The organism is Roseofilum sp. Guam, from assembly GCF_017746735.1.
Taxonomy (GTDB): domain Bacteria; phylum Cyanobacteriota; class Cyanobacteriia; order Cyanobacteriales; family Desertifilaceae; genus Roseofilum; species Roseofilum reptotaenium.
Genome location: NZ_JAGHZN010000035.1, coordinates 1 through 57,671, shown reverse-complemented (window position 1 = coordinate 57,671; position 57,671 = coordinate 1). Strand labels below are relative to the sequence as shown.

Genomic DNA, 57,671 nt, shown 5'->3' with positions numbered 1-57,671 from the left:
ATATAGACGGGGACTAAAACCTGTGCCATTATAATTTTGCTCCAATTGTACTTGGTCTACAGTTGGGGAAGTCTTGGGAGAGTGCTGCTAACACTTTCTCAAGGCGTTAATATCCTTTCACTGATGAATGAATCATAATCGGGGTGATCGCCCAAGGCAAGAGATAATCCATAGAAAGTTTCCATAGACAAGATAGGGAGCGATCGGAGGTTTTCTATTCAAGAGCGAAGAAGAACGCTTCCATTCTCTCTAGCTCTGGAGTCATAAAAAAAATATGACCCTTCCATTCAGCATTGACTGGGTTACCTCTAACTGAAGAGCTGTGAAACCAATTCCCTGCAAAGCTTTTAGAGTTTTTCCATCCCTTCTGAAGGCTTGTTAGAGCGATAGCATTCTTTTTCCCCACAATGGGCTTCAGGTATTGATCGGTACAGCGAAGAGCTAGCTCTCATGAACAGCCATCTAACGGGACTTAAACAAATATTAGCGCCAAACCCAACCTAAAGTCGCTTGGTGAGCAGTGAATACGTCCCGATTTTTCTCCAGGCAACCACACAAAAGAGGTATACGGGGAGAGTGCCTGGATAATATACATAATCTCAGATTGGCTTGTCGTCATCCTCTCCTGAAATTAGCCCTTTCCCAGAATTGAGATTACGTTCTTCTAAACTCGATACCAATTGCTTGACGGTGTGTAGCTTCAGACCTTCCTTGGAGACACCTTGACTCAATTGCATTCCTAAAGCAAGAATCAGCCGCTCTCTGCTGCTGAACTGATGGACTCCAGTCATTGCTGTCTCTAGGGAGGATAAAACACGCTTGAGTTCTGCTTCTTCTTCTACTGTTAATTGCTGATGGTCTTCTTGATGCTCTCTAGAAGTTGCTAACCCAGCAACAAAGCCACCTAAAATCAGGCCTACCCACGCACCTGTAGTACTGCCTTGCAACCAAGCACTTGGCCCTGCCCAAAGTTGACACACTTTGCTAAATCCCCAAGAATGGTCTTGGCAAGCTTGCATTTTAGATTGAAATTGCAAGTTTCCACCCACAGCAAAACCAAAGCCACTACAGGCTAGGGCCATTAGGGTACACATTAAAATACGCTTGTTTTGACTCAACTGAAGTTATAGCGCTTTGCGCTGGTAATAGGGAATGGTCAAAAGTGAAGGCTGTAAGCTAGGGAGAGGTCATAGGCAAAACCGAGTTTTACTCGTTGCTGATCAAACAGTTTAGCAAAATTTTTTAGCGGTTTCAATCCAATCGAGCAACTCTTGAAACTGAAAGTTCTCCACCAAATGTTGCAAATATTGGGCTATTTCTTCTTATTCACAACTTAATTGTTTAATAGATTTATAGATTTCATCCTGCATTCCGATAATGACAGTTTGTTCAAATTCATCTAGCCAGGTTAATGAGAGCTTTTTCAAGTCTTTTTCAGTCAATATATCAGGTGTAAATAGGGAGGTTTCTTGGGCGGTATTTAGGAAGGAAGCGAGTAAGAGTCCGTTAGCTGAATGATCGTCAACAACTAAACTGTGGTCAGTGGGTTGATCGTCAGCTAAGGCGATCGCCTGTTGGTCGCGCCTGAAGTCGTCATTTTGAGCATCTATCCCTTCCTGGGATTCTTCAATGTTGAGTTCAAACTGAAACTGAGTGCCCTTACCCAGCTCACTTTTCACCCTCAAGGTAGAGCCGAGCATCTGCACAAACTTTTGACTGATCGCTAGCCCTAAACCGGTTCCTTCTTGAGTGTGATGGGCACTTTCTGTGTGTGCAAAGGGTTGAAAGAGATGTTTCAATTCTTCTGGTGCAATTCCCTCACCAGTATCGGTTACCGTGAATTGTATGTGTTTATAGGCAAGCTGTTTTACTTCTAAAATGACTGCCCCCAAGGACGTGAAGTTTAAGGCATTATTGAGCAGATTGATTAAAATTTGTCGTAATTTTACACCGTCAGTTTGTATCAACTCGGGGACATCAGAAGACAGGTCAATTGTTAAGATAATTCCCTTGGCAGCGGTCTTCAAGTGCAATGAATGATTGATCTCTTCGAGTAAATACCGAAGATTAATCCAGCTTAAGTTAAGAGCTAAATGACCCGCTTCAATTTTAGAGAAATCGAGAATTTGATTAATTAAACTGAGTAAATAGGTTCCACTCTGGTTAATCAGATGCACATAGTGGCGCTCTTCTACACACAGATAAAGACTCTGTTCCAATAGAGTAGGATAACCGAGAATGGCATTGAGGGGAGTACACAGTTCATGGCTCATATTAGCGATAAATTCGCTTTTGGCTTGATTGGCAATTTCGGCTGCATCTTTGGCTTTCGCGAGTTCGATATTGGTTTGATGCAGTTCTTGGGTATGTTCAATGACTTGTTGTTCGAGAGTCTGATTGTAGTTTTTGAGTAGAGCTTCGGCTTCTTTGCGATCGCTGATATCTTGAAAGAGATGAATGGCATAAATCACTTCTCCCTCTAGATTGCGAACAGGAGTGGCGTACACTTCTAGGGGAATTCGCCGATCTTCTACCTGAAGTTCCAAGGCATCAGTGTAGGCATGTTCTCCCTGGATAGCACAGACTAGAGGCAGTTGGTCTGAACGGTAGAGTGTTGAGGTTCCTGCTTGATACACTGGGTAGACTTGGCTGATTTGATCGAGCATACCCTCCGAAGTATGTCCTCTCAAGAGTTCTTCGGCTTTGGGGTTTACTAAAATCAGTTTACCCTGGGGATCGAACACCATAATCCCCAGGGGCAAACTGGAAATAATCAGGGTAAGTTCATGTTCTTTCTCGGCAATGGTTTGGAAAGAAGTTTGCAGTTGTACCTGCATCTGACTAAAGGTACAGCTTAAGTCGTGAACAATATCGATCCCACTAATGGTTACAGGAGTATTAAGATTACCAGAAGCGATTGCTTGGGCACTGTTCTTTAGGCGTACTAGGGGTTTAGAGATCCATTGAACGATGAGACCACCGATGAGACTCGAAGTTATTAAAGTCAGAAGACAGAGGGCGACTGTGCCTCGGACATTGGCTCGAATCTGGCTCATAAACTCCGATTGGGGAACTAAAATCGCCAGCTTCCAGCCTTCTGGAAATGCTGAAATAGAAGGGTGACCTTGAATGTGTAGATCTTTCTCGGAGACAGTTAGTTCTTCACAGTACAAACTATAGTGTTCTGTTTTACCGGTCTGTTCTTGAATGGCTAATTGAAAATACACGGGAGAATTGACTTCAATCTTGGGTTGTTCCTCTTCTAAGTAACGTCCTGTGGCAGCCACAATCGGATCTTGACTCGCCCTGGGAGGGATCTGTTTAAAACTTCCGGGAATAACCTGTCCTTGGGAGTCAAAGGCTAATGTAAATGGGGGATCTTCGGTAGAACTGGCAACCATTTGTCCTTGGCAATCAATAATCGCAATCCGACAGCCTTCACACAGATTCAGGGATTGCAGAAACATTTGGATACGTTTTAAATCCAAATTCACTGAAAAAATACCCTTAAGTTGTTGGTTTTGATCGTAGAACGGAGCATAAGTATTAATAGCTAATAAAGGTTCTCTGCCAATTTGAAAGGGTTCTGACCAACCCGGGGCGCGATCGCGCTCTGCTGCCTTATACCAAGGTCGGTCCCTAATCGCAAAAGGAGAAATCACCGTCATATGTTCTTCAAAGATTCCATCCTCATTAACAAAATCAACGGTGATTTCATCTTGTCCTGCAAAAGCGTAAGTATGCTCAATCCGTTCGGGTTGACTGGCGCTATGGTGCATGACCCGAAATTGTCCGTCTGGCAAGGCCAACAGAATGCTGGTTGCTGACTTAAAGAGTTTGAGTTGTCCTAATAGATGGCGATCGATATCCTCTAGGTTATCCAGATTCAGTTGGCCTTGCTGCACAGCCTGGATATTAATCTGGTTAATTTGTAAGATAGTAGAGAATTCACTGACCAAGTAAGTTTTGACTCTAGCGGATCTTTCCTCTATAAAGTGTTGTGCTAAATGATCAATACTTTTTTTCCACTCTGATAGGAGAAGTAGCCAACCAAACTTACTGTAGCTACCAGTTGCACGACAAAGGGAACAATCAGAACGGTTCGTAAAGGCAGATTTTTCAGGAATTTATGATAGTCAAAGCACTGAAGTTTCATTTATAGCAATACAAGGATTGTAATCCCTCATCATTAACGACTATGATTGAATCCATTCTATCGTGCTTGACCATCTGGCAATTTCATGGTTAGAAAACCCCAAAATAATGCTACACATTAATCCCCGTGTCTAGAGTGTCAATCATCTGTAGCAAACATCAAAGGATTTGAAATAGCAGTTTCCTTTGCGATGCTGGTTTCTCTCTTCTATGAGGTACAGCTTGAAGCCTTAGAACCTAAGCCATACAAGCTATTGCTAGAGAGCCTATTGCCTAGCGCGAAGCGCTATACATCAATGGCGGTTTTGAAAGATAGCCAAAATAGCTCACTCGCTAGATTAAGTTTCGTTTTTACTCCCCCGACTCTCCCACTTCTCCATTTCCCCACAGCGCTGTATTACGTGTGGGCAGATCTGTAATAATGAAAACCATTTTTACCCTACTCTATACTGTTAAGTTTTCTATAACATTTTCTTTGTTTTTTCTATTAAATCTAGAACTTCTTGAAAGTGAAAGCCATCTACAAGATTTTTTAAATATTTAGCCAAACAATCGTGTTCACGACTTAAGTCAAAAATTACCTTTTCCATTTCTTCAGGTATACCAATAATAACCGTTTTCTCAAGTTTTTCCAACCAACTTAAAGACAGTTCCTTAAGTTCTTCATCAGTAATTTCTTCCGGGGTTAACAGACTACTTACTGGAGGGTCTGAATAGATAAATTTGACCTTAAGATACTGCTCCAAAACTTGGCTAATCTCCAAAATCTGGAAGGGTTTAGCAATCACCCGATCGCAGCCAGAGGCGATCACCGAATCTCTCTGATGATTAAAGGCGCTGGCAGTGATGGCAATAATCACGGGAGAGTTATCCTGAGCCAGATTTTTAATCACTTGAGTGGCTTGTTCTCCATCCATGTTCGGCATCCGAATATCCATAAAAATCAGATCGGGTTGCCAAGTTTTCCACTGTTGAATGACTTCGGCTCCATCTTTAGCTTCGTTAGTTTCAAATCCCCAATTTTCCAGTAAGGAGACTAATAAGAGTCGATTAACTTGATGATCGTCGGCGACTAAAATACGGTAAGTGGGTTGATCGGGAGCTAATTGAATCACTTGGTGGGAGGGTTGAGCCACCAAATTCCGATCCTCTACCCTCTCTTCAAGGGCTAATTCAAACTGAAACTTAGTCCCCTTACCCACTTCACTCTTCACTCTTAAGGGTGAACCCAACATCTGGGCAAATTTTTGACTGATAGCTAACCCTAAACCGGTTCCCTCTTGGCTCTGGCGACCACTTTCTGTTTGCATAAAAGGTTGGAAAAGATGCTCTAATTCTTGTGGTTTTATCCCCACTCCAGTGTCAGCTACACTAAATTGAATGTGTTGGCTAGAAGTCTTTCTCACTTCTAATCTTACTTCTCCCACAGAGGTGAATTTAAGGGCGTTATTGAGTAGATTAATGAGAATTTGTTGTAATTTTATCCCATCCGTTTGTATCAACTCTGGTACGTCATTCCCTAGGTCAATCGTTAAGTCAATTCCTTTAGCTGTGGCTTTCAAGCGAAATAGATTATCCACCTGTTCGAGCAAGTGTCGAAGATTAATCCAGTTTAAGTCAAGGTTCAAACGACCCGCTTCAATTTTAGAGAAATCAAGAATTTGATTAATTAAACTGAGTAAATACGTTCCGCTATTTTCAATCAGATGTAGGTACTGGCGCTCTTCGTCAGAGAGATTAGAGCTTTGTTGCAACAGGGAGGGATAACCGAGAATAGCATTCAGAGGAGTCCGTAGTTCATGGCTCATATTGGCGATAAATTCGCTTTTGGCTTGGTTGGCTTTTTCGAGTTCGACGTTGGTGCGGTGGAGTTCTTGGGTGCGTTCTAGGACTTGTTGTTCTAGAGTTTGGTTGTAGTTTTTGAGTAAGGCTTCAGCTTGTTTGCGATCGCTGATATCCTGAAATAGATTAAGGGCATAAATAACTTCTCCCTCTAGGTTCCGAATCGGAGTAGCGTAGACTTCTAAGGGAATACGCATTCCCTCAACCTGAATTTCCAGGTCATTGGCATAGGCATTTTCGCCCTGGAGGGCAAGCATTAGAGGGATTTTATCGGCACGATACAGAGTTGAAGTTCCTGCTTGATACACTTGATAGGCTTGACTCAGGTCACCGAGTGTAGTGTCGGCAGTATTGCCTCTTAAGATTTGTTCGGCTTTGGGGTTGACTAAAATCAATTTCCCTTGGCGATCAAATACCATGACTCCCAAGGGCAAAGATTGAATAATAATTGCTAATTCATATTCTTTCTGGGCAACTGCTCGGAACGATTTTTGCAGTTGTTCCTGCATCTGACTAAAGGCATGACTTAAGTCATGAACCACACCAATACCACTAATGGTTACAGAGGAATCAAGATTGCCAGAAGCAATGTCTTGGGCGCTCTTCTGTAAGCGTAGCAGGGGTTGGGAAATCCATTGAACGATTAACCCACCGACAAGAATTGACGTAACTAAAGTCAGAAAACACAGGGCAATAGTTCGTCGGATATTGGCTCGAATCTGGCCCATAAATTCAGATTGGGGAACCACAATTGCCAGTTTCCAACCCTCTGGAAGAGCTGAAACTGAGGGGTTTCCTTGAATTTGTATATCTTGCTCGGAGACGGTTAATTCTTCAACATATAAACTATAGTATTCTCGCTTGCCTACTGGTTGTTGGATGGCTAAGGGAGAATACAGGGGGGAGTTGACTGAAATCTTGGATTTTTCTTCTTCTAAATAACGTCCTGTGGCAGCTACAATCGGATCTTGACTGGCGCTGGGAGTCATCCGTTGAAACGTTCCCTGAATGACCTGTCCTTGGGAGTCAAACGCTAAGGTGAAGGGCGGATCTTCTGTTGAACTGGCAATCATTTGTCCTTGGGGATCGACGATCACAATCCGACAGCCTTCACAGAGGGTAAGGGATTGGAGAAAGGTTTGGATACGTTTTAAGTCTAAATTGACTGAAAAGATCCCCTGGAGTTGTTGGTTTTGATCGTAAAACGGAGCATAAGTATTGATAGCTAATAGGGGGCCATTCCCAATTTGAAAGGGTTCTGACCAACCCGGAGCGCGATCGCGCTCTGCTGCTTTGTACCACGGTCGCTCCTTAACGATAAAAGGAGAAATCACCCTCGAATGTACCTGGAATTTCCCCTCCTCATCCACAAAATCAATGGTGAGTTTATCTTCTTTGCTCAAACTGTAAGTCTTTTCAATTTGTCCAGGTATATAGCCACTCCGGTGCATAACCCGAAAGGTTCCGTCGGGCAAGGCCAACATCACACTCGTTGACGATTTAAAGAGTTTGAGTTGTCCCAACAGATGGCGATCGATTTCTTCTAGGTTATCCAAATTCAGTTGCCCTTGTTGCACGACCTGGATATTAATTTGGTTAATTTGTAAGAGGTTAGAGAATTCACTAATTAAGTAGAGTTTGACTCTTGCGGATCGTTCCTCTATAAAGTGTTGCGCTAAATCATTAATGCTCTTTTTCCCACTCTGATAGGAGAAGTAGCCTACCAAACCCACCGTACCTACCAGTTGTAGGACAAAAGGGACAATTAAAACGGTTCGTAAAGGCAGATATTTGAGGAGTCTCTTCCAATTGGATAACAGTGATTTCATTGATGCAAACTCATGGTTTTATCACAAAAGAAACGAGAGGGACTAATTCTCCACTATTTTAGCAATAACTTTTAGCTTCTTCAACCCAATCCAGAATCTTTTGAAAATCAAAGTTATCCACTAACTCTTGCAAATAGTTAGCGATTTTCTGCTGTTCATTTCCTAATTGGTTGATTGCTTCATCCATCTCATCAGGCATCCCCATCATTACTGCATATTCTAACTTTTCCAGCCATTGGATCGAAAGGGTGGCTAGATCTTGCTTGGTTAAAACATCTGGATGATATGGGATGAATTCTTGTGGTTCCTGATAAATGAATTGAACGCCCAAATACTGTTCTAAAATTTTGCTAATCTCAACAGGCAGGAACGGTTTAGCAATGATATGATCGCAGCCAGCAACCAGGACCGCTTCTCTCTGATGATCGAAGGCACTAGCCGTGATGGCAACGATCAGAGGAGGATTATCTTGTGCCTGTTCTTTAATAACCTTGGTCGCTTGTTCTCCGTTCATATTGGGCATCCGAATATCCATAAAAATGAGATGAGGTTGCCAAGTTTTCCATCTGTTTATTGCATCTTCTCCATCCAGAGCTTCCTGTACTTCAAACCCCCAATCTTCTAGGAGAGAAACTAACAAAAGTCGATTGCTTTGATGATCGTCAGCGACTAAAATCCGGAATTTAGACTGATCGGCAGCTAACTGTATAACCTGCGTTGAGGAGAGGGAATCAGGCGTTGGCAGATCGACTATGTCCTGAAGATTGAGTTCAAACTGAAACTGAGCGCCCTTACCGAGATCGCTTTCAACTGTTAACGTTGAGCCAAGCATCTGTACAAATTTTTGACTGAGGGCTAACCCTAAACCTGTTCCTTCTTGACTATGACGACCACTTTCTGTTTGCACAAAGGGTTGAAACAGGTGTTCGAGTTCCTCAGGGGCAATTCCCACGCCTGTATCAGTAACGGTGAATTGAATTTGTTGAGCAGAGATTTTGTTTACGGTCAAACTCACTAACCCCATAGAAGTGAATTTGATGGCATTATTGAGCAGATTCACTAAAATTTGCTTTAATTTTATCCCATCCGTTTGAATCACTACAGGAACATCGGGGGCTAGATTAATAGAGAAGTGTAAGTTTTTGGATGTGGCTTTCAAGTCAAACAGAATACGGATTTCTTCAATGAGGTGATGAAGATTGACAGAACTCATGTCTAAGGTTAAACGTCCAGCTTCAATTTTGGAGAAATCGAGAATTTGATTAATCAGACTGAGTAAATAGGTTCCACTTTGGTTAATCAGGTGCAGATAGTGGCGGTCTTCTTTGCTGAGGTGGGGGCTATTTTGTAAGAGGGCAGGATAACCAAGAATGGCGTTGAGGGGGGTACGCAATTCGTGACTCATATTGGCAATGAATTCACTTTTGGCTTGGTTTGCTTTTTCGGCTGCTTGTTTGGCGTTTTCGAGTTCTTTATTGGTGTGATGGAGTTCTCTGGTGCGATCGCTCACTTGTTGTTCTAGGATTTGGTTATAATGTTTGAGCAGGTCTTCGGCTTGTTTGCGATCGCTGATATCTTGAAAGAGGTTAATCGCATAGATCACCTCTCCCTCTAGGTTGTGAATGGGAGCAGCGTGGACTTCTAGGGGAACTCTCACCCCATCGATTCTCAGTTCTAAGTCGTCGGCGTGGGCTTGTTCTCCCTGAATGGCAAGCACTAGAGGCAGTTGCTCTAAAGGATAGAGCATTGAAGTTCCTGCTTGATAAACCTGGTAGGCTTGGTTGATCTGATCGAGGGAAGCCTCTGGAGTCTTTCCTCGTAAAATCTCTTCGCCTTTGGGATTAATTAAAATCAGTTTTCCTTGGGGATTAAAGACCACCACACCCAAGGGTAAGCTGTTAATAATCAGGGTAAGTTCATGTTCTTTTTCAGCAATAGTACGAAAAGAAGTTTTCAGTTGCTGCTGCATCTGACTAAAGCTATCCGTCAAGCGATGAACCACACCAATACCTGTTATCATCACAGGAGTCTCTAGATTTCCGGAGGCAATTTGTTGGCTACTGTTGTGTAAGCGAACGAGAGGATAGATAATCCAATGGGCGGTGACTAAACCGAAACCAACGGATAGAACGAGAGCTAAGATACATAGGGCAATAGTTCGGTTGATATTCGCTTGAATTTGGCCCATAAATTCAGTTTCAGGCACAATCATCCCAAACTGCCAATCCTTGGGCAGTTCGAGACTAAAGAGATTACCTTGAATATTTTTCTCTTGCTCTGAAATCGTCAGTTCTGCGAGGTAAACGATATACTTTTGTGGGTTTTCTCCTGATGGGGTGAGGGTTAAGTGACGATAGATAGACTGTCCCGGCTGAATCGGACTATGCTGTTCCAAATCTGCTCCCACAGCCGCTACAATCGGATCGCTACTCTGGCTGGGAGCGACTCGCTTAAAGATTTGCGTCGGTTTTGATTCGGTCGTATCTACGGTGACTTGAAAGGGGGGATCGGGGGTGGAACTGGCGATCAGATTTCCTTGGCGATCAAGGATGATCATCCGACACCCCTCACAGATGGGTAGAGATTGAAGAAATTGTTGCAGGCCTTTTAAACTTAAGTTAACGGAAAATACACCCCTGAGTGCTTGGTTTTCGCTGTAGAAGGGGGCATAAGCATTAATGGCAAGTACGGGATCTTTTCCGATCTGAAAGGGTTCTGTCCAACCGGGGGCGCGATCGCTCTGTGCTGCTTTGTACCACGGTCGCTCCTGTACAGGGAAAGGATACAATACTTCTAGGTTTTCTTGGCGATCGCCTTCCTCACTAATAAAATCGACAATAAATTCATTCAGTTTCTCTGGGTTAGAATATCCCAATTCCACCCTTCCTGGTTGAATCGTGCTGCGGTGAACCACACGAAACTGTCCTTCGGGTAACCCTAACATTAAGGTGGTGACTGAGGGAAATTGGTTTAATTGCACCAAGAAGTGTTGCACAATCTCTTCTAGGTTATCGAGATCGAGTTGATTGTACTTGAGAGCATCTCTATTGATTCGGTTAATTTGGAATAAGGTCGAGAGTTCACTTAAGAGATAGAGCTTAACTTTGGAGGCTCGATCTTCCATTAATTCTTCAGCCAGATGATCGATACTCTTTTGGGCACTCTGATAGGATAAATAACCCACTAATCCAACGGTAACTACCAATTGCAGAACAAACGGCAAAATTAACACCGCTCGTAAAGGCAGCCGTTGCAGCAATTGAGACCAGCGATTATACGGGAACATCATAAACTAAGGTGAGATAGTTGGCTATCAATGCAGATGAGTAAGCTGGTAATCTATATCGACCAATATACAGATAGATAACCTAGCTTCCTATCTGCAATCGGTGTAATTATCTTATCATTTTGTCCTAGAGCTATTGGAGAACTTTTCTTAAAGCTTCTTTCGGATTTGGATGTTGAAATTCAAACCCAGAATCTAAGGTTTTTTTCGGCAATACCTTTTGTCCTTCTAGTACTACTTGTGCCCCATCTCCCAAGAGAGCATCTAAAACAAAACTGGGTACAGGTAACCAACTGGGTCGATTCAGGATATTGCCCATAATTGAGGCCAGATCGTTCATACGAATTGGGTTGGGAGCAGTGGCATTAAATGTACCTTGCATTTGCGGTTGACGCAGGGCAAACAGGATTAAATTAACCAGATCGTCAATATGTATCCACGAGAACCACTGTTGGCCGCTACCAATGGGCCCCCCCGCAAACATTTTAAAGGGGGGAATCATTTTGGCGATCGCCCCCCCATCTCCCATCACAATCCCAAATCGTAAGATGACAGACCTTACTCCATACTCACTTACCGCTTGGGCACTCTGTTCCCATTCCACACACAATTGTGCTAAAAAATCATCTCCAGCAGGGGAACTTTCATCAAACTCGGCGGTTTCACTGGTTCCGTAATATCCGATTGCTGAAGTATTCACCAATACTTGAGGTTTCGGGTCAGCCGCAGCGATCGCTTCGATAATTTTTTCAGTTCCCAGAATCCGACTATCGCGCAAGATTTGCTTACGTTCTGCTGTCCATCGTTCTTCAGCAATGGGTGCGCCGGCTAAATTAACGACTCCATTACATCCAGAGATTTGACGCTGCCATTCTCCCCCTGTGGTCACAGAATAACCGACGATTTCAACCCCAGAGGGCCATATGCGTTTTGCCTTATCCGGATTACGAGTCAAAACTAAAACTTGCTCTTTTTCGGCAATTAACTGTTGTACTAAGGCTCGACCAACAAATCCGGTTGCCCCTGTAACTGCTATTTTCATGGGATTGAATGTACACTTAATAACATTTGATCATGTTCCAGTTTAGTTATTGTAGTTCAATCCGCGCGATTCTTGAAGGCATAGGCAGAATAAAGACCCCTAAAATTACGTGATTTTCAGGCGATCAATTTAGGGATAAGTTGGAAAGGCGGGCAAAAAGTTTGGGACTAAATTTAAAGAAGAGACAAAGTTGAGGAAAGGTTAAAAACCGTAAAATAGCGGAAGACAGAGGTACATCTACCGCTTAAAATAGGTATTATTCAATCTAAATTCCTGAATCAATTTCAGTCAATTTCAGTTTGTACGAGAGGAGTGAGATATCAAAAATCTACAAATGCAGGGGACTCAACCTTATGAACTCTACACTTAAAATTCATCCAATTTCGATTTTATGTTTATTAACGGCGATCGCCGGACTCTGCTGGCTTGTGCCCATCGATCCGCCAGCAGTAGAGTCTAATTCTTCTTCTACTCCCATAACCTATTTATCATGGGGCCAGTGAGCTGGGGATAGGGAGATGGGGAGATACGGGGACACGGAGAAGCTTATTCCCTATTCCCTATTCCCTATTCCCTATTTTCCCTAAGCAGAGGCAACCTGACTAGAGGTAATGGCGCTCATCTGTCCAGCATCAACCAAAGCTTGATAAATCATGGCTGCGGTTTCAGCGCGGGTTGCTTCATCATTGGGTCGCAAGCGATTGACATTGGGATAATTCACCACTAATAGCTTTTGTAAGGCTCTGGAGATTGCCCCTTGTGCATAGCTAGGAATCTGATCCTGATCTTCAAAAATACTCAACATATTCGAGTCAGCAACTCCCAAATCTAAACCATTCACCAGAGAAACCAACACATCCGAGCGCTTAATGTTAGCACTCGGATTAAACGTATCGGCAGAAACTCCCGATAAAAAGCCCGCTCGATAGGCCTGTTGAATGGCATCAGCAGCCCAAAAATCCGCTGGCACATCCTTAAAATTGACTCGATCGCGTTTGGGTTGGGGATTAAACACTTTCACCAATAAAGCTGCATATTGAGCGCGATTAATGGAACTATCGGGCCGGAATGTACCATCTTGAAATCCGCTAATTAAATCTTGCTCTAATAACCCGGTAACAAAAGGCCCTGACCAATGACCGACCAAATCGGCAAAGGCATCGGAGGTATTGGACGGACTGGCTGTTCCAGGAACGATATAACGAGAATTAATGGGATCGGCATCTCCAGTCGCCACTAAAGACTGATAGAGAATAGCTGCCATTTCTGCACGGGTGATATCTCGTCGAGGATTCAGTAATCCCAGATCGGGATAATTGACAATCATCCCTTTCACCGTCGCAGTGGTCACTTTGGTGATGGCATAATTGGGAATAGAGGTGCGATCGCGGAAAACGAACAAAGCGCTACTATCGCCACCGGTTAACTCTAAGCCACTAATTAACGCTACGATCGCTTCTGTGCGGGTTAAATTCCGGCTTGGCCGAAATGTACCATCCGGATAACCCGATAAAAAGCCCATTTGGGAGGTTTTGGCGATCGCTGCTGCCCCCCAAAACCGACTGGAAATATCCAAAAACCCGATCGCCGGTCGTTTCAAGGGCACATTAAATGCTTTCGCCAATAAAGCCGCATACTCTGCTCGAGTCAGATTATTATTGGGGCGGAATGTACCATCCGGGAATCCACTAATCACCCCTTTACTGACTAACGTTTCAATAAACTCTTGTGCCCAATGTCCCGCTACATCCCGTAGTTGTACGGGTGTAGGAGTTGGAGTGGGTGTAGGAGTTGGGGTGGGTGTAGGAGTCGGGGTGGGTGTTGGAGTCGGCCCGGGTGTAGGAGTAGGAGTAGGAGTTGGGGTGGGGGTAGGTGTAGGAGTAGGAGTCGGGCTTGGGGTCGGTGGCGGTGTAATCACCTCACTGGCAATAAAGTCAATTAACCCTTTCACCCGATTGGGATTGAGTTGATTTCCGGCAGAAACCAACGTCGTTGTTGTGGCATTTTGCACATCATATCCCCCATTCCCCTGAAAGATATTACCCCCAGGATCTTGAGCGCTACCCAAATCAGGAACGGATTGGGAAATCACCGTTAAACCATCTTCACTATTATTTTCAATCACGTTTTGCCGCAAAACCGGACGCGATCGATTAGATGCTACAATCCCCGCCCGATTATTACTGAGGCGATTACTAATAATTACGGGGGCTGCATCATCACTGACCGCAATTCCATAACCCGTTTGGTCGCAGACATTACTGCGAATTTCTCCCTTAGAATTTTTTGCCATGGAAATGCCATTAGCATCATTCAATTGGAATACATTACCCTCAATTAAGGGGTTCGCGCTCCCTGTCGCAAAAACACCTTCGCGCTTAGAGCGAGTAAAGGTATTATTGGCAATAACTGGAGCGGCTGATTCAATCCACACAGCAGTCCCACGGCTAAGGGGATTCGTTACCGTCACCCCTCGTAATTGGGAATTGGTATTGAGTCTCAGGGTAATATTTTGTCCAGCAAATGTGGGGCTAATATAACTGCCGCCACCATCAATCGTCATTCCTTGCCCTTTATTGCTTTCACTACCAACAATAGTCACGCCAGAAGGAACAGTCAGAGGAAAAACTTCGCCACTCGATGTATTGTAAGTCCCCGTAGCCAGTTGAATCGTGGTGCCAGAGGGTACATTTTGCAGAGCGCGACTAATGGTTTTGAATGGAGCAGCAGTCGATGCACCAGAATTGCCATCATTGCCCGTTGCGGGATTGACATACAGAATGCTCATGGTGTCAGGTAAAAGAGTAGAGTTAAGGGATACAGACCACCCTATCCAGGGATGATCTAGGGTTAACATGGCCATTCTACAGGGGCGATCGCGCTTTAGGGTTGGGGAATGGCAATCCTAAAGCCAGTTGATGAATGTGAACCATCTAAACTGAAATTCAACATGGTGACTACCGTTATTTGTTTCAATTTACTGATTTCTGCTTTTTGTCTGTGGTTGGCTTGGCGCATTGGGCGACTGAGGAAGCGATTGGCGCGGATTGCGGATGTTTTGGTTATGGCAGAAAAGCGCACCGATCGCGTTCTCTTTCATGCTCCCAATCAAATTATCCGAGGACAACAGGGAAGTCGGTGGGTACGACAACGTTATGCTCTGGTTGCCCAACAATGGGCGCAGGTGGAAAAACTGTTAGCCATTTTAAGTTTAGTTCTAGGAGTTTGGCGAAGACGCTCTAGACATCAGCGCTAGTTTCGGTAAGATATGGGGTAAGAATGAGCGTACTCGGGCTTGCATCCCAAGTTATGCACAGTAATAGCTCGTGGAAAGCGGTGTAGTCTGATGAGGATACTGGCAAGGATATGTCTAAAAATCAATCAGGACAGTTTATTGGGGGTTTGTTGTTGGGAACAGCAGTGGGAGTTGTGACGGGAATTTTAATGGCTCCCCGTAGCGGACAACAGACTCGGAAGATTTTGAAAAAGTCGGTCGCGGCATTACCCGATTTAGCGGAAGATATCTCTACAAGCGTTCAATTTCAAGCGGATCGCCTAGGGGCATCGACTAAAGATACCTGGGAGGATACTCTGACTCGAGTGCGAGAGGCGATCGCTGCTGGAGTCGAAGCGGGTTTGCGCGAGCAAGAAAATCCCTCAATGGCTTCTCGTCCTTTGCACAGTGAAGAACAGAGTGTAGATCCCGATACAGATCAGTCTTTGACTGAGGAGTTTAATTCTTCAGAAGGCTCAACTTATAATAATTCTCTGGATTTACAATAGGTTGAGATTGATTTAAGTTGTTGTATAACAACCGCCAAGGATAAAGCCCGGTTTTCTTGCATTCCCCATTGCCTATTGCCTATTCCCCATTCCCTATTCCCTATTCCCTTTTTTAATTCGTGATCGACCCCCTATTTTGGTTAGGATTATCTATTCTTTTGGTCGCGGTTAGCTTAACCGCCGTGTTGGTTGTGCTAGTTCCCACGGTTAAAGAATTAGCTAGAGCCGCCCGTTCTGCGGAAAAATTGTTTGATACCCTGAGCCGGGAACTCCCACCAACCTTAGAATCCATCCGCTTAACAGGGATAGAAATTAGTGACCTGACGGATGATGTGTCCCAGGGCGTTCAACGAGCTTCACAAGTCGCGAAACAGCTTGATCAGAGTATAGAGACCGCCCGCGAACAAGCTAAGGGGGTACAAGTGACCACCAAAAGTGTATTCACCGGCCTAAGAGTGGCTTGGAAACGATTTCAACAACCCAAAAGCTCTAGTAAAACAGATGCGCTCGCTAACTCAGATCGCCCCTCTCTTCCCGTAACAGACAATCAACACTACGGAAGCACTCGACGCAAACTCCCCCGGCGATCGGTCTCTCCCCTCATGCCCACAGACAAAGATAATTAACAATTAATAATTATTCTCATCTCCCTATCTCCTAGTCCCCTCACTCCCCACTCCTTTCTAAGATAAAAATCTAGTCAAAAATGTGAAGATTTGTTAAGATAATCTCACAAAACGTTCGGCTATTCCCACAACTGACCATTGCACGAGGGGTTAAGGATGAAAAAAACACATAAAAAAATATATTGGCAAACCTGTTTAGCTGGAATTCTAGCGCTTTTGGTTTGGGCGATCGCTCCAGCCGCCCATGCCTACAACAACCCAGAACTCTTACCCGACCTACCCACACCTATCATTGACCTAGGCCGCAACCTCACCGACACCCAAGAAAGCAACCTAGCTGACGACCTCACCCAATTTGAACAACAAACCGGCTGGAAACTGAGAGTCTTAACCCAATTCGATCAAACTCCCGGCCGCGCCGTCAAAGACTTCTGGGGACTCAACGATAAAAGCGTTCTCCTGATCGCCGATGCTAGAGGAGGAAACATCCTCAACTTCAGCGTTGGTGATGATGTCTATAGCCTGCTACCCCGCACCTTCTGGATCGAACTCCAAACTCGCTACGGTAACCAATTCTTTGTCCGCGAAAACGGCTCCGACCAATCCATCATTCAATCCCTAGAATCTATTAAAACCTGTCTCATTCAAGGCGGATGCAACGTTGTCCCCGGACTGCCCAGAGAACAATGGATTCTCACCCTAATCACCTCTCTCGTCGGTGGCACAATCTTCGGCTTTGCTGCCATTCCTCGCCAAAATGGGCAAATCTTTGCCTGGCAATGGGCCCTAATCTTCTCTCCCCTATGGGGCATTCTATTTATTGCCTTCGGTATTGGCCCCGTTGTTTCTCGCACCAGTGAATGGTTACCCCTGGTTCGCAACATCATTGGATTTGCCCTAGGGGCCTTAGTTGCCTACCTCTCTCCCAGCTTTAACCAATCCGAAATCTCAGAAACCTAAACCAGAGTTGCCCAAACTGGTAAGCTAATACCGTAAGCATTCAGTGGTCAGTTCAGGGTAAACTCTACCCTACCCCTCTGAATACTCACTAGCTCACCTAAATCTTGGCTTGCTACTCGAATATGGAATGGCACATCACAGACGCTCTCAGTTTAGGAATCATTGACCGTGAAGTGGGTTCTCACCCTTTTTCACCAGCAGAATACGAAATTGTCCGTCGAGTGATCTACTCCACTGCCGATTTTGAGTACAAGTCCCTAATTCGCTTTTCTGACCAATCTCTTCAATCTGGGGCAGCGGCTTTAGCTGCCCGCACTACAATTGTGGTTGATGTTCCCATGGTACAAGTGGGCATTGCCAAATTAATTCAGGAGACTTTTGCCAATCCAGTCTATTGCAGCATGGAGACCCTCACCCGTCCCCAAAAGGAAAAAACCCAAGTGGCTTGGGGCGTGGAAACCTTAGCAAGACGATACCCAGAAGGGATATTTGTAATTGGTGAATCTCACACAGCTCTGGCTGCCTTAGTGGAATTAGTGGAAACAGAAGTGATTAAACCCGCTTTAATTGTGGGCGCACCAGCAGGTTTTGTGGAAGCAGATGTTACGAAGGGCCGCTTAAACGATTCTCAAGTTCCCCATATTCGCATTGAGGGACGTAAAGGGAGCGCGGTAGTTGCTTCAGCAATTATGAATGGGCTAGTAGACTTGGCGTGGCAAGCCTACGGGCAAGAGGTATAGTTGTTTTAATTTTGCGATTTGTTCTCGTCCAAGTCAATGTAGAGTCGGGCGAGTATAGATTTATTAAGTTGAAGATTTTTTATCAAGATCTAAACATTGTTATTGACATTTGAAAAGAAGGATTCACAGTGATCGCCACCTGTACAGATTAACAAAAGTTGCCAAGACCCACATTATGCTCTGAGATTTTAAGAGTTTTAGCAGATGTCTACTGAAAATAGAGCTAAAATGGAATGTTAAGGCGTGCCCTGACTCTTACAGCTTACATACTTCAGTACGAGAGGAACAGTAACACTGCCATGCAGTGGGTGGACAGGGAACCAGGATGCGAAGAACCCGACAGGTGGACATTAAAAGTAGTCATCCTTTAAAGAGTGTGTAATAACTCATCGGCGGAGTCCCTGGTGTCCCTGAGCAAACACATTATGCTGTAAGTAACTTGCACGCCTTTCATGATCGCAGGGTATGATAACGAAGATTTAACTCTTGTTGATGTTCAACCATGCCGATTGATTTCCGTAACCTCAATATGCTCGCTGCTTCGATTTTGGTGGAAACCTTAGAGCGTTTGGGCTTAACTACGGTAATCATTTGTCCGGGATCTCGTTCAACTCCCTTAACGGTTGCGTTTGCTGCTCAAACCGGGATCGAAGCAATACCCATATTAGATGAGCGTTCGGCAGCGTTCTTTGCCTTGGGACAGGGGAAAAAATCAGGATTACCGACAGCTTTAATCTGTACTTCGGGGACAGCAGCGGCTAATTTTTATCCGGCTGTCATTGAAGCAGCAGAAAGTCGAGTTCCTCTACTGTTGTTCACCACCGATCGCCCTCCGGAATTGCGTCAAACCCATGCCGGGCAGACCATTGACCAAGTGAAGCTCTACGGAAATTATCCCACTTGGCAAACCGAATTGTGTTTACCACATGTGGATCATTTAACTTATCTGCGCCAGGCGATCGCCTATGGATGGGAACGTACCTTAAGTCCGATTCCTGGCCCCGTCCATGTTAATATTCCCTTTCGAGAACCCTTAGCGCCTACTCTGCAACTGGATTTAGGTATTCGTGAAGAACAATTCGATCGCGATAGCTTCTTTGGGTTTTTAAATCCCCATTCTCCCTCGGTATCGAGTATCGAAATCATGCCAGAAGTGGTGAAAACTTGGTGTAATTCTTTGTGCTCTTCCCGTGGCATCATTATTGCAGGAGTCGCTGCCCCCCACAAACCAGAAGCTTATGTAGAGGCGATCGCCCATTTAGCCAAAACCCTCAACTTTCCTGTCCTGGCAGAAGGATTATCCCCCGTTCGCAATTATGCCCATCTGAATCCTTATATTATCTCCACCTACGATCTGATACTACGCAATCCTGGAATTGCCCAAGAATTAGCCCCCGATGTGGTGATTCAAATTGGCGATTTCCCAACCAGTAAAGCATTAAGAAAATGGCTCAAGGGATGTAATCCGCGTCAGTGGATTATCGATCCAAGCTATCAGAATCTCGATCCGCTGCACAACAAAACTCAATTTTGGCGCTGTTCTATTGAACAATTATCCCATTTTCTGCCAGAGCAACCCTCTGAAGCAAATCCCTATTTAGAGCGCTGGTGTGCCTTAGAGCATTGGGGGCGATCGCACTTAGATCGACTCTTAGACAATATTGAAGATTTATTTGAACCCAAAGCCGCTTGGTTACTTTCTCAAGTTCTGCCTGAACAGACTCCTATTTTCATTTCTAACAGTATGCCGGTGCGAGATGTGGAATGGTTTTGGACTCCCAACTCCTTAAAAGGGCATCCCTATTTTAATCGTGGAGCCAATGGTATTGATGGCATTCTCTCCACTGCCTTAGGAATTGCCCATCGCCATCAGCAACCCAGCGTTTTACTCACAGGAGATTTAGCCCTCTTGCATGATACCAATGGCTTCCTGGTGCGTCGCCATTTCCAAGGTCATTTAACGATTATTGTCATGAACAACAATGGGGGCGGAATTTTTGAGAATTTACCGATTTCCCAATATAATCCCCCCTTTGAAGAATTCTTTGGTACGCCTCAATCCATTAACTTTGCCCACTTATGCCAGACTTACGAGATTGAGCATCATCGAGTTGAAACTTGGGATGGGTTTGAGTATTATGTGTCCCGATTACCAGCTCAGGGCATTCGTGTCTTGGAAATTGCCTGCGATCGCCATTTGGATGCTCAATGGCGTAAGCAAATATTCACAGATTTACACCTTCAAGCTTAGGGGAAACTCAAAACCGGGTTTTTTAAATGTTGCGATCGCTCTATTCCTCTACAGGCAGTTTAAACTTAGAGTATTGATCCACCCAATTTCAGATCCTAGAGTAGACCTGAACGCATACAGGGTCTAAACCATTAGCGTCCCTTCAACAAGATTATGCTCAATCGGAATTCTTCATCTCCCAAGGTTTATCATAATGTGATCGAATTATTAGTCACTGAAGAGGTTCAAGAACAACTCAAGAAAGTTCCTCATAATTTGCAGCCCTACATTGAGCCAGTTGAGGTGGCAACCTATGCTCTCAATCGTTTACCTGCATTATACGCTTCGAGTGAAGAGGGCCAAAAGCGGCAATTAAAATATGCTCGCCAACAGTTACAGGAGCAAATTACCCTCGCTGTGCGCCAAGGTATTATGGCGGTTCAACGCGATCCGATTAGGAATTCTACCCCCCTTTCTTGGATCAGTGACGATCGCTTGGAAGCGGCTCAACGGGCCTTGGAGGCATTACGATTAGTTTTAAATCGCCCCGATTTGTCTTGGGAGACCTTAGTTCCTGTCGTGCGTCAGGCTTTGTATAAGGCGGCTCGGAAACAGAAACACTAATGGGTTAGAAAAAAATGAGGGAGAGGCGCAAAAGCGAGATTAGGGTATGGAGCGATCGCTTCAGTGATAGGTTCGATTATCGCCCTGGGTCAGACTCAGGTTAAGATCGGTTTGGCTCAAAAGTAGCAAATCATGACTGAACAACAAACGGTTCCTTACGGCTATTATGCGGCGAAGGAAGCCTACAGTACCTTAGACTGGCGACTGGGCAATGTTCTTGAAGAGGTTCCCGTTGCTCCTTCGACCTTTTGGGATCGCCAAATTCAATATAATCAGCTCGATCTGCATCCGATGTCCTGCACTCTATTTGCTGCCGCTGGGGCAATTTCGGATTTAACCGGGTATCGATTTAGTCTGGCTGAGTTTGGGCAATTGATTCAAGAAGCCCGACGCTACGGGTTTTCCGATACTCAGGGATGGTATATTAATCAGGCGGTGGACTTGTTACGTCGATGGTGGAATAACCGTCGAGAAGCCCTTGTTTCTTATCGAATCGATATGACCGGCGTGCAACTTGGTTCAGTTCTGGGTAAAGGCTATAGTGTGGTCACTGGTTATCGAGGGAGTGCCCAATATAATGCGGATTTTAATGCCGATGGATTTTTGGATCAAACCTCATTTAGCGATCGCACCTATGGTCATGCAGTGCGGATGACCCAAGACCGCAAAAATCCCAGTTATGCCAGGGTGATGATCGATAATTATTATGGAGTCCAACGGTTTAATAACTATCGTGTCAGAGTTGCCGATATCGGCCCTCTGGTAGAAAACGGTGTGTTTTATTATTCTGGCTATATGTTTGCAACGGAGAAGAAGCGTATGTTTAGAGATGTATTTCCGGATGGTAGAAGTCGATGGTACTATGACGCTTTGGAATGGGCAGTCAAAGAAAACCTGATTAGTGGTTACCAAGATGGAACCTTTCGACCCAATCAATTGGTCACCCGAGCAGAAATGGTGGTGATGCTCAAGCGACTCTATGACAAAATTTCCAGAGAGCAATAGACGCACTGGTCAAAAGCCAAAAGGCAATGGAAGACAACCCAGTTAATCCATGAACCTGATGCTAGTCATTTCTATACCTAGAACCCAAATTCTTAAAATAAGCTGAAGCTAGGGTTTGAAGATCGAACCCTTTTTTGATCCAGAAAGAAATAGTATTATTGCCAACGTTTATCGCGAAAAAAACTACGGAAAGACATTAAAAAAAAACGGGGATCATTGCCAGGATAGGGTTTGCAGTTTTTGAAAAAATCGGTTATGGTGTCGACAATGGAACCCAATTTAGCTAGAGTCTATAGGACTTAAACCTGTTATGGCAGAAGTCTTGACCAATTGTGAGGAGATATAATGCATATTTTTTGGAGAGCTATTCAAATAACGGGTATAAGTCTGACTACTGTCCTAGTCATAGTGGGCTTACTCCAGTGGGAGAAGTGGGCATGGTCTGCCAGCGACACAAAAACAATGGCCCAAGATCAACCCCAAGAAGAAGATCGAGCTTCCAGTTATACAACTTCCAGCAATATAAGTAGTTCAGTAGAGTCTAAATCAACAGCGAATTGGGTAGCTACCAAAACCAATCCCCAAACGGGGTCGCTCCTTCCTCCCCATTTACATGAAAACTGGAGTGAGGTAGCATTAAATCCCTCTAAGGAAACTCAAGTTCGAGACTTGGAATACTGTGTAATTAGCATGGCCCAATTGTCTACAAACAAGTCTCCGTTATATGTGCTATCTAGTCCAAGAAAAGATGGGGCGATCGTGGGAGAATTAGAAACCGGACGATGGCTCAGTATTATGAATGCGACTGACCAATGGTTTGAAATTATTGATCCCACCAAAGGCTGGGTACACCGATCAGATGTTGATAGTAGTTGTAATGAAAAAGTAGAGCGGGTAAACCTAGGGTCACATCAATCTTCAATACGGATTAAAGACCGTATGGTTGGAGTAGGAGTCCACCGCTATATCGTCCATCTGCCCCCTGGAAAAACTTTAAATTTGAAAAACTTAGAAGGGACGATCCCCAGAGTAGTCGATCCTCGTGGGGAACTTTTGACTCAATCCTGGGAGACCTCTGAGGAGGGTTTTCCAGAGTGGATCGTACAGCCGATGGAATCGGCAGACTACACGATCGAAGTGGTCTCCCATGATTCTGAGTTAGAGTATTCCTTCTCGGTGGAAATCACTCCCCTTCAGGAATATGCTCAGATACTCAGTCGTTGATAGACTTGATCCAGGTTTCTCAGATGCTGATGGGGGTCGAAGCAAGCGTTAATCTCTTCTGGAGAAAGGGATTGAGTGACCTGGGGATGTTGACTAATTAGAGTCCGAAAGTCTCCCTCTGGATTATTCCAGGCTTGGTGGGCACTTTCTTGGACAATTTTATAGGCTTCTTCGCGCTGTAGACCTTTTTCTACGAGGGCTAAGAGGACTCGTTGGGAGAAGATTACCCCGCCATAAACGTTCATGTTACGCTTCATGTTTTCAGGGTAGACTAAGAGACCTTTCACCAGGTTGATGATTTCACGCATCATAAAGTGAGTCAAAATACAAGTATCTGGGAGAACAACCCGCTCTACGGAACTGTGGGAAATATCGCGCTCGTGCCACAGGGCCACGTTTTCTAAGCTGGCGATCGCATGGCCTCGGATAATTCTGGCTAAACCGGTGAGCCGTTCTGAGCGAATGGGATTGCGTTTATGGGGCATGGCAGAAGACCCCTTTTGCCCTTTCGCAAAGTATTCTTCTACTTCTAGAACATCGGTGCGCTGGAGGTTGCGAATTTCGACGGCAAACCGTTCAATGGAGGCGGTCAGCAGGGCCAGGGTTTGCAAATATTCCGCATGGCGATCGCGGGAAATGACTTGAGTTGAGGCACAATCGGGTTGTAATCCCAACTTTTGACACGCTAACTCTTCTACTTTGGGGTCAATATTGGCATAAGTTCCCACTGCGCCAGAAATTTTACCAACGGCAATTTGGGACTGGAGACGACAAAGGCGATCGCGATGACGCAGAACTTCCGCTAACCATCCCGCTAACTTAAAGCCAAATGTCATGGGTTCGGCATGAATTCCATGCGATCGCCCCACCATTACCGTATCTCGATGTTGGCCGGCTTGATAGCGAATTGCTTGCACCAATTCTTCTACCTGATGTTGGATCAAATCCAAACTAGCCACCATTTGCAGGGCCAAAGCCGTATCCAAGACATCTGAACTGGTTAATCCCAAATGGATATAGCGCCCAGCATCCCCTACATACTCATTGACATTGGTCAAAAAGGCAATCACATCATGACGGACTTCAGCTTCTATTTCTAGCACTCTGTTGAGATCAAATTTGGCTTTCGCTTTGATCTCTTCCACGGCCTGGGCTGGAATATAACCGAGTTCAGCTTGCGCTTCGCAGACCGCAATTTCAACTTGTAACCAAGTCTTTAGCTTAAAGTCATCCGTCCAAATTTCGCCCATTTCGGGCAGAGTATAACGCTCAATCACAGCTTGTGTAGCAGAAGTACAACCGACCTATTTTACCCTTGAAGGGCCGTTTGTGATGATCCGGTTGAATGGATGTGCTAACTTTAAGGACAAGATTGATCCATCTGTCAACCTTGTGGCTTTGTTTCTCCTTCTCTACTTCTCCCCAATCCTCTAAATGGTTTGGCAAGCAACGTCTCAATATCTCAAACGCCTTCCCTTACGCCTGGTTTTAGTCGTTCCTTTTGTCGTGCAAATCTGCGCCACGGTGGGATTAGTCGGTTATCTGTCCTATCGCACTGGACAGGAAGCGGTACAAGATTTAGCCGATCAATTAATGACGGAAATTGGCGATCGCGTCGATAGTCATTTGCGCGTCCATCTTGAGCTACCCCATCTCATCAATCAAACGAATGCCGAAGCCATTCGCTTAAACATTCTTGATCTCAATTTCCCAAGACTCCTGGAGCGGCAATTTTGGCAACAAACTCAAGTCTTTGATTCCGTCACTTTTATCTATTTTGGCAATCCTAGAGGCGGTCTAATCTTTTCCGGGAAAGGAGACAATGGTCAGTCGATGATCCGCGTAACTGAAAACTTAGTGAGCGGCAATTATTATAAATATTCCGTCGATAGCAAAGGCGATCGGAAAGAGCTTTTAGAGACTACCACTTATGATGCTAGAGAGCGTCCTTGGTTTAAAGCTGCACAACAGGCTAAAAAGCCAGTTTGGAGTGACATTTATTCGTTTGTCTCAACCCAAAGTTTAGGGTTGACAGCCAGTCAGCCGGTTTATGATAACCAGGGTGACTTTCAAGGCGTTTTAGGCGTTGATTTATCCTTATCTACTATTAGTCAATTCCTGCAAGACTTAAATATCGGTCAATCGGGACAAATTTTTATCATGGAGCGCAATGGAGAATTAGTCGCTTCGTCCAATCCAGAGCAAGTCCTTTTCGTCTCCCAATCTAAAGAACAAATTAGAGCCAAGGAAAGTGAGGACATAATCATCAAAAATACCGCACTTTTTCTCGAAGAGGAATTTGGCAATCTTTACAACATCGATCGGCCCCAAAAGCTCGAATTCGATCGAGACAACAATCCCAAATTTCTACAGGTTTCCCCCCTTAAAGATGCCTATGGCTTAGATTGGCTAATTGTAGTCGTTGTGCCAGAATCTGATTTCATGGGCCAGATTCACGACAATACAAAAAATACGATTGTTTTATGCGCGATCGCTTTACTGATAGCCGTTATTATTGGTATATTAACTGCTCGCTGGGTCACCTATCCCATTTTTGCCTTAAATCGTTCCGCCCAAGCCCTTGCTGCTGGCAATTGGGACTCTCCAGAATTACCCGATCGCTCTGATGAATTAGGACAACTCGCTCTTTCTTTTCATACTATGGCTGAGGAGCTAATTAAAACCTTCTCTATTCTAGACCAAAATAATAAGGAACTAGAACAGCGTGTTGAAGAAAGAACCGTATCATTGACTACTGCTGAAGCCGAGTTGAGAGGCTTATTTGAAGCGATGACTGAACTTATTTTAGTCTTTAATCGCCAGGGAGATTATGAAAAAATAATTTCCGGCAGTGATGATTTTTTGATACATAGTAGGGAGGTTTTACTCAACCAAAATATTCGGGAGTTTATGGAGCCAGAATTAGTCAATTGGCACTTAGAAAAAATTTCTAAAGTCCTGGAAACAGGAAAAACCCATCGAGTGGAATATCAGATGGTCGTTCGAGGAAAGCAACGCTGGTTTGCGGCTAATGTTTCTCCAGTTTCCGATCAATCTGTGATCTGGGTTGTTCGAGACATAACTCCCCAAAAAGAAGCTCAAGTAGCCTTGGAAAATGCTCTAGCTTTGCAGAAAGCAGTCTTAGAATCTATTGCTGATGGCGTGATAGCGGTTGATCAGTCGGATCGAATTATTGCTTATAATAATCAATTTATCAAAATGTGGAAAATCCCCCCGGAACTTTTAGCCTCTCAAAATGTGCAAGAACAACGCAATTTTTTGGCGCAGCAAGTGGAAGATCCGGTGGCATTCCTCAAACGTCAACGAGAAATGGTTGAGAATCCAAAAGCCGAAGGTACGGGCATTATTCCGTTTAAGGATGGTCGAGTTTTTGAGCAATTTTCTCGTCCTCAGAAAGTTGGCAATCAAATTATGGGACGGGTGTGGGGGTTTCGAGATGTTACGGAGCGCAAGCAAGCAGAAGAAGCCCTCAGACAGGAAAAAGAGCGGTCAGAAAAGCTACTATTGAATATTTTACCCGAGGCGATCGCCGATCAGTTAAAACAAGATCAAAGCTCTTTAGCGGAAGATTTTGAATCGGTGACGATTTTATTTGCTGATATTGTTGGATTTACGCCTTTAGCTGCTCAAGTTCAACCCATTCAACTGGTGGATATGCTCAATCAAGTCTTTTCAACTTTTGACCAACTGACGGAAACCTATGGGCTGGAAAAAATTAAAACCATTGGTGATGCGTATATGGTAGCGGGAGGATTGCCCGATCCCATGCCCAATCACTTGGATGTTATGGCTAGGATGGCCTTATCCATGCAAGCGTATATGGGGCAATTTTACACGCCCATGGGGGATAATTTCCAAATCCGGATTGGGATGCATACGGGTTCGGTGATTGCGGGGGTGATTGGGAAAAAGAAATTTATCTATGATTTATGGGGAGATACGGTGAATGTGGCTTCTCGTATGGAGTCGTCTGGAGAACCTGGTAAAATCCAAGTGACTGAAGTGGTTTATGAAGTTTTAAAAGAGCAATATATTTTAGAGAAACGGGGTAAAATCCGGGTTAAAGGAAAAGGGGAAATGGATACTTACTGGTTGGTTTCGCGTAAACCGACGTTCAGATAATGAAGTCGTACTCTTAAGAAAAGCGTCTCATTCCCTTTGTAAAATAAGCTAAACAAAAAGTAGTGAGTCCAGCCATCCCCATAACGTTGAAGGGTCTATTCAATAATAAAAGGATCATGCCGAGTAGTAGAATGCTACTGAATATATATCGACGTTTGAGGAACATGGTTAAACTCACCTTAATTTAATGGACTAACCGAGTAAAGCATCAAATTCAGCTTTTAAGGCTTTGACATCCGCTAGTCTAGCTACCAGTAGGTTATCATTACCTGCCCGATCTAAGCGCTCTTTCCAATGCTGAATCCCTTCCGCGTTGTTCATCCAGTAATGGATAACGGTATCGACAACTTCATCCAATTCCCAACCCCTAGAGGGAGGAACGGGTTCGACAGATTGCAGAAATGCGTCCAGGGTACATTCATAAGTTGCAACATACTCAGCGCCTTTGCGAGGATCTTCTATAGCTCTCTCTTGTTGATGATTGAAGAAATGTAAGATGGGTGAAACCCCCAAAATGTTAAAGGTATAATTCACCGACTCTCCTCCTGAATCTTAGGGTGCGATCGCGCTTCAATAGCGGATAGACTTGACTATAATCGGCGATCGCCTGGTGTTAAGTAACTGATTGTACGAATTTTGGATCGATCTTGCCACTTTATGTTAAGATCCATAAAATATAACTTTTGGAGAGGTGGCAGAGTGGTTGAATGCGGCACACTCGAAATGTGTTAACAGTTAATAGCTGTTCGGGGGTTCGAATCCCTTCCTCTCCGTCTTCTTTCTCATAACCATTGTTGATCCCTTAGAGCTAGGCGCTATGATTGATTCGTTGCTTTATGAACTGAATCATTCCCGTGTCGTCAAAATTAGCACACAACTCAAGCATAGTGTTACAAAAAACATGGTATTGAGAGTCTTCTGATTGCAATCGCTTCACCTCAGTTTCTACAACTTCAATATCTCCAATTTTCAAAGCGTTTAAGATAGCTTCTAATTGCTCTTCCTCGGGATAAATCAGCTCTTGAGATTCATCGGATTCAAAAACTTCAACCTCTTCATAAATCCACTTGAGATTCAGATGCCTTTGCAGACAAATGAACAATTTATCCATATTCACAGGTTTATCCAGAAAATCATTACATCCAGCAGCAAACGCCAAACTTCGATCCGCTAATGATACACTGGCACTAGAAGCAATAATCGGTAACTCTTGGGAATAAGAATTACGAATGGATCGTGCCAACTCATATCCATCCATCCCTGGCATCACAATATCTGTGATTGCTAAATCTGGTTGAAACGCTTCGAGTTCTACTAAACCGGCTTTTCCATTATCCGCTTCGGCAATTATAAATCCCAAAGGCTTCAAAACTTCAGCAACAACTGAACGATTCACCGCTTTATCATCAACAATTAAAATTTTCTTGCATTCATGATCATAGGCTTCATAGCCAATAATCTTACCTTTTTCTGAGACAACAGCCACATTAACCCATTCCGTAGAGCGAGGCAAATTAACTGCAAATTCAAACCGACTCCCTTGTCCTAACTGACTACTAACTTCAATTTGTCCCCCCATCATTTCCACAATTTGCTTACAAATCGTCAGCCCTAATCCTGTTCCTTCTGAACGTCGAGAACTTGAACCTACTTGCTCAAACGGTTGAAAGATTTTCTGCAATTGTTCTGGAGTCATACCTACCCCAGTATCTTGAATTATAAAACGGATAGTAGCCATTGAGTCATCCTTATCTCTCGCATAGATTACAGAAAACGTAATCCCTCCTTCGTCAGTAAACTTGATCGCATTTCCTAATAAATTAAGCAATACTTGACGCAGGCGTTTTTCATCCGCAACAATTCCAGTTGGTAAATCTTCGCTGGGATTGAAACTTAACACAATACCTTTATTTTCCGCTCGAACTCTGGCAATTTCAGCAACTCCAGTAAGGAAGGAGATGAAATGAAAACCTTTGGGAAACAATTCCATTTTTCGTGCTTCAATTTTAGACAAGTCCAGGATATCATTGATTAGAGTTAATAAGTGAGAACCAGCTTGCTCAATAACTTCAATTCCCTTACGATGCTCATTTAAATCTTTGGCGCGATACATAATTTGGGCATAACCGAGAATTCCATTTAAGGGAGTTCTAAGTTCATGACTCATATTGGCCAAGAATTCACTTTTGGCTTGGTTGGCTGCATCAGCTTCTTCTTTAGCTGCTGCAAGTTCCGCCGTCCGTTCCTGCACTCGTTGTTCGAGCTGTCTGAACGAAGATTGCAGTTGATTTGCCATCCGATTAAAAGCTTGAGATAGAGTGTCTATTTCAATGATTCTTTCTCTGGGAACGTGTTGATTAAAATCCCCTTTAGACATAGATTCTGAGGATTCAGCAAGCCGCAAAATAGGATAAGAAATCCAACGGGAAGTATAGATTCCCAGAAGAGTGGCAATTACGAGAGCAGCGAAACAAAGTCCAATTGTGATCCGAGTATTCGCTCGAATCTGATCCATAAAATCTTGTTCTGGAACCACCGTAACAATCAGCCAATCTAAACCCTTATCATCTTTATAAGGTAGTACACCAACAAAATTCAAGTTTCCGTTCTCTTTAAAACTGAGTTCTTTTTCAGTTTGTAGCGTTTCCAAATTGGGAAAAGTATTCATGAGATATTGAACGGTTTGCTGCATTAGCGGATCGCTCACTTCTGCCGCTTCTAGGCGTATGGGATCTTCATTTTCATCATCAGGATGGGGTCGAAATGGGTCTTCTCCAGAGGAGCTGGCAACCAAAAGTCCATTGCGTTCAAAAATCAAAGCTTTTCCAGTTTTGCCAATTTTCAAATTTTCTAAGAAGTCGGTGATGTGCCAAAGACTTAAACTCGCAGAAAAATAGCTTTGGAATTGTCCATCTTCGTTATAAAATGCTTGACGAGCAGCTAAACGATAATCGCCATCATTAGAAATTGATATATTTCGCCATTGAGAAGTCTTTTTCCCAGAGTTTTTCAGGCTAATATACCAGGGTCGTTTGCGATGATCGTATTTCGGATTAGGAGATTTAGGTCTCAAATAATTTCCATCAATATCAGCATAGTATTTAAGGGTTCCTTTTCCTTCTGGATTCCACAGACTGACGGCATAGCTTCCATCTTCTTGACGCACAATATTCATGTAATTAGGTTGTTCAGTTCCCATCCCGACTCGACTAATATCAGGAAACTGTTTGAGTTGCTCAAAAATAAATTGCGTCAAAATTTGATTATCAGCAATATCTCCAGTGAGTAGACCTAACTGGAGTGCATTAATATTAGTTTGGTTGAATTCATGGGGAAGCTGTAAATAAGTCTCAATCTGTTGTTCAATGTGCTGATCGACTTCTTTGAGTAATTGTTTGACTATATCATTGATGGACTTTTGCCCATTCCGCACAGAAAAATAACCAGTTAATCCTACAGCGGCAAAAATTTGAAGGAGAAAAGGAATGATGAGAACCAGGCGTAACGATAGCAATCGGAAGTTCCTTGTAGTCATCATATTTTTCCTCAGATAGGCAAAAGACAGGATCGAGTATTACTGTTTGAACCGCTATGTTAACATACCTCGATTAGTGATTTGCCCTAAATGGAACCGCTGACTTCATCCAATGAAGTCCATTCCAGAGTATCCCCCAATTGTTCCCCCGTGTGGTAGGCAGCCAGGAGAATTTCTGAAGTTTTTCCCCAGGCAATTTGACCAGTTTTATCAATACCGATCGCACCTAAATCCCGTTTATTAGCTTTGGATTCGGTCATGGTTTTTTCAAAAGCAGCCCCTAAGGACAGTCCATCAGTGACGCGCACTACAATGCGAGCCGCAATACATTCATTAATAATATCTTCGCCAATACCTGTACAACTAATTCCAGCATCAGAGGTGGCATAATTGCCGGCAGGCATGGCAGAATCACTAACACGCCCAATATATTCAAATCCTTTGCCACCGGTGGAGGTTCCAGCGGCAATTTTTCCTTGGTTATCGAGGGCAACTACACCAATCGTTCCAGTCCCCGGAGCAGGACTAGCCAGCACATTCGCCATACTACGGCTAAAGTTATCTTTACGGTCTTGTAACCATTCATTTAAGCGCAAATCCGTTAGGGGATTATGAATGGGGAGTTGTAATTCTCGCACCAATTCCATGGCTCCGACATCGGAGAGAATGCGATCGCTTTTGTCTTGCAGAACTTTAGCTAAATCAACGGGATTTTTGACCCGCGAAACGTTGATTACACCGCTAAAGGTTTGCGTTTCTCCCTCCATCAGGGAGGCACTCATGCGAATTTGACCATCTGATTGCAAGACGGAACCGGTTCCAGCATTGTAACGGGGATCGTCTTCGAGCAGACGACAACCTTGAATCACGGCTTCTAAGGCAGGCGTGCCCGCTTCTAAAGTGGCGTATACTTGTTTGAGAATTTCATAAAGGGATTGGCGGACGGCTTGAACGCCTCCTTTTCCTTGTAGGGAACTGCCTGCACCTCCATGAATGATCAGTTTGGGTTGGTGAGTGGAATTAGTCATAAGTCAATGAGGATAGTATAGGGAGATAGAGGGATGGGGAGATAGGGGGATGGGGAAATAGGGGGAATAACATTCAGAGTTCTTTAATTTTGTCCGTCCCCGCTTCTGGTGTCTCCGCCTCTGGAGCATTTCTCCATTCCCCACTCTACCGCTTAACACTCTGGCGATCGCGGCGACAGCGTTCGGAACAGTATTTGACCTCATCCCAACATTTAGCCCATTTCTTGCGCCAAGTAAAGGGGCGATGACAAACTGGGCAGATTTTGGTTGGCAGATCGGATTTTAATCGTTGGCGAGCCATGGTAAGTTGACAGTAAAGTTTTTTTTATTCATTGTAGGGATAACTTAGCCTTGTGTATTAACGGATGAACGATCGCCCCAATCTATCAGCGATTAAAATTGTTTTAGTCGAGCCATCTGGCCCCTTAAATGTGGGATCGATCGCCCGTATCATGAAAAATATGGGCTTAAGTCAATTGGTGTTAGTTAATCCTCAATGCGATCTTCAGAGTCCAGAAGCCAAACAAATGGCAGTTCATGCTCAGGAAATCTTGAGTTCTGCCCAGGTGGTGGATTCTCTACCCGAAGCCTTGCAGAATTGTCAAAAAGTGGCAGCGACGATGGGACGCACCATCAGTTTACCAACAGCACTGGAAACCCCCAATACTTTAGTTCCTTGGCTTCTTAGTGGTGAAAGCGCCCTCATATTTGGCCGAGAAGACCGGGGGTTAACGAATGAAGAGCTGAATTTAGCACAACGTTTTGTGCAAATTCCCTCTCATCCCGTCTATCCTTCTCTGAATTTAGCTCAATCGGTCGCCATTTGCTGCTATGAACTGTATCGGTGTACCCTGGAAACGCAGACAGAAGAGGTTAATTCTAGCGCGTCCAATCTTGCCTCACGGCAGGTTCTAGAAGCCTATTACGATCACTTAGAATCTCTGTTATTGGAGATTGGTTATTTGTATCCCCATACCGCTAATCGACGGATGGAAAAACTGAAACGGTTTTATAATCGTGCTTATCCGACAGAAGCAGACGTGGCGATGCTCCGGGGAATACTCTCTCAGGTACAATGGGCGATCTCCAACGCTTCCCCATCCAAGGGTTCATCGTAGAATAATCAAAGCACAGAAATCTTGCGATCGGAGGCGAAACTAACCCACTCGATTCGAGGTCTGAGTCAGTAAAGTCTGCAACAATCTAATGGATACTTTGGTGGGTTCATTTACAGTTATGATCCGTGTGATAAGGAGTCGTTGATGGCGAAATCAGGAGCAAGAAAGGGAGTGGACCGCACTCAACGTCTCGGATCTGGTCAAGGGAAAACTCATTTACCAAAACAGGGATCGAGTCGGTATCACGGGAGAATGTCTTTGCCAAAGCAAGGAAAACCGACGTTGAAACGGAGGCGGCGATCGCCACTGCAACAGGTACTGTTATCGGTATTAGATAAAATTTTACCCGGAGGCAAGCGTGATTCTACTGCTCCAGTGAAGCGTTCGAGGGAAACAGGGCGATCGCCACAATCCCATGCTGCACAACCGATTCCCCCCTTGAAAGTCGAGAGCGATCCCTTAATCTCCCCTGTGCGTTGGGGTTCCCAGAAACCGCAACGGAAATCGCCCCTGAGAAAGGGAGAAGCCTCTTCAGCCCAGATCCCCAAGGCTCTTTCTCGTCAGCGTTCGCCCGATCCCAAAAGTTTGAGTGGGATCAAGGCAGAGCAAGGTAAGAAGGATAAGGTGCGATCGCACCGCAACCGTCGGAATCGCACCTTAAACCGCCCAAAACCTACTCCAGTCTCGCCTTTGATGTATGCAACGCGATTTTTAATTTTGGGGGTGGGGATCTGTGCGATCGCGGGAACTCTGCTCTCAGCCTCCGATCCCGAAAGTATGACGTTTTGGGGACTGAAGTTAGCCTCTACCGATACCCTCTTGAATCATGCCGGAGAAAACACGGATGCCGATGTGAGTGATGCCACAGATGCCTTGTTGCGGGAAAATCTTTCTCGTCAATATCCCTCACCAACGAATCCCCAAGCACTCCATTTAGAAAGGGAGTTGACAGCGCTCAAAAATCAGATTCAAGCCTTAGCCAGTCAAAGCCCTGAGTTTAAACCTGGAGTATTTGTTTTAGATTTAGATACGGCCGGTTATGTTGATATGCAGGGGACACTGGCTTTTTCCTCTGCAAGTACCATTAAACTCCCCATTTTATTAGCCTTCTTTCAAGCTGTAGATGACGGTACCATTCGACTCGATGAAACCTTAACCCTCAAAGAAGCCCATCGTGCTGGAGGATCGGGGAGTTTGCAATACGATCCCGTGGGCAGTGAATATACTGCTCTAGAAGTGGCAACTTGGATGATGACTATTAGTGATAACACTGCGACCAATATCATTATTGAGCGCTTAGGAGGGATGGTACAGGTTAATCAGAGCTTTAGCCGTTGGGGACTTCAGCAAACAGTTCTGCGGGATTGGTTACCGGATTTAGATGGTAAAAATACTACATCACCCCGTGAGTTGGCCCAGGTGATGGCGATGATACATCAGGGGGATGTCGTGTCTTTGAAATCCCGCGATCGCATGATTGATATTATGCGCCAAACCGAAACCAGCGTTCTCCTCGAACAAGGCTTAGGAGCAGGAGCCACGATTGCCCATAAAACCGGTGATATTGGTAAACTCTTAGGCGATGTCGGTCTCATCGATCTACCCAGTGGCAAACGGTACATTGCCGCCGTTTTAGTCGAACGCCCCCATAATGATTATGGTGCAGCCGATCTGATTGGTGACATTTCGCGCCTGGCCTACGAACAAATGCAAGCGCCTCCGGTAACCCCCAGTGTTACCCCTGGGACATTAGAAGAACTCCCCGTTGAGTTTCCCGAAGCCACTGCTCGGCGCTATCGGTAATCTTCCTGCTATATTGCCTATTCCCTAGGGCGAAGCGCTATAACTGGGAATCACACAATGTAGGGGCAAAAAATCTTTCGCCCCTCCAAATACCTAATCTTCTTTAGGAATAAAGTTCAAAGCTGCTGAATTCATACAATAGCGTAACCCAGTTGGCGCAGGGCCATCGGGAAAGACATGGCCAAGATGGGCATCACAAGCAGCACACAGAACTTCAGTACGCTTCATGAACAAGCTCCAATCCGCTTTGGTGGCAATATGTTCTTCCTGACTAGGGGCCCAAAAACTAGGCCAACCCGTACCCGAATCATATTTAGTCTCTGAGGTAAACAATTCTGTCCCGCAACAGATGCATTGGTAGGTTCCGGGTTTTTTGTTGTCATGGTAAGCACCGGTAAATGCCCGTTCTGTACCCTTCTTGCGGGTGACCTTGAATTGCTCAGGACTCAATTGGGCCATCCATTCGGCTTCGGATTTAGAGATTTTTTCCACTGGCTTCACCATACAGGATAATAGGGTTAAGATTCCATTTTGATCCTAATCACTTTTGCCTGATTGCACTAGGTGAGGATTACCCGATCGCACCCCATTCGTCAACCGTTCTGTAAAACTTCTAGTCATTTTTGGCGATCGCTCAAAGCTAGATTTAGTCTGTTGTTCACTCCTCCATTCCCCCAAGGAGAGCGCAAAGCGCTGTAAGTTTAAGTTCCGATGGTAATAGCCAAGACCAATTGGTCAACTGTCCTGAGGGCGATCGCCTCAACCCGTCTTTACAGAACCTTTTACCTCCGGTTGGCTTGAACCTGCGTTAAAAGTGGCACGGTCTGAACCCCATTGAATACGCAATTAGGCGAGAGTACAGATATCAACTCAGACCGGAGCATCAGGGTTATGCAACGCCAACTTCTATCCATCACTACTCTATTGTTCAGTTTAACCACCTGCCTGCCTCTCAAGGCTCAAACTCTGCCCTCAGAACAGCAATTTTCTCCACAAACCATCCGCGCTCGACTGGAAACGATTGATACTACCCCCAAAACGGCTGAATACTATGAAGGCTTTAATGAAGGCTTCAATGAAGGATTTGAAGCGGGTTTAGCTGCCAAAAAAGCCAATCAACCTAACCAAAATAATTATCAGATGTTGATGAATTCTAATCCTCGCCCCCTGATCCAAGGGTGGGCAGAAGGCTATGTTAAGGGCTACGAAGAAGGCTATGAATATGGCGATCCGATACGCTAGGGAGTAGGGAGTGAGAACACAGTTGACGGTTGAGAGTTGATCGTTAATAATTGAGTGTTAACGCTCTCCCATCTTCCTCGTCCTCCCCATCTGCGCGTCCCCATTCTCCAATTTCCTATGACCTCTGTGTTACCTTCCAACTCAACCTGGTATCACCACAACCGACGGGTCTTAATGGAAGGAATCGAACGCATCCAAACGATTCTAGAATATTTTCAAGAAAACCAACACACCCTCTTACTAGAACCGGTAATGTGGCCCATCGATTCTAGTCTGGATTCCCTACAAAATCACTTTGGTCTCTCTAGTTTTGAGCTAGATATTCTGCTCTTATGTGCGGGATGCGAACTCAATTCTGCCATCAGTCAAATCTGTGCAGAAATCCGGGGAAATGCTAATCTCAATTCTCCCAGCTTAATGTTAGCTTTGGCTGCTTTACCCGACTCAAACTTAAATGTGGTCTCCCCCGATCGCCCTTTGCTCGGTTGGCAACTCATTACTCTAGACTCCCATGTTACTCTCACCCAAGCGTCGCTCAAACTCGACCCTCGTATTCTCTGCTATCTTCTGGGAGAACAACCCATCGATCCCGCTTTGCAAGGGATAGTTAGATCCGGGTTCAATTCTCAGAGAATGGTTTTAGCAGATTCCCATAACGCTATTGTTGAAAAAATCCTCAGTTCTTGGATCAATCACGACGGGAGATTAGACCTTCCTATATGGCAACTGTATGGTTCAGATATCCAAACCATTTATCAAATTGCTGGGGCGATCGCCGAACAAGCCAATTTTGATTTACAAGTGCTATCCGTCCAGAGTTTACCCTCCGAAATCAGAGAGCTGGATCGGTTACAACTCCTTTGGGAACGGGAGAGCTTGTTAGGAGAGCGGATTTTATTCATTGATGCCTATGATTTTTCTTCAGACAATCCAGCCCGCTATCCGGCGATCAAGCATTGTATAGAATCCATTAAAACCCCCTTAATTATTGGCTCTCAAGACCGCTATTCCAGCCAACGACGCACCCTAATTACCTATCCCATCCCCCCCCTCACCTATGACGAACGCAAACACCTTTGGCAAGAACATCTAGGGGATCTCGCTCCCCAACTGAATGGTCAATTAGAGCGCCTAGCCGGTCAATTTTATGTCAACGTGAATACCATTCAAGCAGCTACCCAACAGATTTTGCATAGTGCCCCCACGGAACCCGATCGCCTCAGTCAAGCCTTATGGAATATTTGTCGGTTGCAAGCACGACCTCGTTTAGAAGAAGTCGCGCAATATATTCGCCCCAAAGCCTCTTGGGACGATCTCGTGTTACCGGAGGGTCTGCAATCGATGTTACAAGAAATGGCCGCCCATTTGCGCCAACGGGTGAAGGTACAGGAAGAATGGGGCTTTCGAGCCAAAAATAGTCGCGGTTTGGGCTTGAGTGCCTTATTTGCTGGGGGGAGTGGAACCGGGAAAACCATGGCGGCGGAGGTGTTGGGCCATGAGTTAGAATTGGATATCTTTCGCATTGATATCAGTGCAGTTACGAGTAAATATATCGGTGAAACCGAAAAGAATTTACAGCAAATTTTTGATGCGGCGGAAGTGGGCGGGACAATTTTACTCTTTGATGAGGCGGATGCATTGTTTGGCAAACGTACTGAAGTTAAGGATAGCCGCGATCGCTACGCCAATATCGAAGTCAGTTATCTCCTGCAACGGATGGAAGCCTATCAAGGATTAGCCATTCTCACCACCAACCTCAAAGATTCCATCGATCAGGCCTTTTTACGTCGTATTCCCTTTGTTCTCAACTTCCCCTTTCCCAACAAAGAAGCACGAGCCGAAATCTGGCGGCGAGTCTTTCCCCAAAAAACGCCCACAGACGGCTTAAACTACGAACGCCTCGCCCAACTCAACGTCACGGGAGGCAATATTCGCAGCATTGCCCTCAATGCCGCCGTCCTCGCTGCCGATGCAGACGAACCCGTACGCATGGAACATATTTTCAGCGCCACCCAAACCGAATACATTAAATTAGGCGCATTGCTCACCAGTTCCGAAACCAGAGGTTGGTTTAAATCCAGTTGACGGCAGCGCCAGCAAAGAAATGGCATCATTAAGAAAGACCCTAAATGAATTGTGGATACTCAAATCCTGAGTACGACAAGTAGGGGCGAAAAATTTTTCGCCCCTACTGCCTTTTGCCTAGTCCGTTCATGTCCGCCATAGCAGAAAGCGCCATCATTTTTATACGCGATCATCATCAACCCCTATGCCTACCTATACCGGAATCTCTAGCGAAGCCTTCCGTCATCCCCTAGACTGGGAAGCCGAACAAACCTTACGCAGTTTCCCTGGATTTGATTTACTCGCTCGTAAGTTTGTAGAATTTCTTGCCGAACGTCCACAGTATATTTACTCGATGGGTAACTACGTCCAAGTCGGGCCGCGCCAGTATTCAACGATTTACCAACTGTTTCGGGAAGCGGTCCGCGATCTGGATGTTTCCCCTGAACCAGGTCTATTTGTCTCTCAAAATGCCCAAGTCAATAGTTATGCTTTAGGCCAGGATAATCCGTTTATTGTGATTAATACAGGTTTATTGGATTTGATGACTGAAGGGGAGATTAAAACTGTCCTTGCCCACGAACTCGGTCATATTAAGTGCGGCCACACCATTTTAATTCAGATGGCCATTTGGGTGATGAATGTAGCCGAGGAAATCGGCAAAATGACCTTTGGCTTAAGCAATGTAGTCATTAGTATTGGTCTGCTCTATGCCTTTTATGAATGGCGACGCAAAGCTGAATTATCCTCAGATCGTGCGGCTCTGTTAGTAACTGACGACTTACCCCTGGTCATGAATACCATGATGAAAATGGCAGGAGGATCGAGTAAATATGGCCATGAAGTTAACCTACAAGAATTTATTCGCCAATCTCAAAGCTATCAAGACCTCGATCGCGATAATCTCAATCAAGTTTATAAATTTCTTCTGTACAATGGGGGTCAGGGAACCTTCTTAAGTCATCCTTTCCCCGTTGACCGGCTCCACTATCTGCAAGCCTGGTATGATTCTCCAGAGTATGCCCAGATTCGTCAAGGGAATTATCGCCAACAAACTGCCGAAGGATCTGTCAATGTAGACTCCCAAGAACCCCAGTCTAGCCAAACTGAAGCTGAAGAGCTACGTCATCAACTTGAAGAGTTACAACAAGAAATTGAGCGACTCAAAACCCAAAAACAGAATAACTCTAGCAACCGTCAAGGCGGTTAGGACTTTCTTAAATGCTCAAGTCTAGCACCCGTAAACGATTGCCGATTGCCGATTGCCGATTGCCGATTGAATTGCCATGTCACTGGTAATTCTGGTTGTTGAAGATGATTTGGGAACACGCCTCGCTATTCAAGACTATTTAGAACAGAGGGGCTATTCGGCGATCGTAGCGGCACATGGAAAAGAAGCCCTGCAACAGGTTGAACAATATCATCCCTATTTAATCGTCACAGATATTGCCATGCCCTTGATGGATGGCTATGAATTGGTGCGACAAATCCGTAAAAAACCTGAATTTCGTCTTTTACCTGTAGTTTTCTTGACGGCTCGCACTGCCATGGAAGACCGCATTCGCGGCTATCAGCTAGGATGTGATGTTTATTTACCCAAACCCTTTGAACTCGAAGAGTTAGGGGCAGTGGTGCGGAATTTAATCGAACGCTATTCGTTAATGATGCAGGCAACGTCTAAAGCCCCTAATCTAGCACTTCCTTCTCCTCCAGAACCAGCGATCCAAAAGGTTATGTCTTCCGATCTGGCTCTGACAGAACGAGAATGGGATGTGTTGCATTTACTCACCAGTGGCTTATCCAATGTACAAATTGGCCAGAGTTTACACCTGAGTCCACGAACGATTGAAAAATATGTGAGTAGCTTATTGCGCAAAACCTTAACCAATAACCGAGCAGAATTGGTTCACTATGCCATGCAACACCGGTTGATTGAATAGGGGGTACTTTGCGCTAGGGAGTAGTGAGGATGGGGAGACACTCCAGACACGGAGAATTAGGGATTACCCATAATTTTTAATTATTGATTCAGATAACAATCCCTCACAAGCATCCATAAGCAAATCAATCACTTGATTAAACCCTTCTGGACCACCATAATAGGGGTCTGGAACTTCAGAAATATTGGGGTGACGAGTGCAGAACTCACACATTAAGCGCACTTTATCTTTGTAGCGATCGCCCTCGTCTAAGTACAGAATATTACGATAGTTATCCTTGTCCATTGCCAGGATCAAGTCAAATTCTTCAAAGTCTTCCTTCTTGAACTGACGCGCTCTTCCCTTAAGCTCAATACCTTGTTCCGCTGCTGCGGCTGCCATTCTTCGGTCTGGAGAGCTGCCAATATGATAGGCACTTGTGCCAGCCGAATCACAAACCATTTCCTCTTCTAAACCCTGTTGGGCGATCAAATGATTCATGATATTCTCGGCAGAAGGCGATCGACAAATATTGCCCAGACAAACAAATAACAGCTTATACGACATTCTCTTTACAGCAGTTCTATCGAGTAACGACAAAAGGGGGTTATGGCGATCTGTTCCCTCGAAGATCCCAGAGCCATCAACCCCTAATGGAAAATTATCACATGCCCGGCAGATTTAAACCTTCCGTCAAAGCTTCCATCCTTTCTTTCATAGTCGTTGTAGACTTATTGTAAGCATCCTTCATCGCTGCGGTAACCAAGTCTGAGACCACATCCGCCCCTTCTCCCAAAACTTCAGGGGCAATGGTTACGCGCTGGGGATTTTGGTTGCCATTCATGACAACTTTGACAAGTCCACCGCCCGCTTCACCCTCAACTTCGAGTTGCTCTAGCTCTTCTTGGAGTTGCTTTGCGCCCTCTTGAACCTGTTGAGCTTTCTTGAATGCTTCGGTCAGCTCTTTCATTTTTCCTAAACCGAAGCCAAATCCCTGTCCTTTTGACATAATTGATTACTCTAATGGTGGTTGTTCTGCTTTCCTACGCTATTCTACCCACAGTTGGTTCAGGCATAACCAAAACCGACCTAAAAAACTTGAGTTTGGCCGAGTTGGAACCTAAACCCCTGGGGGCTTTCCATTACTGGTTAAAATTTCCTACAATTTTCACTTCGGGTTTCAATCGGATCGACCATCGCCGATCTACTTGTTCCTGAACATAGTGAATCAACTGATAAATATCACTGGCTGTTGCCCGGCCACAGTTGAGGATAAAGTTGGCATGGAGTTCAGAAACCTGTGCATCTCCAATTTTATAGCCCTTCAACCCAGCTTGTTCAATCAGTCGAGCTGCTTTTTGGGGTTCAGGATTGCGGAATACACTACCACAACTGGGTAGGTGATAGGGTTGGGTGGCGTGGCGTTGATGGAGATGGGTATTGGTGGTTGTGATGATGGCTTGGGGATCGTGGGTGGGCTTGAGTTGAAATCGAGCCTGAGTCACGGTGTAGTTTGATCCTTGTAGGATAGAGCTGCGGTAACTATATTCCAGGTCAGCTTTCATCAAGGTTTGGTGAACTCCATTACCAGCGATCACTTGAATATCCGTCAGGATATCGGCCATACAGCTTTTATGGGCCCCAGCATTCATGACTACCGCGCCACCGACAGTTCCTGGAATCCCGATCGCCCATTCAAGTCCAGACCACCCTCGACGAGCCACTTGTCGAGCTAGATAGGCTAAGGACACTCCCGCATCTACCCTCACTTGGGCGTTTTGGTCATCATACTCAATATTCCGCAGGTTGCGAGTCCCGATTACCAGTCCAGGTAATCCATCATCACTGATTAATAGGTTTGATCCTGCCCCAATTGTAGTTACAGGTAGGGATTTGCTTTTCGCCCAAGCTAAACTCATGAGTAATTCTGATTCTGATTGAGGAGCTACATACCATTGAGCTGGCCCACCCACTCGAAATGAGGTTAACCCAGCTAGGGACACATGGCTTTGAATCATACTCGGTTGAGCAATCACAACCTCTGTCGGTTTAAGTTTCATGCCTTCAGGAGAAATCTGAGTGAGGCCACAAGCACTTTTGAGTTTAGGGGGATCGTAGGAAATTGTCATTGGTTTTCATCAATGGTGTATGAGCAGGTGGAGGAAGTGAGGAGAACGTGAAGGCTTACGCTGAATGAGTGATGAGTTTGGGAATGATTTGGTTTAAGTTCCCTGCTCCGAGAAAAACAGCATAATCTCCAGGTTGTAAGTGGGCGACCAAATAGTTTTCAACGTCTTTGAGGGTGGGTTGATAGGAGACTCGATCGTGATATTCACCGATGACCTGGGCTACAGTTTCACCCTGGAAGCGGTCTGAATTCGCTTCTCCCGCACTATAGACATCTGTTACCACCACTTGATTGGCTTGTCCGAAGGATTGGGCAAATTCAGTCAGAAACATTTGGGTTCGACTGTAGCGGTGGGGTTGGAAGATAGCGATGACACGTTGGTCTTTGGCTCTTAGACTAGCTGCGGCTAAAGTGGCTTGAATTTCACTTGGATGGTGAGCATAGTCATCAATGAGCATACTGCCCTTAAATTCTCCTCGGTATTCAAAGCGCCGTTTTGCTCCCTCAAAAGAGGACAGGGCCTCCTGAAGGGTGGAAAATGGGATTCCTAAATAACGAGCTACGGCGATCGCCGCCAGTGCGTTGCTAAGATTGTGCTGGCCCAATAGGGGAATTTCAATCTCCCCTAACAACTGACCTCGCTCCCATACCCTCGCCTGGGTTCCTTGGGAGGTATAGATAATTCGATCGACGCTGTACGCTGCCCCTGACTCTAAATTTAAGCTATAGCTAATGGTTGGATGGATGCAATCGCGCACAATTGGACAATCGATGCATCCCACTAATGTTTTACACTGTTTCTTGAATCTTTCAAAGGTTTCAATGACCTGATCGAGACTTTGGTAATGATCTGGGTGATCCAATTCTATATTGGTAACTACTCCAATTTCTGCTGCAATTTTAACCAGAGAACCATCGGATTCATCCGCTTCTGCGACTAAAAATTCTCCTTGGCCAAATCGTGCATTGCCTTCCCAGGCCTTCACTTCTCCGCCAATGATAATGGTGGGATCTAACGCGGCTCGAAGTAAGAGATAACCGATTAAACTACTGGTGGTGGTTTTACCATGGGTTCCGGCAACGGCTACACTGCGATAGTCTTGGATGAGGGCGGCAAGAACATCAGATCGATGAAAAATGGGACAGCCTAATTCTAGGGCTGCTTTATATTCTGCGTTATTGGTATTGATGGCAGTTGAGCAAATGACTTGGGGTAGGTGGCCGTTCCTGTTGTCGCTCGAATTTCTCTCTTTCAGAGCTGTGGCGATCGCTTTTCCTTGCTCTGAGGAGCGATCGGTCACAGAATGATAGATCTCCAAGTTTTTGCCTTCTTGAGAGCCAAAAATCTGAGTTCCTATTTCCTGTAACCTTTCGGTAATATGGGATAAGCGGATGTCTGAACCCGACACTGGTAGGTTCCGTTTAGCTAGTATATACGCTAAAGCTGACATTCCAATCCCCCCTATTCCTATAAAATGGAACGGTTTGCCGCCAAAGTCTATCGAACTTAGCATTTTTTTCCTCACACACCACACCAATAACACGCGATATCATATTTCAGCATTTGCTTTCATGGCAATACTATGCCACAAAATCTCCAATCAGTTCTTGAGAATGACCTTGGGTTTCTCATACCGGGTTGATTTCTCTACAAAAGATAGACTCATTTCGGTTTTCATGACTTTTGTGATAGAATTGTGAGTTTTTATCTTGTTTTTCTCTAGCGGTTCATCAAGTTCCGGAAATTAAACCTCATCTTCTCAAGAACTCGGTGCCCTTTTATGGTATCTTCAGATCGAACAGGCTTCCTTATGCTCAGGAAGCTCACTCAATTCTGGAAGGTTTTCTAGAGTAGAGGATCAATACCAGAAGCTGGCTCAGGTTAGCAATGCTCCATTGGACTTAAGTTTGGGATCACTTAAGTAGATTTCCTTCATCAGTGGGTGGCGATCGCCAGCGATCTCCCCAAAGTTGAGTAGTGTTTTCTACTGAGTTTCAGGGGTCAATCCGGAAAAAAATATCCATTATGATCCCAAATCCGGATCTCCTGATTAAGGAAAATGAGAGCAAATTCTGTAGAGCAATCAAACTTGATGGGCCTTGTTCCTATCGGTTTAACGTCAAAATAAACATTCAGCAATTCGCTTAAAAATACTTGGTTGAAGAAATAGAGGGCAAGACGAAGTGATTAGAGTAGCAATTAACGGTTTTGGTCGGATTGGACGGAACTTCATGCGGTGCTGGGCAGGCAGAGAAAACAGCAACTTGGAAGTTGTGGGTATTAATGATACTTCCGATCCGAGAACCAACGCCCATTTGCTCAAATATGACTCCATGTTGGGCACGTTTGATGCAGATATATCGGCGGACGAAAATTCCTTAACGGTCAATGGAAAAACAGTCAAATGTGTTTCCGATCGCAACCCCCTAAATTTACCCTGGGCAGAATGGGGAGTGGATTTAATTATTGAATCCACAGGTGTATTTGTGACAGAAGAAGGAGCATCTAAGCATTTACAAGCGGGTGCGAAAAAAGTTCTGATTACGGCTCCCGGAAAAGGAGGACATATCGGAACTTTTGTCGTGGGAGTTAACGATGCACAATATCGGCATGAAGACTATAAAGTTGTGAGTAATGCCAGTTGTACCACCAACTGTTTAGCTCCGTTTGCCAAGGTTCTCCATGAGAAATTTAGCATTATCAAGGGAACCATGACCACCACCCATAGTTATACGGGTGACCAACGCCTGCTAGATGCCTCTCACCGGGATGTGCGTCGCGCTAGAGCTGCTGCTCTGAATATTGTTCCCACCTCTACCGGAGCAGCTAAAGCAGTAGCTCTGGTCATTCCTGAATTAAAAGGAAAGCTCAATGGAATTGCTATGCGGGTTCCCACTCCCAACGTATCTGTTGTGGATTTAGTGGTTCAAGTAGAGAAAAAGACCTTTGTAGAAGAGGTCAACGAAGTGCTGCAAGAAGCGGCCGAAGGCCCACTAAAAGGCATTCTCGAATATAGCGATCTACCCTTAGTCTCCTGTGATTATCGCGGTCATGATGCGTCTTCTATTGTAGATGCCAGCTTAACCATGGTCATGGATGGCGATATGGTGAAAGTAATTGCTTGGTATGACAATGAGTGGGGCTATTCTCAGCGAGTTGTAGATTTAGCTGAAGTGGTAGCTAAAAATTGGCAAGCCTAGAGCGCTAGAGAATAGGGTTGATCGACAGTGACGCTTGTATTCAAGCGTCGCACACAATAGCTAACAGATGAAAGTATCGGTTGTACTAGCTCAAAGGCAATAGATTAAGATTGATACAATTATGATTGGTCTATTGTAGTGGTGGGTTGGAAACCTGCCACTACAACCCGGTCTCATTGTTCATCGAACCCACGATATTACCAGAGTGGATCGCTCTCAAGATTGACAGTGATTTCATCTCTTCCTGCGGGAACGCCACTAATACAGGCACAGAGATTAGGACCGCCTAAAATTTCCACTTCGCAAGCATGACAAGACCCCATTAAACACCCTGTGGGAATCGTCACCCCAGCCCGTCGAGCCACTTCTAACAAGGGTTCTCCCACTTCAGCTTTAACGGTAACCTCATCGGGCAAAAACCGAACGGCGATCGCCTTACCCATTATTTTCTCCTCAACTGTAAACCGGACAAATTATGAAAGAAGCGGCCGAATATTCAAATATTCGGCCACTTGATCGCTGAGAATATCTAACACGAATTCTCGCTGTTCCCGATAATTGGGAACCCCTGTAGGCAATGCTAACAAACCTCGCTGCTTGCGCAACCGATTCAACCACATCCTTCGCCAGGGGCCATTATCAAAAATGCCATGTAAATAGGTTCCCCAAATGCCTTGATTCCGATCGACCATCCCCAAGGATTGATCGTCAAACAAATAATAGTAACCGTCATCAGAGAGTACACTGGTGCGTCCTTGATGAATTTCAAATCCAGTAATGGGTAATCCTTCTTCAGGATGGTGGGAAGTCACGGATCGCTGGCGAGCAACTTTTTTGCCTAAAAGTACGGTTTGAATAGGCAATAAATCCAAACCTGGATACCGACCTTCTTCCCCTTCAAAGCCTTCCGGATCGGCAATTATTTTACCTAGCATTTGAAAGCCACCACAAATGCCCAATAGGGTTCCACCACTGGCTGCATAATCCTGTAACTCTTGGGCCATCCCACTTTTTCGCAACGCCATTAAATCAGAGATTGTTGTCTTAGAACCCGGAATAATCACTGCATCGGGATATTCCAAGGACTCATGGAGACTCACATATTTGATCTGCACACTGGCTTCTGAATCGAGGGGATCAAAATCGGTAAAATTAGCAATATGGGGTAAGCGCAGCACGGCGATTGTTAGATCGGCTGACCCTTTGGATTTTCCCCCATCTCGTTCGAGTAAACTAAGGGAATCTTCTGCCGGAAAGGCCATATCTAACCAAGGAATCACCCCTAAAACGGGAATTCCTGTATAGTTTTCTAACCATTCAACTCCTGATTGCAAAAGGGAGCGCTGACCGCGAAATTTATTGATGACAATTCCCTTAATTAAACTGCGCTCTTCGGGTTCGAGTAATTCCAGGGTTCCCACGACATGGGCAAAGGCACCACCGCGATCAATATCGACGACCAAAATTGTAGAGGCGTTTAAATGTTTGGCCACTCGCATATTGGTTAAATCTCGATGTTTGAGATTAATTTCTGCTGGAGATCCAGCCCCTTCACAGACAACTAAATCAAACTCATAGGATAACTGTTCTAGGGATTCAGTAATCGCTTCCCATCCCCGATCAAAATAATCTTTATAGTAATTTTCGGCGCTCACTTGTCCCACGGCTTCTCCGAGCAAAATCACTTGGGAGGTCATGTTACCTTGGGGCTTAAGTAAGATGGGATTCATGGCGACTTGAGGGGGAACCCCAGCCGCCCAAGCTTGTACGGCTTGGGCATAACCAATTTCTCCCCCAGTGGGGGTAACATAGGCATTTAAGGCCATATTCTGTCCCTTAAAGGGGGCTAAGTGCCAACCTTGCCGCGTTAAAATCCGACACAGGGCTGTACATAACATGGATTTTCCTGCGTGGGAGGTTGTGCCCACTACCATAATTGCTTTCATAGAAGATTAAATGTATTGAATGGTTAAGGGTTCGTGAGGGTTATCGGAGAAACCAGGGAATCAGTTGATGCAGACGGTTGTAGAGGCGATCGCAGATCGAGACACTCGGAAGCGTTCCGGTTTGCGCCTCCCAGTATTCAATTAGTTGACGACCTAAAGGCGTGAGGCGAAAGCGATCCGTAATGCCTTGTCCGTCTACTTCTCGGCGTAAAATACCGACTTGAATGAGCCAGAGGAGGGCATCTTCAGCAGCGATTTCGGTGAGGGTGGCGCGGGTATAATGGGCTGTCAATCCGGCTTGAGTGGCGATCTCTGCCAAGGGAATACTGCGAATTTTAAGGTCAGTAAACAATTGTAGTTGAAATGGGGAACAGCGTAGGGCGAGATCGGCTCGCATCCAGGTTGGGCTATCTTGCTGAGGAACTGGTGAGGGAGAAGAGTGAACCAATGACATAACGATAACAAAGGGTCGAGCAGGAAGGACAAGTAAAAACTCACAATCGCTTATTCTAATCTAGCATGGAGATTTGGCAGATTAGGGAAGAGGCGATCGCCAGCTCCGTCTCAAAATTTGCAGCAAGGTATTGTAAAATTACAAAAGCAGTTCTTAAGTTAACCCAAAACAATCTCTATGTCTCTATCTGTCGGCACAACTGCCCCAGCATTTACCGCCAAAGATACGAATGGTAATTCGGTTTCCCTCTCTGATTTTTCTGGAAAAACCGTGGTTCTCTATTTCTATCCCAAGGATGATACTCCCGGATGTACCAAAGAAGCCCAAAGCTTTAAGGAAGCTTATGGAGAATATCAAGGCAAAGAAATTGTGGTCTTAGGGGTGAGCATGGATGATGAAGCCTCTCACCAGAAGTTTACCGAAAAATATGGTTTAAACTTTCCTCTCCTGGCTGATACGGATGGCGCACTGACTAAAGCTTACGATGTTGAAGGGGGGGGTTATTCTAAGCGGGTGACTTATGTGATTGATGGTTCCGGAAAAATCATCAAGGTGTTTGAAGGTGCTAACCTCAAAACCGCAACCCATGCCCAAGATATTTTAGCTGAATTGGGTCTTTAATTCTCCTAATTGTTCCTTCGTTGTTGAGCTTTAGCCCTAAAATATCCAGAGCGCTAAAGCTCAACAACAAGAGGTGAAGTCGGGAAAATACTTACCCTCCTCTATGGCCTCAATAATCTTTAATTAATCTCCTCAAGTATGCAGTTTATCGATCAAGTTGAAGTACAAGTAAAGGCTGGAGATGGCGGAGATGGTTTAGTTGCCTTCCGTCGGGAAAAATATGTACCGGCGGGGGGGCCTTCTGGTGGAAATGGAGGCAAAGGGGGATCGATTATTGTCAGAGCGACCGAGCGGTTGCAAACTTTGTTGGATTTTCGCTACAAACATTTATTTAGAGCCGAAAATGGTAAGCGCGGTGGACCCAATAATCGGACGGGAGCTAATGGGGCAGATTTATTTTTAGAAGTTCCTTGTGGAACCGTGATTACGGATGCAGAAACAGGGGAATGGATTGGGGATTTAGTGGAAAAGGAACAAACATTAGCGATCGCCCAAGGGGGAAAAGGAGGGTTAGGAAATCAGCATTTCTTGAGTAATCGCAATCGCGCCCCCGATTATGCACTTCCGGGTTTAGAGGGTGAAGAGGGACGGTTTCGTTTTGAGTTAAAACTCTTAGCAGATGTGGGAATTATTGGTTTACCGAATGCAGGAAAATCGACCTTTATTTCAGTTGTTTCAGCCGCGCAACCGAAAATTGCTAATTATCCGTTTACGACGTTAATTCCTAATTTGGGAGTCGTACGGAAACCGACGGGAGATGGAACCGTATTTGCAGATATTCCGGGGTTAATTGAAGGAGCAGCAGAAGGGATTGGTTTGGGTCATGATTTCCTACGACATATTGAACGGACGCGGGTTTTATTGCACCTGATTGATAGTACAGAACCGGATATTTTTGCGGTCTATAATACGATTCAACAAGAGTTAGTGGCTTATGGGAAAGGGTTGGAAAATCGCCCGCAAGTAATTGGTTTGAATAAGATGGATGCGGTGGATCAAAGCGAAGATTGGCAGGCGATCGCCCATTCTCTCCAAGAATTTACTGGTTCCCCTGTATTCCTTCTATCTGCTGCCACCCAAACTGGCATCCAAGAGATCTTACAAAGGATTTGGCAAATTCTCGAACAGCAACCCCATCCCCTGGAATAAATGAACGTCAGTTTTGGTTAAGGGCGTTTTGCGACTGATTTGAGGAAGCAATGGGGATTACAGCCAACGAGAGAACAAGGGTTTCAGCTTAACCAAAACTGATGTTATTTAGAGTGTGAGTAGTTCATCATCAATTCCTCAATCACAAACTCCAACATTTGTCCTTGGGAACTGCCAAACTTAATCTTTTCCCCTGATTTTAGGGGAATTTCTTGCTGGTGAATTTTTTTCCAATTCCCTGCTCGTAATACCAAGGTTCCAAAGCGGGAAAAATCCCGTAACCAATAGGTGGGTTTTCCCTGATTCGATTCTAACGGTTCCCGGCGAATAATTTCCGCGTGCCGCTGAGATACCCAACGTTCGCTAATGACAATATCATTCTCTTCCCGTCTGCCCACTCGCATGAGTCCCCCATGAATCTGCCAAACCTGTGTTGTTTCTTCTACTGAACGTAAGGAGGCAATTGTGCGGGTTTGTTGATGCAAATTGACTGCTGTATCTGGTAATTCAGTAATTCCTTCCGGAGCAGGGACTAATAACTGTCCATCAAAATCTGGATGCATATATAACACCGGAAGTGTCCAGGATGGTTGATTATATTTATAGAGTGTAATTAAGCGTTGCCGAGCTATAGCGGTAGCTTCATCGATGGGGAAACGCTTGGATAGGGCTTCAGCAAAGGCTTCAATGAAACTGAGCGCTTCTCGATCAGCGATCGCCTCTCGCATTCCTAAAACTGCTGGTATCCCATGATGCAGTAGTACTTCCGCGAAACTACTACGAGGCAGGAGACGATGAGAGTCTCCATCCCTAGGATCATCTACTTCCGTATCTCCCTTCGCACTCCAACAAGTATTCAAAACTGCTAACGTTACCTGTCCTCGAACCAAAACATTAGCAAATTCCCGGCCACTCAGGGTTGTTTCTGGCTGTAAATACAACAGTCCCCCATCCGGAGCCGGGACAGCATGGCCTCCATAAAACACGATATTGTAGGTCTTCGTTTCCAAAGCCGCAATTAACTGTGCAGGAGTCGGTTGGATCAAGGTATCCACTTTACAGGGAACCGATGAAGTCATTAAACTGGGTAGGGTTTGATGGGAATCGGTACAATTTTCCAGAATTCGAGCTAAGGTCTCCGCTTCTGCTTCCAATTGCAGATCGCTCGGTGTACCCTCAAGCCATTCAGAACCCAAAGTCCCCTGACCAACGGTTGCACCAAAGACTAATAAAATATTCAGTTCCTGATCCGTTCGTTGCGGAGGAAGAGGATCGACCTCACTGGTGGTACGACTAAATAACAGGGTAGGAGAAACGGAAATGGCCTGTTTTCCCGCTTGAGATTGCATAATTTCCCAAGGTAAAGGAATGAGATCGGGGTCTCGGATATCCAGGCGTACTCGTAAGGGTTTATTCTGTCCTAAGGCAATACCTTGACTTTGGGATAAACAACTTTGAATGGGGCCATCAAAGACCCATTGCCACAAACTAATCCCCAATTGCTGCATTAACCGACTACTATAAGACCCTTTTTCCTCTGAAGAAAAGAGTAAAGTCTCGAATTCTGTTGGATTAGACTCTACAGCCGGAATGGAGAGAGAATAGGAGGGTTGGGAGGGAATTTTAAATAAATCCTGCCATCCTTCCCACGTGAGGCTGAGAGTATAGGGCCAAATACGGTCATGATGAGTGTATCCTCCGGGATAGGAAGCCCGAATTACCCAAATGGCAAAATGGGCGGATTGGTTTCTATCTGGAGAATGAGGTTTATCACTGCCATCAGGTGGTGAACAAGCGACCAACCGGGTAATGGCAATACTGAGACAAGGGCAGTCAATTGAAGACATTTAAGAGCCTTGATATTACGGGTTGAGTGTATCCCCTTTCTTCTAGTTTATCGAATTGCTTGGACAGATGGGGGGATTGGGGGATGGGGACACGGGGAGATGGAGACACGGAGGTTACTGATGACCCATTACCCATAATTTTACGGGTTTATGGGACTGGGAGAGGGGGACGGTTGGACGGGTATAGCAGGAGAGTTTTGAAGGGTTGGCGATCGCCTCCAAGATGGTTCAAACAGATATAATATCGCTCCCCCTAAAACTAATAAAATTGTCATTAAACTGACAATCCCCACTAATAATCGAGAAATAGAAACCGTTTGGGGCACAGAGTCTGGACTAGACTTCAAGTCCTTTTGGCCTTCTGGAGCGCCAACTGTGACCAATTGGGTTTTCATTGAGTTCTGGGCTGATTCTTTGGCGGAGCGATCGCCCGGAATAACGGGATTAAATAATCTAGTTAAGGGCTTCAAGGTCGCATTCTGGGGTTTGACTTGATAATGGATCAGGCCGATGGTGACATTATCATGGCCATTGAGGGTATTGGCTAATTCGACTAATTCAGCTGTGGCTGTGGCCAAATCTAATTTACCCTCCAAAATGGGTAATAGTTTACTTTGCCAATGGTGTTCGACGCGATCGCCATCACTGAGTCCATCAGAGCAAAGCAACACAATGCCATCCTCATCTAAAATTAATCGCCCCACACTAGGATGCAGGAGACTAGACTCACTCATTCCCAAGGCTTGCACCAGGGCACCAGCAGCCCGATGTTGGAGAGCGCCACGATATAAGGTATAACCTAGGCGCACTTCACGAGAAGCTAAATCATCATCTAAGGTCACCTGATGACATCCATGCTGGGTGATCCAATAGATCCGGGAATCTCCCACATGGGCAATATAGAGTTCATGGGACTGCTCTACAGGAGGGGGAACAACTGCCATGACGAGAGTCGTTCCCATGCGTTGTCGTTCGTGACGATGCTCTTGGTCATTGCGATCGCTAATAACTGTATTCGCATGACGAATCAACTGATCGAGAAGATGGGTGATCTGATCGACCCGATCTGGGGGACTCTTGGCAGCAGAAAGCTTCTCCCAATTCAAAGAGGCCAAAATACTTTCGATCGCCTGTTGAGAAGCCACTTCTCCCCCAGCATGACCACCAATACCATCACAGACAATCGCACAGAGAGGATCAGACCCCTGAAATGACGAAATGCTTTGACCTGGGGAGGTTTGTAGGGGGTAACAAGCATCTTCATTATGGGAGCGACTGGGGCCCTTATCACTGGCGGTACATAGGCTAAAGTGGGTAGTCTGGGACTGGCGACAATAGTGTAAGGCCCGATCGAGTTCGGCGATCGCCTGATCCATGGCGAAGATTTGTCCTTCAGTCAACCCTTGAGCTAAATGTTGTAAAAAGCGATTAATTAAAGGGTTAGCCTGTTTCGCTAGCGGTAACCACATTTGCCCTAACTGAGATAACTCAACTGAAGATGAGGGATCAGCCCGCAATTCTCGAATCCGTACTACTGGCCCTTCAACTCGCAAGAAGTGATGATCGAGTAAGGAATTTGCCACTTCCAGCACTTTTAAGGGTTGCCACAGATGAGCAATTTGCCATAACCAATGCAGTTGACGCATGGGAGAAGCTTTGGCCCATTGATCTTTGAGCGTTGGCATCAGTGCGGGTTTCAGAGAGTCTTGGTCTAAAAGGGATGGGTTAATCGGCGCTCCTTCGAGTAGTAGTACGGGGGGTAAAGTGGATTTTAGGGTTAAGAGTTCGTAGGGTTGGGGGAGATGGAGTCGATGGGGAAATAATTTGAGATAGGTTTGTAGGGATGTCGAGATTTCTGAGGGGATATGGGGGGGAACCCCCGGTTTCAGATCGAGGAAAATGTGATTACCTTTGTAGAGATAGCGATCGCCCATTCGTTGTCCCACTTCTAGAAAGTCCAAGGCATTGCCCAAAGGTCGCAGATCCGGAGAAGTTGCCCACAGATACCGCTTGACTAACCGAGTGCCGCAATTGTGGCAATCTTGAAGATCTTCTGAATTGGCTCTCTGACAACTGGGATTGGGACAGTTAAGGAATGCGGTTTCGGTTGGCATAGGAAATCCTCGCGCCTGTAAATGGAAAGGCAGTGTATTGCTCCACAACTGGAGTTCAGAGCATAGCAGACGGCTACTCGGCTAGAGCGATAGATATAAACACTACCTGAGAAGCAAGCTGAAATAGATATAATTCTAGTTTAGTGAACGCACCCTTAGTTATTGATGTTTAGGGAAATAGCTGACAAGAACAGCGGGTTTGACTTATATTCTGCCCATACAATCTTGCAGGCTTTTCCCAAATTATATGACTATTTCTGCGACTCAAAGGGCCAATGATCCGGCTGATCCTATGGAATATCTGTTCTGGAACTGGCGCGGATTTCCCATCCGCTATCAGAAAATGGGTCAAATGGGGCCAACAGTGTTATTAATTCATGGATTTGGGGGATCGGTGGATCATTGGCGTAAAAATCTCCCGGTTCTCGGTCAATGTTGTCACTGTTATGCCCTAGATTTAATTGGCTTTGGGGGTTCGGCCAAACCGACTTCAGGGGTGGAGGTTGAGTACAGATTTGAAACCTGGAGCGAGCAAATTATCCAGTTTTGTCAAGAGGTGATTGGTGAGCCGACGGTATTGGTGGGTAATTCGATCGGCTGTATTGCTGTGATGCAAGCGACAGTTGATGCTCCAGATTGGGTAAACTCTGTCGTTTTGCTCAATTGTTCTTTAAGGTTACTTCACGATCGCCGCCGAGAGAATTTACCCTTTTATAAACGCTATGGTGCGCCTATCGTACAACGGTTTTTGGGGATTCGGGCGATCGGTCATTGGTTTTTTGCCCAAATTGCTAAACCCAAGGTTGTCAAACAAATTTTAGAACAAGCCTATGGGCGATCGGAAGCCGTCACCGATGAATTGGTCGATTTACTCATGGCTCCAGCCTTCGATCCGGGGGCAGCAGATGTTTTTCTTGCCTTCACCCGCTATTCCCAAGGCCCCCTACCCGAAGATTTGTTAGAAAGTCTCCCTTGTCCAGCGCTCATGCTCTGGGGAACTGAAGACCCCTGGGAACCCATTGATGAGGGACGCAAGTTAGGCGAATTTCCAGCCATTAAACACTTTATTCCCCTAGAAGGAGTCGGTCATTGTCCCCAAGATGAAGCCCCAGAATTGGTCAATCCCCTCATCCTCGATTGGGTATTAGAGAACAGTGACCCGTTAAACTAAAGAGTGAATAACTCAGAAAAATGTCAACATATAGCAATAGCACAGGAATATATGTATCGGGTTTACGGAGATAGGCTCTCAGGTAACTGCTATAAGGTTAAGTTACTGATGAATCATCTAGATATAGATCATGAATGGATAGAGATCGATATCTTACAGAGAGAAACGAAAACGAATGAGTTTCTGAGCAAAAATTCCAATGGAAAAATTCCTCTTCTGGAACTCCCTTCAGGACAATATCTTTCTGAGTCTAATGCCATTCTCAATTATTTAGCCCATGGAACCCATTATTTATCGGATGACCCTTGGGAGCGAGCAAATATTTTGCAATGGCAGTTTTTTGAACAATATAGTCATGAGCCGTATATTGCCGTAGCCCGGTTTATCGCCAAGTATCTGGGACTACCAGAAGAGAGACGAGCAGAATATGAAGCGAAACAAGAAGGGGGGTATAAAGCACTCTCTGTTATGGAGCAGCAATTATCAAAAACGGATTTTCTCGTCAATGGTTCTCTAACGATCGCAGATATTTCGTTATACGCTTATACCCATGTAGCTGATGAAGGAGGATTTGATCTTTCTGAATATCCTGCTGTTCGAGCATGGCTCGATCGCGTGTCAAGTCATCCCCATCATCTTACAATGTCTTAATCGTCTCTATAGAAGGGAAAAATGGTTTATCTATTCCCGATTAGCAGCACGAAGCACGATATGTTGCTTTAAGACATCTAAGCGTGAAATATCCCAATGATCGATATGGGAATTAATTAAGCCATTCTCATTGATTCGGAGTTCACTCGATCCAGGAATAGAAATACGGGGTTTCCAGGGGAGGGGAGTATTCCAGTGCAATGTCCATCGGGTGTGAATCGTGTTTCCGTCTTGCTGGATGTGGTGTAAGTCCATTTTGATATTCAGGAACCAGCGTTCCATCCAGGATATCATCTGTTGATAGCGATCGCCTCCCCAGAATTCGGTCATTGGATCTTTAAAATACACATCTGGCGCATAAATACTATAGGTTTGGTTGACGGGAAACCGTTCATAGTCTGCTTTGAGAATTTCGATCAGTTCCATAGCTTCATCAGTGAGTTACGACCGTTTTTTGGGGAGGCAATAGGCAAGAGTTTTAAAGCAAATTGGGTTGATAATCAGGGAAACTCATGTCTTCCCCTCGATAAGCGGTAATCACGGTTTTTACGCCTCCACGCCTCGTAAAATCGCCGATAATGCGCAGAGCTTTGGGTTTCACTTCTGCCATCAGGCGATCGGCGACCTGGTTAACTACGGTTTCATGGCTGATTCTTTGTTGGCGAAAACTGTTAATGTAAAGCTTAAAAGCTTTGAGTTCTAAAACAGATTGACCGGGAAAATAATCACAGACAATAGTGCCAAAATCTGGATAACCCGATCGCGGACAAAGGGCAGTAAACTCTGGATGTTCTAGATGAATGATATAATCGTGGTTTGGAGAAGGGTTGGGCCAAATTTCTAGTCGATGGTGAGCCGCCTCTTCAATGGCGCGATCGCCATAGGTTCGATCTTCTAATATCTCTGTCCCAGAACTGCCATGGTTAGTGCCTCGATATTTCCAAATCGGATCGGCAACTCCGGCTTCCTGAAAACCCCGATCTCTTAAGATACAGGCATGACACTTACCGCATCCTCCCTTCACCCCTGCATAGCAAGTATGGGTTAACTCCATGACTGACTCGAAGCGATCGCCCAACGCCTCCTGAGCCAACTTCACTGACTCTGCCTTCGTTAAATTCATCAAGGGTGTATGAATCCGATACGCCTCACCATCACCGTACATTCCCTCACCCAATGCCACCCCCATGGCATCAATAAAACTCTGACGACAATCCCAATACCCTGCAAAATCCGTCTCACACACTCCTAAAACAATATCTTTAATCCCCAAACGCGCCGCCCGATTCGCGGCCAAGGTTAAGAACAAAATATTACGTCCCGGAATAAATGTGGCTTCAATGCCCCCTGGCAGCGCCTCGGCACTCTCATACTCCGCCAAAGGGGTTTCGCTCACCAAAGGACTCGTACTCGCCAAAATAGGCCCCACTGAGACGATTTCATGACTTGCCAATTCCAGCTTCTGAGCCACGGCTTGGGCACTTTCCAGCTCAATGCGATGACGCTGTTGATAATCAAACGTCAGCCCATGAATGCGATCGAATTGTTGTGTAGCTAATGCAGCGCAGGTGGTTGAATCTTGTCCACCAGAAAGGATAACCAGAGCTTCGGTTTGAGCCATGAAACAATCAATGAAAATCAAAAATAGGGTCGTCAATATTGTAGATCGGGGAGAACCCATCCGATGCAGCCCACCCCTGGTGTCGCCTATTCCAGAGTAGACGGATCAATACCCTGTTCTAGCAGACGTTGGCGTAAGGCTTGTAATTCGGCTTCTGCTTGTTGAGTGCGTCTGCGTTCCTCTTCTAGAGCCAGTTCTGCTTGTTCAGCCCTTTGCCGTTCCTGTAACCGCTCCTGCTCTGACTCATCGGGACTGCGCAAATACTCCCCTCTCTCTCGGTCAAAAAACCGTAATTTACCATCCGGTAGCACTCGCATCTCTAAACCTAAAACCTGAGAAAAAACGGATAATGTACCATCGTCTAACTCATTGAGCGTCAATAATTGATACGCTCCATTGACTAACCTGCGTCCTCGCAAACGAGGTTTTAAATAATCCCCGCTGGGGTCATACTGGAAATATTCCGTTACCCCCATTTGGGCATAAGTGATGGGTTTATCTCGTTCATCCTTGTGTCGGGTACTCATGGAAGTTACTTCCAAAACCCAATCCGGATAACGGTTATTTTCC

Annotated in this window: 46 protein-coding genes and 1 tRNA gene; 23 read left to right on the top strand and 24 right to left on the bottom strand. The window is 45.1% G+C overall.

Annotated features, from left to right (window positions below; genetic code table 11):
• Nucleotides 1–599 precede the first annotated feature (599 nt).
• The 6 genes from J7529_RS14995 to J7529_RS14970 form a co-directional block, all read right to left on the bottom strand.
• Complete coding sequence (locus J7529_RS14995) at nt 600–1,118, bottom strand: hypothetical protein (protein WP_318729644.1); 519 nt, start codon at nt 1,116–1,118, stop codon at nt 600–602.
• 204 nt (nt 1,119–1,322) lie between these two features.
• Nucleotides 1,323–3,959 (bottom strand): ATP-binding protein, encoded by a 2,637-nt coding sequence (locus tag J7529_RS14990; protein WP_318729642.1) that lies wholly within the window; start codon nt 3,957–3,959, stop codon nt 1,323–1,325.
• Nucleotides 3,960–4,616: 657 nt separating this feature from the next.
• Nucleotides 4,617–7,826, bottom strand: a complete 3,210-nt coding sequence (locus J7529_RS14985; protein WP_318729640.1) for an ATP-binding protein — start codon at nt 7,824–7,826, stop codon at nt 4,617–4,619.
• Between the two features lie 58 nt (nt 7,827–7,884).
• The gene (locus J7529_RS14980; protein WP_318729639.1) at nt 7,885–11,115 is read right to left on the bottom strand and encodes an ATP-binding protein; all 3,231 of its coding nucleotides are present in this window, start codon (nt 11,113–11,115) and stop codon (nt 7,885–7,887) included.
• A 130-nt stretch (nt 11,116–11,245) separates the two neighbouring features.
• Nucleotides 11,246–12,154: a TIGR01777 family oxidoreductase gene (locus J7529_RS14975; protein ID WP_318729638.1), complete on the bottom strand. Its 909-nt coding sequence runs from the start codon at nt 12,152–12,154 to the stop codon at nt 11,246–11,248.
• Nucleotides 12,155–12,737: 583 nt separating this feature from the next.
• Complete coding sequence (locus J7529_RS14970) at nt 12,738–14,942, bottom strand: S-layer homology domain-containing protein (RefSeq protein ID WP_318729637.1); 2,205 nt, start codon at nt 14,940–14,942, stop codon at nt 12,738–12,740.
• A 162-nt stretch (nt 14,943–15,104) separates the two neighbouring features.
• Here J7529_RS14970 and J7529_RS14965 point away from each other — a divergent pair, with 162 nt between their 5' ends.
• The 9 genes from J7529_RS14965 (at nt 15,105) to J7529_RS14925 (ending at nt 23,346) form a co-directional block, all read left to right on the top strand.
• Nucleotides 15,105–15,410 (top strand): hypothetical protein, encoded by a 306-nt coding sequence (locus tag J7529_RS14965; protein ID WP_271937217.1) that lies wholly within the window; start codon nt 15,105–15,107, stop codon nt 15,408–15,410.
• 110 nt (nt 15,411–15,520) lie between these two features.
• Complete coding sequence (locus J7529_RS14960; protein ID WP_271937218.1) at nt 15,521–15,937, top strand: YtxH domain-containing protein; 417 nt, start codon at nt 15,521–15,523, stop codon at nt 15,935–15,937.
• A 119-nt stretch (nt 15,938–16,056) separates the two neighbouring features.
• Nucleotides 16,057–16,563, top strand: coding sequence for a DUF948 domain-containing protein (locus J7529_RS14955; RefSeq protein ID WP_318729636.1), 507 nt, complete (start codon nt 16,057–16,059; stop codon nt 16,561–16,563).
• Between the two features lie 156 nt (nt 16,564–16,719).
• Complete coding sequence (locus tag J7529_RS14950; RefSeq protein WP_318729635.1) at nt 16,720–17,523, top strand: TPM domain-containing protein; 804 nt, start codon at nt 16,720–16,722, stop codon at nt 17,521–17,523.
• Nucleotides 17,524–17,645: 122 nt separating this feature from the next.
• The gene (locus J7529_RS14945) at nt 17,646–18,263 is read left to right on the top strand and encodes a precorrin-8X methylmutase (RefSeq protein WP_271937224.1); all 618 of its coding nucleotides are present in this window, start codon (nt 17,646–17,648) and stop codon (nt 18,261–18,263) included.
• Between the two features lie 502 nt (nt 18,264–18,765).
• The gene (gene menD, locus J7529_RS14940) at nt 18,766–20,514 is read left to right on the top strand and encodes a 2-succinyl-5-enolpyruvyl-6-hydroxy-3-cyclohexene-1-carboxylic-acid synthase (RefSeq protein ID WP_318729634.1); all 1,749 of its coding nucleotides are present in this window, start codon (nt 18,766–18,768) and stop codon (nt 20,512–20,514) included.
• A gap of 153 nt (nt 20,515–20,667) precedes the next feature.
• A complete protein-coding gene (locus J7529_RS14935) occupies nt 20,668–21,117 on the top strand; it encodes a late competence development ComFB family protein (RefSeq protein ID WP_271937226.1) in 450 nt (149 codons plus the stop codon).
• Nucleotides 21,118–21,249: 132 nt separating this feature from the next.
• Entirely contained in the window at nt 21,250–22,122 is an 873-nt protein-coding gene (locus J7529_RS14930; RefSeq protein WP_318729632.1) for an S-layer homology domain-containing protein, read from the top strand.
• Nucleotides 22,123–22,584: 462 nt separating this feature from the next.
• The gene (locus J7529_RS14925) at nt 22,585–23,346 is read left to right on the top strand and encodes a hypothetical protein (protein WP_318729630.1); all 762 of its coding nucleotides are present in this window, start codon (nt 22,585–22,587) and stop codon (nt 23,344–23,346) included.
• Here the strand turns inward: J7529_RS14925 and purB are convergent.
• Nucleotides 23,328–24,623, bottom strand: coding sequence for an adenylosuccinate lyase (gene purB / locus J7529_RS14920; RefSeq protein WP_318729628.1), 1,296 nt, complete (start codon nt 24,621–24,623; stop codon nt 23,328–23,330). The two genes, J7529_RS14925 and purB, sit on opposite strands and share 19 nt — an antisense overlap.
• Nucleotides 24,624–24,780: 157 nt before the next feature.
• Here purB and J7529_RS14915 point away from each other — a divergent pair, with 157 nt between their 5' ends.
• A complete protein-coding gene (locus J7529_RS14915) occupies nt 24,781–27,489 on the top strand; it encodes an adenylate/guanylate cyclase domain-containing protein (protein WP_318729627.1) in 2,709 nt (902 codons plus the stop codon).
• 192 nt (nt 27,490–27,681) lie between these two features.
• On the opposite strand, the gene J7529_RS14910 is transcribed toward J7529_RS14915, so the two are convergent.
• A complete protein-coding gene (locus tag J7529_RS14910; RefSeq protein WP_271937234.1) occupies nt 27,682–28,023 on the bottom strand; it encodes a hypothetical protein in 342 nt (113 codons plus the stop codon).
• 151 nt (nt 28,024–28,174) lie between these two features.
• Between J7529_RS14910 and J7529_RS14905 the strand changes: the two genes are divergently transcribed.
• Nucleotides 28,175–28,262: transfer RNA gene (locus tag J7529_RS14905), tRNA-Ser, on the top strand.
• A 35-nt stretch (nt 28,263–28,297) separates the two neighbouring features.
• Here J7529_RS14905 and J7529_RS14900 read toward each other — a convergent pair.
• The 3 genes from J7529_RS14900 to J7529_RS14890 form a co-directional block, all read right to left on the bottom strand.
• Nucleotides 28,298–31,027 (bottom strand): ATP-binding protein, encoded by a 2,730-nt coding sequence (locus tag J7529_RS14900; protein WP_318729626.1) that lies wholly within the window; start codon nt 31,025–31,027, stop codon nt 28,298–28,300.
• Between the two features lie 83 nt (nt 31,028–31,110).
• Nucleotides 31,111–32,052 carry an isoaspartyl peptidase/L-asparaginase gene (locus tag J7529_RS14895; protein ID WP_318729624.1) on the bottom strand — a complete coding sequence of 314 codons (942 nt, stop codon included), beginning with the start codon at nt 32,050–32,052 and terminating at the stop codon, nt 31,111–31,113.
• 145 nt (nt 32,053–32,197) lie between these two features.
• The gene (locus J7529_RS14890) at nt 32,198–32,353 is read right to left on the bottom strand and encodes a DUF2256 domain-containing protein (RefSeq protein WP_271937241.1); all 156 of its coding nucleotides are present in this window, start codon (nt 32,351–32,353) and stop codon (nt 32,198–32,200) included.
• Between the two features lie 64 nt (nt 32,354–32,417).
• On the opposite strand from J7529_RS14890, the gene J7529_RS14885 reads away from it, so the two are divergent.
• Both J7529_RS14885 and J7529_RS14880 read left to right on the top strand, forming a co-directional pair.
• Entirely contained in the window at nt 32,418–33,170 is a 753-nt protein-coding gene (locus J7529_RS14885; protein ID WP_318729623.1) for an RNA methyltransferase, read from the top strand.
• A gap of 171 nt (nt 33,171–33,341) precedes the next feature.
• Nucleotides 33,342–34,973: a serine hydrolase gene (locus J7529_RS14880; RefSeq protein ID WP_318729622.1), complete on the top strand. Its 1,632-nt coding sequence runs from the start codon at nt 33,342–33,344 to the stop codon at nt 34,971–34,973.
• Between the two features lie 93 nt (nt 34,974–35,066).
• Here the strand turns inward: J7529_RS14880 and msrB are convergent, their stop codons facing one another.
• Complete coding sequence (gene msrB, locus J7529_RS14875; protein WP_271937247.1) at nt 35,067–35,477, bottom strand: peptide-methionine (R)-S-oxide reductase MsrB; 411 nt, start codon at nt 35,475–35,477, stop codon at nt 35,067–35,069.
• Nucleotides 35,478–35,537: 60 nt separating this feature from the next.
• On the opposite strand from msrB, the gene J7529_RS14870 reads away from it, so the two are divergent.
• The 5 genes from J7529_RS14870 (at nt 35,538) to J7529_RS14850 (ending at nt 40,219) form a co-directional block, all read left to right on the top strand.
• A complete protein-coding gene (locus J7529_RS14870; protein ID WP_318729621.1) occupies nt 35,538–35,672 on the top strand; it encodes a hypothetical protein in 135 nt (44 codons plus the stop codon).
• A gap of 192 nt (nt 35,673–35,864) precedes the next feature.
• Nucleotides 35,865–36,215 carry a hypothetical protein gene (locus J7529_RS14865; RefSeq protein WP_271937249.1) on the top strand — a complete coding sequence of 117 codons (351 nt, stop codon included), beginning with the start codon at nt 35,865–35,867 and terminating at the stop codon, nt 36,213–36,215.
• 117 nt (nt 36,216–36,332) lie between these two features.
• Nucleotides 36,333–38,300: an ATP-binding protein gene (locus J7529_RS14860; RefSeq protein ID WP_318729620.1), complete on the top strand. Its 1,968-nt coding sequence runs from the start codon at nt 36,333–36,335 to the stop codon at nt 38,298–38,300.
• A gap of 184 nt (nt 38,301–38,484) precedes the next feature.
• Complete coding sequence (locus J7529_RS14855) at nt 38,485–39,489, top strand: M48 family metallopeptidase (RefSeq protein ID WP_318729619.1); 1,005 nt, start codon at nt 38,485–38,487, stop codon at nt 39,487–39,489.
• 76 nt (nt 39,490–39,565) lie between these two features.
• The gene (locus J7529_RS14850) at nt 39,566–40,219 is read left to right on the top strand and encodes a response regulator transcription factor (protein ID WP_318729618.1); all 654 of its coding nucleotides are present in this window, start codon (nt 39,566–39,568) and stop codon (nt 40,217–40,219) included.
• Nucleotides 40,220–40,282: 63 nt separating this feature from the next.
• Here J7529_RS14850 and J7529_RS14845 read toward each other — a convergent pair whose 3' ends face one another.
• From J7529_RS14845 to murC, 4 genes are all read right to left on the bottom strand, one after another.
• Nucleotides 40,283–40,765, bottom strand: coding sequence for a low molecular weight protein-tyrosine-phosphatase (locus J7529_RS14845; RefSeq protein WP_318729617.1), 483 nt, complete (start codon nt 40,763–40,765; stop codon nt 40,283–40,285).
• Between the two features lie 97 nt (nt 40,766–40,862).
• Nucleotides 40,863–41,210: a YbaB/EbfC family nucleoid-associated protein gene (locus J7529_RS14840; RefSeq protein WP_313898530.1), complete on the bottom strand. Its 348-nt coding sequence runs from the start codon at nt 41,208–41,210 to the stop codon at nt 40,863–40,865.
• 130 nt (nt 41,211–41,340) lie between these two features.
• Entirely contained in the window at nt 41,341–42,327 is a 987-nt protein-coding gene (gene murB / locus J7529_RS14835) for a UDP-N-acetylmuramate dehydrogenase (RefSeq protein WP_318729616.1), read from the bottom strand.
• Between the two features lie 55 nt (nt 42,328–42,382).
• Nucleotides 42,383–43,840, bottom strand: a complete 1,458-nt coding sequence (gene murC / locus J7529_RS14830; RefSeq protein ID WP_318729615.1) for a UDP-N-acetylmuramate--L-alanine ligase — start codon at nt 43,838–43,840, stop codon at nt 42,383–42,385.
• 670 nt (nt 43,841–44,510) lie between these two features.
• On the opposite strand from murC, the gene J7529_RS14825 reads away from it, so the two are divergent.
• Complete coding sequence (locus J7529_RS14825; RefSeq protein ID WP_271937261.1) at nt 44,511–45,527, top strand: type I glyceraldehyde-3-phosphate dehydrogenase; 1,017 nt, start codon at nt 44,511–44,513, stop codon at nt 45,525–45,527.
• A gap of 197 nt (nt 45,528–45,724) precedes the next feature.
• Here J7529_RS14825 and J7529_RS14820 read toward each other — a convergent pair whose 3' ends face one another.
• From J7529_RS14820 to J7529_RS14810, 3 genes are read right to left on the bottom strand one after another with little or no spacing between them, the layout of a single operon-like run.
• Nucleotides 45,725–45,970 carry a 2Fe-2S iron-sulfur cluster-binding protein gene (locus J7529_RS14820; protein ID WP_318729614.1) on the bottom strand — a complete coding sequence of 82 codons (246 nt, stop codon included), beginning with the start codon at nt 45,968–45,970 and terminating at the stop codon, nt 45,725–45,727.
• Between the two features lie 30 nt (nt 45,971–46,000).
• Entirely contained in the window at nt 46,001–47,473 is a 1,473-nt protein-coding gene (gene cobQ / locus J7529_RS14815; RefSeq protein WP_318729613.1) for a cobyric acid synthase CobQ, read from the bottom strand.
• 40 nt (nt 47,474–47,513) lie between these two features.
• Complete coding sequence (locus tag J7529_RS14810) at nt 47,514–47,927, bottom strand: Npun_F0494 family protein (RefSeq protein ID WP_318729612.1); 414 nt, start codon at nt 47,925–47,927, stop codon at nt 47,514–47,516.
• 177 nt (nt 47,928–48,104) lie between these two features.
• Between J7529_RS14810 and J7529_RS14805 the strand changes: the two genes are divergently transcribed.
• Together J7529_RS14805 and obgE are read left to right on the top strand one after the other, a co-directional pair.
• Nucleotides 48,105–48,548, top strand: coding sequence for a peroxiredoxin (locus J7529_RS14805; RefSeq protein ID WP_271937265.1), 444 nt, complete (start codon nt 48,105–48,107; stop codon nt 48,546–48,548).
• Nucleotides 48,549–48,686: 138 nt separating this feature from the next.
• Nucleotides 48,687–49,697, top strand: a complete 1,011-nt coding sequence (gene obgE / locus J7529_RS14800; protein ID WP_318729611.1) for a GTPase ObgE — start codon at nt 48,687–48,689, stop codon at nt 49,695–49,697.
• A gap of 104 nt (nt 49,698–49,801) precedes the next feature.
• On the opposite strand, the gene J7529_RS14795 is transcribed toward obgE, so the two are convergent.
• Entirely contained in the window at nt 49,802–51,544 is a 1,743-nt protein-coding gene (locus J7529_RS14795; protein WP_318729610.1) for a CHAT domain-containing protein, read from the bottom strand.
• Between the two features lie 140 nt (nt 51,545–51,684).
• Nucleotides 51,685–53,658, bottom strand: a complete 1,974-nt coding sequence (locus J7529_RS14790) for a PP2C family protein-serine/threonine phosphatase (protein ID WP_318729609.1) — start codon at nt 53,656–53,658, stop codon at nt 51,685–51,687.
• A 247-nt stretch (nt 53,659–53,905) separates the two neighbouring features.
• Between J7529_RS14790 and J7529_RS14785 the strand changes: the two genes are divergently transcribed.
• Together J7529_RS14785 and J7529_RS14780 are read left to right on the top strand one after the other, a co-directional pair.
• A complete protein-coding gene (locus J7529_RS14785; protein ID WP_318729608.1) occupies nt 53,906–54,829 on the top strand; it encodes an alpha/beta fold hydrolase in 924 nt (307 codons plus the stop codon).
• A gap of 51 nt (nt 54,830–54,880) precedes the next feature.
• Nucleotides 54,881–55,480, top strand: coding sequence for a glutathione S-transferase family protein (locus J7529_RS14780; RefSeq protein ID WP_318729645.1), 600 nt, complete (start codon nt 54,881–54,883; stop codon nt 55,478–55,480).
• A gap of 30 nt (nt 55,481–55,510) precedes the next feature.
• Here J7529_RS14780 and J7529_RS14775 read toward each other — a convergent pair whose 3' ends face one another.
• The 3 genes from J7529_RS14775 to J7529_RS14765 all read right to left on the bottom strand — a co-directional run.
• The gene (locus J7529_RS14775; protein WP_318729607.1) at nt 55,511–55,906 is read right to left on the bottom strand and encodes a DUF2358 domain-containing protein; all 396 of its coding nucleotides are present in this window, start codon (nt 55,904–55,906) and stop codon (nt 55,511–55,513) included.
• A gap of 52 nt (nt 55,907–55,958) precedes the next feature.
• Nucleotides 55,959–57,101 (bottom strand): 7-cyano-7-deazaguanine synthase QueC, encoded by a 1,143-nt coding sequence (gene queC / locus J7529_RS14770; RefSeq protein WP_318729606.1) that lies wholly within the window; start codon nt 57,099–57,101, stop codon nt 55,959–55,961.
• An 86-nt stretch (nt 57,102–57,187) separates the two neighbouring features.
• Nucleotides 57,188–57,671, bottom strand: a 484-nt coding sequence (locus J7529_RS14765; protein WP_318729604.1) for a Uma2 family endonuclease, incomplete at its 5' end; no start/stop codon positions are given.

Excerpts from the sequence above, each read along its gene's own strand:
- J7529_RS14985 (WP_318729640.1), bottom strand. The coding sequence starts at position 7,826 with ATGAAATCACTGTTATCCAATTGGAAGAGACTCCTCAAATATCTGCCT.
- J7529_RS14980 (WP_318729639.1), bottom strand. The coding sequence starts at position 11,115 with ATGATGTTCCCGTATAATCGCTGGTCTCAATTGCTGCAACGGCTGCCT.
- J7529_RS14975 (WP_318729638.1), bottom strand. The coding sequence starts at position 12,154 with ATGAAAATAGCAGTTACAGGGGCAACCGGATTTGTTGGTCGAGCCTTA.
- J7529_RS14970 (WP_318729637.1), bottom strand. The coding sequence starts at position 14,942 with ATGAGCATTCTGTATGTCAATCCCGCAACGGGCAATGATGGCAATTCT.
- J7529_RS14965 (WP_271937217.1), top strand. The coding sequence starts at position 15,105 with ATGGTGACTACCGTTATTTGTTTCAATTTACTGATTTCTGCTTTTTGT.
- J7529_RS14960 (WP_271937218.1), top strand. The coding sequence starts at position 15,521 with ATGTCTAAAAATCAATCAGGACAGTTTATTGGGGGTTTGTTGTTGGGA.
- J7529_RS14950 (WP_318729635.1), top strand. The coding sequence starts at position 16,720 with ATGAAAAAAACACATAAAAAAATATATTGGCAAACCTGTTTAGCTGGA.
- J7529_RS14945 (WP_271937224.1), top strand. The coding sequence starts at position 17,646 with ATGGAATGGCACATCACAGACGCTCTCAGTTTAGGAATCATTGACCGT.
- menD (WP_318729634.1), top strand. The coding sequence starts at position 18,766 with ATGCCGATTGATTTCCGTAACCTCAATATGCTCGCTGCTTCGATTTTG.
- J7529_RS14935 (WP_271937226.1), top strand. The coding sequence starts at position 20,668 with ATGCTCAATCGGAATTCTTCATCTCCCAAGGTTTATCATAATGTGATC.
- J7529_RS14930 (WP_318729632.1), top strand. The coding sequence starts at position 21,250 with ATGACTGAACAACAAACGGTTCCTTACGGCTATTATGCGGCGAAGGAA.
- J7529_RS14925 (WP_318729630.1), top strand. The coding sequence starts at position 22,585 with ATGGCCCAAGATCAACCCCAAGAAGAAGATCGAGCTTCCAGTTATACA.
- J7529_RS14915 (WP_318729627.1), top strand. The coding sequence starts at position 24,781 with ATGGTTTGGCAAGCAACGTCTCAATATCTCAAACGCCTTCCCTTACGC.
- J7529_RS14900 (WP_318729626.1), bottom strand. The coding sequence starts at position 31,027 with ATGATGACTACAAGGAACTTCCGATTGCTATCGTTACGCCTGGTTCTC.
- J7529_RS14895 (WP_318729624.1), bottom strand. The coding sequence starts at position 32,052 with ATGACTAATTCCACTCACCAACCCAAACTGATCATTCATGGAGGTGCA.
- J7529_RS14890 (WP_271937241.1), bottom strand. The coding sequence starts at position 32,353 with ATGGCTCGCCAACGATTAAAATCCGATCTGCCAACCAAAATCTGCCCA.
- J7529_RS14885 (WP_318729623.1), top strand. The coding sequence starts at position 32,418 with ATGAACGATCGCCCCAATCTATCAGCGATTAAAATTGTTTTAGTCGAG.
- msrB (WP_271937247.1), bottom strand. The coding sequence starts at position 35,477 with ATGGTGAAGCCAGTGGAAAAAATCTCTAAATCCGAAGCCGAATGGATG.
- J7529_RS14865 (WP_271937249.1), top strand. The coding sequence starts at position 35,865 with ATGCAACGCCAACTTCTATCCATCACTACTCTATTGTTCAGTTTAACC.
- J7529_RS14860 (WP_318729620.1), top strand. The coding sequence starts at position 36,333 with ATGACCTCTGTGTTACCTTCCAACTCAACCTGGTATCACCACAACCGA.
- J7529_RS14855 (WP_318729619.1), top strand. The coding sequence starts at position 38,485 with ATGCCTACCTATACCGGAATCTCTAGCGAAGCCTTCCGTCATCCCCTA.
- J7529_RS14850 (WP_318729618.1), top strand. The coding sequence starts at position 39,566 with ATGTCACTGGTAATTCTGGTTGTTGAAGATGATTTGGGAACACGCCTC.
- J7529_RS14845 (WP_318729617.1), bottom strand. The coding sequence starts at position 40,765 with ATGTCGTATAAGCTGTTATTTGTTTGTCTGGGCAATATTTGTCGATCG.
- murB (WP_318729616.1), bottom strand. The coding sequence starts at position 42,327 with ATGACAATTTCCTACGATCCCCCTAAACTCAAAAGTGCTTGTGGCCTC.
- murC (WP_318729615.1), bottom strand. The coding sequence starts at position 43,840 with ATGCTAAGTTCGATAGACTTTGGCGGCAAACCGTTCCATTTTATAGGA.
- J7529_RS14820 (WP_318729614.1), bottom strand. The coding sequence starts at position 45,970 with ATGGGTAAGGCGATCGCCGTTCGGTTTTTGCCCGATGAGGTTACCGTT.
- cobQ (WP_318729613.1), bottom strand. The coding sequence starts at position 47,473 with ATGAAAGCAATTATGGTAGTGGGCACAACCTCCCACGCAGGAAAATCC.
- J7529_RS14810 (WP_318729612.1), bottom strand. The coding sequence starts at position 47,927 with ATGTCATTGGTTCACTCTTCTCCCTCACCAGTTCCTCAGCAAGATAGC.
- J7529_RS14805 (WP_271937265.1), top strand. The coding sequence starts at position 48,105 with ATGTCTCTATCTGTCGGCACAACTGCCCCAGCATTTACCGCCAAAGAT.
- obgE (WP_318729611.1), top strand. The coding sequence starts at position 48,687 with ATGCAGTTTATCGATCAAGTTGAAGTACAAGTAAAGGCTGGAGATGGC.
- J7529_RS14795 (WP_318729610.1), bottom strand. The coding sequence starts at position 51,544 with ATGTCTTCAATTGACTGCCCTTGTCTCAGTATTGCCATTACCCGGTTG.
- J7529_RS14790 (WP_318729609.1), bottom strand. The coding sequence starts at position 53,658 with ATGCCAACCGAAACCGCATTCCTTAACTGTCCCAATCCCAGTTGTCAG.
- J7529_RS14785 (WP_318729608.1), top strand. The coding sequence starts at position 53,906 with ATGACTATTTCTGCGACTCAAAGGGCCAATGATCCGGCTGATCCTATG.
- J7529_RS14780 (WP_318729645.1), top strand. The coding sequence starts at position 54,881 with ATGTATCGGGTTTACGGAGATAGGCTCTCAGGTAACTGCTATAAGGTT.
- J7529_RS14775 (WP_318729607.1), bottom strand. The coding sequence starts at position 55,906 with ATGGAACTGATCGAAATTCTCAAAGCAGACTATGAACGGTTTCCCGTC.
- queC (WP_318729606.1), bottom strand. The coding sequence starts at position 57,101 with ATGGCTCAAACCGAAGCTCTGGTTATCCTTTCTGGTGGACAAGATTCA.